The 57,671-nt window shown below is 54.1% G+C and carries 47 protein-coding genes (2 of these 47 cut by a window edge); 35 read left to right on the forward strand and 12 right to left on the reverse strand.

Annotation, left to right across the window (positions count from 1 at the left end; all coding sequences use genetic code 11):
• The 4 genes from A3850_RS12935 to lpdA all read right to left on the reverse strand — a co-directional run.
• On the reverse strand, window positions 1-251 hold the beginning of the coding sequence (locus A3850_RS12935; protein ID WP_068217119.1) for a bifunctional nuclease family protein. 340 nt of this gene lie to the left of the window's left edge; only the first 251 of its 591 coding nucleotides appear in the window; its start codon is at window positions 249-251; the stop codon falls past the left edge of the window.
• A gap of 95 nt (window positions 252-346) precedes the next feature.
• Window positions 347-1,108, reverse strand: a complete 762-nt coding sequence (gene mazG, locus A3850_RS12940; RefSeq protein ID WP_068217121.1) for a nucleoside triphosphate pyrophosphohydrolase — start codon at window positions 1,106-1,108, stop codon at window positions 347-349.
• Window positions 1,109-1,211: 103 nt separating this feature from the next.
• On the reverse strand, window positions 1,212-3,374 hold the full coding sequence (locus A3850_RS12945) for a radical SAM protein (RefSeq protein WP_068217123.1): 2,163 nt from the start codon (window positions 3,372-3,374) through the stop codon (window positions 1,212-1,214).
• A gap of 123 nt (window positions 3,375-3,497) precedes the next feature.
• The gene (gene lpdA, locus A3850_RS12950; RefSeq protein WP_068217125.1) at window positions 3,498-4,895 is read right to left on the reverse strand and encodes a dihydrolipoyl dehydrogenase; all 1,398 of its coding nucleotides are present in this window, start codon (window positions 4,893-4,895) and stop codon (window positions 3,498-3,500) included.
• Between the two features lie 176 nt (window positions 4,896-5,071).
• On the opposite strand from lpdA, the gene A3850_RS12955 reads away from it, so the two are divergent.
• The 5 genes from A3850_RS12955 (at window position 5,072) to A3850_RS12975 (ending at window position 13,715) form a co-directional block, all read left to right on the forward strand.
• On the forward strand, window positions 5,072-5,698 hold the full coding sequence (locus A3850_RS12955; RefSeq protein WP_068217127.1) for an inorganic diphosphatase: 627 nt from the start codon (window positions 5,072-5,074) through the stop codon (window positions 5,696-5,698).
• 193 nt (window positions 5,699-5,891) lie between these two features.
• Window positions 5,892-7,142 (forward strand): septal ring lytic transglycosylase RlpA family protein, encoded by a 1,251-nt coding sequence (locus A3850_RS12960; RefSeq protein WP_068217129.1) that lies wholly within the window; start codon window positions 5,892-5,894, stop codon window positions 7,140-7,142.
• Between the two features lie 201 nt (window positions 7,143-7,343).
• Window positions 7,344-10,748 (forward strand): ThuA domain-containing protein, encoded by a 3,405-nt coding sequence (locus A3850_RS12965; protein WP_082921795.1) that lies wholly within the window; start codon window positions 7,344-7,346, stop codon window positions 10,746-10,748.
• A 48-nt stretch (window positions 10,749-10,796) separates the two neighbouring features.
• A complete protein-coding gene (locus tag A3850_RS12970) occupies window positions 10,797-11,186 on the forward strand; it encodes a cytochrome c (protein WP_076639950.1) in 390 nt (129 codons plus the stop codon).
• 105 nt (window positions 11,187-11,291) lie between these two features.
• On the forward strand, window positions 11,292-13,715 hold the full coding sequence (locus A3850_RS12975; RefSeq protein ID WP_197494052.1) for a gliding motility-associated C-terminal domain-containing protein: 2,424 nt from the start codon (window positions 11,292-11,294) through the stop codon (window positions 13,713-13,715).
• A gap of 78 nt (window positions 13,716-13,793) precedes the next feature.
• On the opposite strand, the gene A3850_RS12980 is transcribed toward A3850_RS12975, so the two are convergent.
• Window positions 13,794-14,279 carry a hypothetical protein gene (locus A3850_RS12980; RefSeq protein WP_068217136.1) on the reverse strand — a complete coding sequence of 162 codons (486 nt, stop codon included), beginning with the start codon at window positions 14,277-14,279 and terminating at the stop codon, window positions 13,794-13,796.
• Window positions 14,280-14,626: 347 nt separating this feature from the next.
• Between A3850_RS12980 and A3850_RS12985 the strand changes: the two genes are divergently transcribed.
• The 20 genes from A3850_RS12985 (at window position 14,627) to A3850_RS13080 (ending at window position 39,795) form a co-directional block, all read left to right on the forward strand.
• Window positions 14,627-16,138 (forward strand): c-type cytochrome, encoded by a 1,512-nt coding sequence (locus A3850_RS12985; protein ID WP_157501135.1) that lies wholly within the window; start codon window positions 14,627-14,629, stop codon window positions 16,136-16,138.
• 91 nt (window positions 16,139-16,229) lie between these two features.
• Window positions 16,230-19,574: a TAT-variant-translocated molybdopterin oxidoreductase gene (locus tag A3850_RS12990; protein ID WP_068217138.1), complete on the forward strand. Its 3,345-nt coding sequence runs from the start codon at window positions 16,230-16,232 to the stop codon at window positions 19,572-19,574.
• A gap of 171 nt (window positions 19,575-19,745) precedes the next feature.
• Window positions 19,746-21,272 (forward strand): NrfD/PsrC family molybdoenzyme membrane anchor subunit, encoded by a 1,527-nt coding sequence (gene nrfD, locus A3850_RS12995; RefSeq protein ID WP_231915322.1) that lies wholly within the window; start codon window positions 19,746-19,748, stop codon window positions 21,270-21,272.
• Between the two features lie 5 nt (window positions 21,273-21,277).
• Window positions 21,278-21,868: a DUF3341 domain-containing protein gene (locus A3850_RS13000; protein WP_082921797.1), complete on the forward strand. Its 591-nt coding sequence runs from the start codon at window positions 21,278-21,280 to the stop codon at window positions 21,866-21,868.
• Window positions 21,869-22,013: 145 nt separating this feature from the next.
• Window positions 22,014-22,898, forward strand: coding sequence for a cytochrome c (locus A3850_RS13005; RefSeq protein ID WP_231915323.1), 885 nt, complete (start codon window positions 22,014-22,016; stop codon window positions 22,896-22,898).
• A 52-nt stretch (window positions 22,899-22,950) separates the two neighbouring features.
• Window positions 22,951-24,504: a hypothetical protein gene (locus A3850_RS13010; protein WP_068217140.1), complete on the forward strand. Its 1,554-nt coding sequence runs from the start codon at window positions 22,951-22,953 to the stop codon at window positions 24,502-24,504.
• Between the two features lie 136 nt (window positions 24,505-24,640).
• Window positions 24,641-26,158, forward strand: coding sequence for an OmpA family protein (locus tag A3850_RS13015; protein WP_068217143.1), 1,518 nt, complete (start codon window positions 24,641-24,643; stop codon window positions 26,156-26,158).
• 55 nt (window positions 26,159-26,213) lie between these two features.
• Complete coding sequence (locus A3850_RS13020) at window positions 26,214-28,067, forward strand: cbb3-type cytochrome c oxidase subunit I (RefSeq protein ID WP_068217148.1); 1,854 nt, start codon at window positions 26,214-26,216, stop codon at window positions 28,065-28,067.
• Between the two features lie 144 nt (window positions 28,068-28,211).
• Window positions 28,212-29,126 carry a heme o synthase gene (gene cyoE / locus A3850_RS13025; protein ID WP_068219774.1) on the forward strand — a complete coding sequence of 305 codons (915 nt, stop codon included), beginning with the start codon at window positions 28,212-28,214 and terminating at the stop codon, window positions 29,124-29,126.
• 5 nt (window positions 29,127-29,131) lie between these two features.
• The gene (locus tag A3850_RS13030; protein ID WP_082921799.1) at window positions 29,132-29,752 is read left to right on the forward strand and encodes a heme-copper oxidase subunit III; all 621 of its coding nucleotides are present in this window, start codon (window positions 29,132-29,134) and stop codon (window positions 29,750-29,752) included.
• 70 nt (window positions 29,753-29,822) lie between these two features.
• Complete coding sequence (locus A3850_RS13035) at window positions 29,823-30,779, forward strand: cytochrome c oxidase subunit 3 (protein ID WP_068217153.1); 957 nt, start codon at window positions 29,823-29,825, stop codon at window positions 30,777-30,779.
• Window positions 30,780-30,818: 39 nt separating this feature from the next.
• Window positions 30,819-31,232, forward strand: a complete 414-nt coding sequence (locus A3850_RS13040; protein WP_082921800.1) for a cytochrome C oxidase subunit IV family protein — start codon at window positions 30,819-30,821, stop codon at window positions 31,230-31,232.
• A gap of 197 nt (window positions 31,233-31,429) precedes the next feature.
• Window positions 31,430-32,071, forward strand: a complete 642-nt coding sequence (locus A3850_RS13045; protein ID WP_157501137.1) for a hypothetical protein — start codon at window positions 31,430-31,432, stop codon at window positions 32,069-32,071.
• Between the two features lies 1 nt (window position 32,072).
• Window positions 32,073-32,675 (forward strand): DUF420 domain-containing protein, encoded by a 603-nt coding sequence (locus A3850_RS13050; protein ID WP_068217157.1) that lies wholly within the window; start codon window positions 32,073-32,075, stop codon window positions 32,673-32,675.
• 64 nt (window positions 32,676-32,739) lie between these two features.
• Window positions 32,740-33,000: a hypothetical protein gene (locus tag A3850_RS13055; RefSeq protein ID WP_068217158.1), complete on the forward strand. Its 261-nt coding sequence runs from the start codon at window positions 32,740-32,742 to the stop codon at window positions 32,998-33,000.
• On the forward strand, window positions 33,000-33,683 hold the full coding sequence (locus A3850_RS13060; RefSeq protein WP_068217160.1) for a YjjG family noncanonical pyrimidine nucleotidase: 684 nt from the start codon (window positions 33,000-33,002) through the stop codon (window positions 33,681-33,683). Before A3850_RS13055 ends, A3850_RS13060 begins: the two co-directional genes overlap by 1 nt.
• A gap of 7 nt (window positions 33,684-33,690) precedes the next feature.
• Entirely contained in the window at window positions 33,691-34,338 is a 648-nt protein-coding gene (gene nth / locus A3850_RS13065) for an endonuclease III (RefSeq protein WP_068217162.1), read from the forward strand.
• Window positions 34,339-34,516: 178 nt separating this feature from the next.
• Window positions 34,517-36,550 (forward strand): HD family phosphohydrolase, encoded by a 2,034-nt coding sequence (locus A3850_RS13070; RefSeq protein ID WP_082921802.1) that lies wholly within the window; start codon window positions 34,517-34,519, stop codon window positions 36,548-36,550.
• Window positions 36,551-36,604: 54 nt separating this feature from the next.
• Window positions 36,605-37,231, forward strand: coding sequence for a MarC family protein (locus A3850_RS13075; protein WP_068217169.1), 627 nt, complete (start codon window positions 36,605-36,607; stop codon window positions 37,229-37,231).
• 170 nt (window positions 37,232-37,401) lie between these two features.
• Window positions 37,402-39,795 carry a glycoside hydrolase family 3 N-terminal domain-containing protein gene (locus A3850_RS13080; protein WP_082921803.1) on the forward strand — a complete coding sequence of 798 codons (2,394 nt, stop codon included), beginning with the start codon at window positions 37,402-37,404 and terminating at the stop codon, window positions 39,793-39,795.
• 90 nt (window positions 39,796-39,885) lie between these two features.
• Here A3850_RS13080 and A3850_RS13085 read toward each other — a convergent pair whose 3' ends face one another.
• Window positions 39,886-41,442: an amidohydrolase family protein gene (locus tag A3850_RS13085; protein ID WP_068217170.1), complete on the reverse strand. Its 1,557-nt coding sequence runs from the start codon at window positions 41,440-41,442 to the stop codon at window positions 39,886-39,888.
• 114 nt (window positions 41,443-41,556) lie between these two features.
• Here A3850_RS13085 and A3850_RS13090 point away from each other — a divergent pair, with 114 nt between their 5' ends.
• The gene (locus tag A3850_RS13090; RefSeq protein ID WP_068217171.1) at window positions 41,557-42,957 is read left to right on the forward strand and encodes an L-serine ammonia-lyase; all 1,401 of its coding nucleotides are present in this window, start codon (window positions 41,557-41,559) and stop codon (window positions 42,955-42,957) included.
• 48 nt (window positions 42,958-43,005) lie between these two features.
• Window positions 43,006-43,737 (forward strand): bacillithiol biosynthesis deacetylase BshB1, encoded by a 732-nt coding sequence (gene bshB1 / locus A3850_RS13095; protein ID WP_068217172.1) that lies wholly within the window; start codon window positions 43,006-43,008, stop codon window positions 43,735-43,737.
• Window positions 43,738-43,743: 6 nt separating this feature from the next.
• Here bshB1 and A3850_RS13100 read toward each other — a convergent pair whose 3' ends face one another.
• Window positions 43,744-45,102 carry a polysaccharide deacetylase family protein gene (locus tag A3850_RS13100; RefSeq protein ID WP_068217174.1) on the reverse strand — a complete coding sequence of 453 codons (1,359 nt, stop codon included), beginning with the start codon at window positions 45,100-45,102 and terminating at the stop codon, window positions 43,744-43,746.
• Window positions 45,103-45,238: 136 nt separating this feature from the next.
• Between A3850_RS13100 and A3850_RS13105 the strand changes: the two genes are divergently transcribed.
• Complete coding sequence (locus A3850_RS13105; protein WP_068217176.1) at window positions 45,239-46,048, forward strand: hypothetical protein; 810 nt, start codon at window positions 45,239-45,241, stop codon at window positions 46,046-46,048.
• 88 nt (window positions 46,049-46,136) lie between these two features.
• On the opposite strand, the gene A3850_RS13110 is transcribed toward A3850_RS13105, so the two are convergent.
• The gene (locus tag A3850_RS13110) at window positions 46,137-46,715 is read right to left on the reverse strand and encodes a Sua5/YciO/YrdC/YwlC family protein (RefSeq protein ID WP_197494053.1); all 579 of its coding nucleotides are present in this window, start codon (window positions 46,713-46,715) and stop codon (window positions 46,137-46,139) included.
• 281 nt (window positions 46,716-46,996) lie between these two features.
• On the opposite strand from A3850_RS13110, the gene A3850_RS13115 reads away from it, so the two are divergent.
• On the forward strand, window positions 46,997-49,297 hold the full coding sequence (locus A3850_RS13115; RefSeq protein ID WP_068217180.1) for a PKD domain-containing protein: 2,301 nt from the start codon (window positions 46,997-46,999) through the stop codon (window positions 49,295-49,297).
• An 81-nt stretch (window positions 49,298-49,378) separates the two neighbouring features.
• Here the strand turns inward: A3850_RS13115 and A3850_RS13120 are convergent, their stop codons facing one another.
• Window positions 49,379-49,759, reverse strand: coding sequence for a hypothetical protein (locus A3850_RS13120; RefSeq protein ID WP_068217186.1), 381 nt, complete (start codon window positions 49,757-49,759; stop codon window positions 49,379-49,381).
• A gap of 142 nt (window positions 49,760-49,901) precedes the next feature.
• Here A3850_RS13120 and A3850_RS13125 point away from each other — a divergent pair, with 142 nt between their 5' ends.
• The 6 genes from A3850_RS13125 (at window position 49,902) to A3850_RS13150 (ending at window position 55,324) form a co-directional block, all read left to right on the forward strand.
• The gene (locus A3850_RS13125) at window positions 49,902-50,264 is read left to right on the forward strand and encodes a DUF1573 domain-containing protein (RefSeq protein WP_082921805.1); all 363 of its coding nucleotides are present in this window, start codon (window positions 49,902-49,904) and stop codon (window positions 50,262-50,264) included.
• A 78-nt stretch (window positions 50,265-50,342) separates the two neighbouring features.
• On the forward strand, window positions 50,343-51,953 hold the full coding sequence (locus tag A3850_RS13130; protein WP_068217187.1) for a S26 family signal peptidase: 1,611 nt from the start codon (window positions 50,343-50,345) through the stop codon (window positions 51,951-51,953).
• Window positions 51,954-51,992: 39 nt separating this feature from the next.
• Window positions 51,993-52,757: a 4-hydroxy-tetrahydrodipicolinate reductase gene (gene dapB / locus A3850_RS13135; RefSeq protein WP_068217190.1), complete on the forward strand. Its 765-nt coding sequence runs from the start codon at window positions 51,993-51,995 to the stop codon at window positions 52,755-52,757.
• Between the two features lie 52 nt (window positions 52,758-52,809).
• Window positions 52,810-53,700, forward strand: coding sequence for a hypothetical protein (locus A3850_RS13140; protein ID WP_068217192.1), 891 nt, complete (start codon window positions 52,810-52,812; stop codon window positions 53,698-53,700).
• 62 nt (window positions 53,701-53,762) lie between these two features.
• Window positions 53,763-54,854 carry an alanine dehydrogenase gene (gene ald / locus A3850_RS13145; RefSeq protein WP_068217194.1) on the forward strand — a complete coding sequence of 364 codons (1,092 nt, stop codon included), beginning with the start codon at window positions 53,763-53,765 and terminating at the stop codon, window positions 54,852-54,854.
• A 5-nt stretch (window positions 54,855-54,859) separates the two neighbouring features.
• Window positions 54,860-55,324 carry a hypothetical protein gene (locus tag A3850_RS13150; protein WP_068217196.1) on the forward strand — a complete coding sequence of 155 codons (465 nt, stop codon included), beginning with the start codon at window positions 54,860-54,862 and terminating at the stop codon, window positions 55,322-55,324.
• Between the two features lie 138 nt (window positions 55,325-55,462).
• Here A3850_RS13150 and A3850_RS13155 read toward each other — a convergent pair whose 3' ends face one another.
• From A3850_RS13155 to A3850_RS20030, 3 genes are all read right to left on the reverse strand, one after another.
• Window positions 55,463-56,116 (reverse strand): CoA transferase subunit B, encoded by a 654-nt coding sequence (locus tag A3850_RS13155; RefSeq protein WP_068217199.1) that lies wholly within the window; start codon window positions 56,114-56,116, stop codon window positions 55,463-55,465.
• 62 nt (window positions 56,117-56,178) lie between these two features.
• The gene (locus tag A3850_RS13160; RefSeq protein WP_068217201.1) at window positions 56,179-56,880 is read right to left on the reverse strand and encodes a CoA transferase subunit A; all 702 of its coding nucleotides are present in this window, start codon (window positions 56,878-56,880) and stop codon (window positions 56,179-56,181) included.
• Window positions 56,881-56,922: 42 nt separating this feature from the next.
• A protein-coding gene (locus A3850_RS20030) for a DUF547 domain-containing protein (protein ID WP_082921806.1) crosses the window boundary here: on the reverse strand, window positions 56,923-57,671 show its 3' portion. The gene runs 376 nt beyond the window's last position; only the last 749 of its 1,125 coding nucleotides appear in the window; its start codon lies off the right edge, out of view — the gene reads right to left on this strand; the stop codon is at window positions 56,923-56,925.

The raw sequence follows: 57,671 nt of genomic DNA on the forward strand, positions 1-57,671 counted from the left end.
CGGATTTCGTTGATGACTACTTCGCGTAGGTCACTATTCAGGATCTCCAGGGTATTCTTGAACAGATCGTGCGTCATCGGCCGCGAACTATCGAGCCGTTCGATCGCGATGGCGATGGACTGGGCTTCGTTCCCCCCCACAATCACGGGAAGGCGGCGTTCGCCATGGTCTTCACGAAGTACCACGGCGTAATTACTGGACTGGGTCACGCTGCGGCTGATAGCAATAATGCTAAGTTCGATCTTATTCATCTGTCGGTATATACTGTGTCCAACGGTTGCTGCTCGATTTCAGTTCGCGGAAAGGCCGTCGGAATTGGGGCGCAAATGTACGGAATCAGGAATGGCTAGGCATCGGTTTTTTTAGCTTGCTGCCACAGCAATTCCATATCAGCCAACGCCATTTCGCTCAGGCCTCCGGGGCCGGCGGCTTGCTCGACGTACTCAAACCGGTTACGGAACTTCAGGTTGGTCCGTTCCAATGCCGTTTCGGGGTCGATCCCCTTCCAACGAGCATAGTTGATAAGGCTGAAGAGTAGGTCGCCAAACTCCGCTTCCTGGTCCCGTTCATTATCCGCTTCCCGGAACTCCTGGATTTCTTCGTTGACCTTTTCCCATACCTGGTCCACGTTGTCCCAGTCAAAACCGAATTGGGCGGTTTTTTCCTGCATCCGCATGGCCTTCACCATGGCGGGCAGGGCGGTTGGCACGCCACTCAGGACGGTTTTCTTGCCCTTCCCTGCGGCTAGTTTGATCTTTTCCCAGTTCTGCTTGACGGCTTCTTCGTCCTCGGCGACGACGTCACCGTAGATGTGGGGGTGGCGCTCAACCAATTTGTCGCAGACCGAATTCAGGGCGTCGGCAATATCCCAGGCACCCTGTTCGCTGGCGATCTTGGCGTAGAAAACCATGTGGAGGAGCAGGTCACCAACCTCTTCTTTGATGCCTTCCAGGTCTTCCTTCAGCAATTCATCCGCCAGTTCGTAGGTCTCTTCAATCGTCAGTTTGCGGAGGGAGAGGAAGGTCTGTTTGCGGTCCCACGGGCACTGCTCCCGGAGCTCATCCATGATGGTGAGGAGGCGTTCAAAGGCCGTGAGTTGCTTTTCCATTTGGGGTTTATTTAGCAGGGCGCTGCCGCAGGTGCGGGGCGGGGGACGGAAGGAATAAGAAAATGTGGCCAGCGTCCAAATTTAGACCCGAGCTAAGGCGAATTTACACCACTAATAATCCGTACGCACGGATCAACTCCATTTCTTCGGATTGCCAGAAATCTACGAACCCCTCCTCGTAAGCTTCCATCGTCGCCTTGAGGGTGGGGTAGGGTTGGGCGTGATTCCCACAGCGGATCAGGAGGTCCCGTACCCACCTCCCCTGCACCTGCGGCAGCGCCAAAGAATCGGTGTCGCGGCGATCGAATAAGGTGAGCTGTACTTGTTTGTCGTTGAGGACTTCGAGATCGGGCGTACCGCCCACCCAGACGAGTTTGCGGCTGGTGTGGCGAAGGGCGTCCTTCTGGTACTCCAAGGACCGCTGAATGTACTCCGGGTCAATAGATGTTTCAGGAATCTCAAAGTCGAACCACTCCTGCAAGGGATAGTCGAAACAGGTGCCGTGCATGTAGTTGAAGAGCGACTTTTTGAGGCCAAAACTGAACTGCCCGTGGTCGATGCCCGTAGCGTCCTTGAATTGTACGTCGTTGTTGGCAAACGTGATTTCCTTGAGGTCCGGAACCACCCCATAAGCCTCCGGGTCCAAGCCGACCGGGCTGTGGGCCGTTAGTGCAAATTGGTGCCAGAAACCCGACTGGATAACCCCCGCCTGAAACAGCTGCCGAACCATCTCCAGGCTATCGACCGTCTCCTGAATAGTCTGCGTAGGGTAGCCGTACATGAGGTAAGCGTGAACCATGATCCCCGCATCGGTGAAGGCGCCAGTGACGCGGGCAACCTGCTCCACGGTCACCCCCTTCTGGATGAGGGCTAACAGGCGATCGCTCGCCACTTCCAAACCACCCGAAACGGCGATGCAACCGCTGGCTTGCAGGAGCCGACACAAATCCGGCGTAAAATTCTTCTCGAAGCGGATGTTAGTCCACCAGGTCAATCGCAATTTGCGCCGGATGATCTCCAGCGCTAAATCGCGCATGAGCGCGGGTGGGGCGGCCTCATCCACGAAGTGAAAACCATTTTCACCGGTTTGGGCAATGATCTCTTCCATCCGGTCCACGAGCACGGTCGCGCGGACGGGCTGATAATTGCCGATGTAGTCGAGACTAACGTCGCAAAAAGTACACTTGCCCCAGTAGCAGCCGTGGGCCATCGTGAGCTTGTTCCACCGCCCGTCGCTCCACAAACTGTGCATCGGGTTGGTGACTTCGATAACGGACACATATTGGTCAAGTGGAAGCCCGGTGTAGTCGGGCGTGCCAACGGCGTTCATCTTGTAGTCCTGACGGAGGGAGTAGTCGTTGTGAATCACCTCGCCATCCTGCCGCAGGAAGGTCCGTTTGTAGAGTTGGTGGTTGGGGTTTTGGGGGCTGGGATCAATGAGGTTGCTCCACAGTAACTCAATGGGTAACTCTCCGTCGTCCAACGTGATGAAGTCGAAGTAATCAAATACCCGCGGGTCGGATACGGAGCGTAATTCCGTATTCGCAAACCCTCCACCCATCGCGGTTTTGGTGACGGGGTAGTGCGCCTTGATGTATTGGGCGCAGCGAAAGGCACTGTACAGATTGCCGGGGAACGGGACGCTGAAGCATACCAATTTTGGCTGTTCTTCCTGCATTACGGCGTCCAGCAGCGCCAGAGTGATACCGTCAATAAAAGTTGGTGGACCGCTTAGTTTATCGTGTAATTCTTCGAAGGAGTTGGCACTACGCCCGAGCCTTTCCGCGTAGCGGGAGAAGCCAAAGTCGGGATCGAGCGCTTCAACGATGAAGTCCGACAGATCCTCCAGATAAAGCGTGGCCAGGTGCTTAGCCTTGTCTTGGTGGCCCATGGCCCCGAAGGCGTAGTCGAGATCACTGAGTTGGTCAAACCGACTAGCATGCGGCAAAAAATTCTCACTTGCAATTTGTCGGGCCAGCGTCGGTTGCTTCCCCTGCAGAAAGGCAATGACGGATTCAACGGACGCGAAATACTCTTCCCGCAGCGCATAGATCCGCCGTGCGTTAGCCGATACGATCGTCTCCCGCTCCGCCGCCAACGCAAAGGCTTCCCGTAACCTTGGCTGGCTAAACAGCTCGAGGATCACTTCAATTCCTAGGTCCATCTGCCGCGCCGGTATCCCCTTGGTGTTTAGGAACCCCTTGAGGTACGCCGTAGCCGGATAGGGCGTATTGAGCTGCGTAAAGGGTGGGGTGATGAGGAGCATGGTGGATTCCTGAGACTAGTGCAAAATAGAGAGGCCGGTGCCGACAATCAATCGGTACCGGCCTCCGTGATGGCGAAGCCATGGGCTCCGTAGGTCTAAGATCTAAAGTCTAAGATCTAATTTCTACAGATGAATCACCTCATCATAAGCCGCCGCAGCCGCTTCCATCACCGCTTCGGACATCGTCGGGTGAGGGTGGATCGTCTTGATGAGTTCGTGGCCGGTGGTTTCCAATTTACGGATAGCCACGGCTTCGGCGATCATTTCCGTCACGTTGGCACCGATCATGTGGGCACCGAGGAGTTCACCGTATTTGGCGTCGAAAATGAGCTTTACGAAACCTTCCTTGACGCCGGCGGCACTTGCTTTTCCACTTGCGCTGAAGGGAAATTTACCCACCTTCAGTTCGTAGCCCGCTTCCTTGGCGGCCTTTTCCGTGTAACCTACGGAGGCGATTTCGGGGATGCAGTAGGTACAACCGGGGATGTTGTTGTAGTCAATCGCTTCGGGCTTCAGGCCGGCGATGTTTTCTACGCAAGTGATGCCTTCCGCGCTGGCTACGTGGGCGAGGGCGGGGCCGCTCACAACGTCACCGATGGCGTAAACGCCGGGGGCGCTGGTGCGGTACATGGCATCTACTTCGATGAGGCCACGCTCTACCTTGATGCCCAGATCTTCCAGGCCGATGTTCTCGGTATTGGGGGCTACGCCGGCGGCAGATAGGACCACGTCACATTCGATGGTGACATCCTTACCCGTCTTGCGGTTCTTGGCCGTCACCTTGATGACCTTACCGGAGGTATCGATGGTCTCCACCGCGGTGTTGGCCAGGACGTTGATGCCCTTCTTCTTGTACAGCTTAGTAAGTTCCTTGCTGATGTCGGCGTCTTCGCGGGGGACGAGGCCTTCGGGGGCAAATTCTACCACGGTCACTTCCGTGCCAATACTGGAGTAGACGTAGGCAAACTCGGTACCAATGGCACCAGCGCCGACTACGACCATCCGCTTGGGCTGCTTAGCCAGCGTCATGGCCTGTCGGTAGCCGATCACCTTTTCGCCGTCGATGGGCAGATTGGGAAGGGCGCGGGCGCGGGCACCGGTGGCTACGATGATGTGTTCGGCGCTGTAAGTGGTGGCCTTACCGTCAGCATCGGTTACTTCCACCTTTTTGCCACGGAGCAGCTTACCCGTTCCGTTAATGACTTCGATCTTGTTCTTGCGCATCAGGAAATTTACGCCCTTGCTCATGCCATCGGCGACGCCGCGGCTGCGTTTGATCATCGCGGGAAAGTCCATCTCTGGCTTGGAAACTTTGATGCCGTAGTCGCCAGCGTGCTCGATGTACTCAAACACCTGCGCGCTTTTGATGAGGGCCTTGGTGGGGATACAGCCCCAGTTCAGGCAGATTCCGCCGAGGTTTTCGCGTTCGACCACGGCTACCTTCATGCCGAGTTGGGAGGCGCGGATCGCCGCTACGTAGCCACCGGGGCCGCTTCCAACAATAATTAGATCGTAAGCCATAATTTTGTAGTTATTTTGGCGCAAAGGTAATTCTTCGCGTCTTACGTTAGTTATGGTTGCTCCATAACCGTTTTGTAAAATGAAGTCCGGCAGCCGCTGGCCACCGCTAACGTTACAAATCGAGGTTTAGATCATTCCATCTTCGTTCTTCTACTGATTCCAAAAGCAGACACCAAATGAGATTCATTACGCTGACCAGCGCCGCTATTGGTGTCCTGCTCCTCCTTTGCTCGTGCCAGCCGAAGGAAAAGTCCACTTTCGATACGCCCCCCGACCCCTACAGTCTTCCCGCGATGGATGGCGACTTCCTGAACGTAATCGTGGAAATCCCCGCGGGTACCAACCACAAGATTGAATTTCGCAACGACAGCGGTTTTACAAATGACACCGTTGCAGGTGGCGACCCCAGAGTGATCAACTTCTTACCGTACCCGGGTAACTACGGTTTTGTACCCTCCACCTTGATGGATAAGGAGCGCGGAGGCGATGGCGATCCGCTGGATGTATTGGTTCTCAGTGAGAGCGTTCCTACCGGTGCCTTGATTGCAGTTCAACCCATCGGCGCCTTACTCCTGCGGGATCGTGGTGAAATTGATACAAAGATCATTGCGGTACCTCGAGATTCATCCTTGCGCGTATTTACGGTGGACAACTACCTCGACTTCGCCCTCAAACAGGACGCCGCTCGCCAAATCATTGAAACTTGGTTTCTCAATTACAAGGGGCCAAACAAAACAGAACTTCTCCGTTGGGAAGACGAAACCTACGCCTGGCGAGAGGTACGCAAATGGCAGAAACGATGAACAGAGTATACTTCGCGGCTGTTATAAAGTCCAAGAAGTAATAAAACATTTGTTTGATTATTTCGTTTTATGTTTGCTTTTGTGACTTTTTGTTTATTTCTTGCGTCTACCTTACTGATGTCTAAACTTCTCTTTTCGGCAGCGTTTTCTTTCCAATCTGCGTTCCCGAAAGGCGGTCTTCAAATCACTCAACATGAAATATATTATCGCTTTAGCCGCGCTAATCTTTACGGTAAGCGCCTCCGCCCAAACCTTTAAGTGGGATAAAAAGGGCGCTGACGCAGGTGCAGTGAAAAAGGTCGAACCTTCCACCAACAGTAAGGCATACTCCGAACGTCAGATCGGTCTCGCCGGTGAGTACAGCGCTGATGCGGCTGGGACTCAAACCATCTTTGGTGAGCGCTACGTACCGACGCTGCTGACGGCTAGCCACCCAACTCTGCCACTAGGTTCCCTCGTAAAGGTTACCAATCTGTCTAACAACAAAACGGTTACCGTCCGCGTGAACGATAAAGTTCAGACCTGCAAGGACTGCTTAATCACTTTAAGTGCCGCAGCCGCTGAAGAACTGGACATGAATCTTCGTGGCCGCGTCGCCGTGGAGAGAACGGGCTTCAGCAACTGGAACCCTACCGTAAGCGGGAAAGCGCAGGCACCTCAACCCGCTACCTACGGAACTGTCCAGCCAGCCCGGACCCCTACTCCTGGCAACGACGGACCAATTTCCATAAAGGGCGAAACGTATGGCTGGGACGCAAGTCCTAGCGATGCTCCGGCCACTCGCGCTAGTGAAACGGGAATCGTAAAACCGACGGTTTACCGAGAGCCAGCAGCCTCACCCCCCTCCGCACCGGCAACGTACGGCAGCGCCCAACCTACGATCTTTGATAAGGAAGTAGCCCCCATCGTGGCCAGCAACGAAGCGGACTTTATCGAAGCTGGTGCTCAACCCGTTGTAGCGGCACGCCCAGCTACCGCTATTCCAGCCCAAGGGCAGCCCAACCAGGTAGCTCCTCCCGCACCGACCGTTCCTTATTTTCAGGATGGCCGGACGGTAGCTGCACCCAGCGACTTCCCAGTTCCGCAAACGGCAGTAATTCGCGCTGCACCAAATAAAGCCAGTATGCCTGCTCCAGTTGTTGCCAGTAGTAATACCTCCGCGAATGTGACAAATGCGAATGCTAGCCCATCCAGCAGTCAATCTACCGGTCACGTCATCCAACTTGCTGCCTATAGCAACTTAGACTACGCGAAGGCCCGAGTGGCCGAACTTAGCAAGACCGGTGTTGCGGGCGTGTTCTACCGTACGTTCACTAAGGACGACGGATCAACCATCCACCGCGTTTATTCTGGCTTTTACCCGACACGGTTGGAAGCACAGAAAGCCGAGGCTTTCAATCGTTCCAATTTTCAGTTGACCGGCGTTGTGACTGAGTTGAAATAGGTTGCCGTAAAAAGTTTGTTAGGCCCATTTGGATTTATCTTCCAAATGGGCCTTTCTCTTTTTTGCTTTGCTAACATTGTACAGTACTTTTAGCAACCAAACTTCAAAAGGTGAGGTTTGTACTGTCTTACAAGCACCTTGAGACCCTGTTTTCGCGTTTTTCTGTTTTCTTTCCAATCAAGCTACACAACGTTTTCGATCATGAGTCAACAAACACATCACCCGCCGATGGCGGTGATCTTTTTTATTGGGTGCATACTGCTGTTTTTACTGATGGGCTGTGGCAACAACGAGATAGATCGTAGTGTACTGGTATTCTCTAAAACTGCCGGTTTTCGCCACGCCTCCATTGAAGAAGGCAAACAGATGTTCCTCAGCATGGGGGAGGAAGAGGGCTTCAGAGTGGATACTACCGAGGATGCATCCGTCTTCACCCAGGAAAATCTTGAGCAGTATAACCTGGTTGTTTTCCTAAGTACTACTGGCGACGTCCTTAACGGAGATCAACAGATTGAGCTGGAGCGCTTCATGAAAGCCGGCGGCAATTGGATGGGCGTTCACGCTGCTGCGGATACGGAGTACAACTGGCCCTGGTACAATGAACTTTGCGGTGCCTATTTCCTCAGCCACCCCAAACATCAGGACGCCGAAATGAACGTGCTGGAAAATACCCACCCAGCCGTAGCCCACCTGGGAGAAAAATGGTCCCGCTTCGACGAATGGTATAATTACAAAAGCATTCAGGATGGTATCACACCTATCCTTAGCGTAGATGAGACCACTTACGAGGGAGGGGAAAACGGAGATTTCCACCCCATCGCCTGGTACCGTGACTTTGAAAACGGTCGCTCGTTTTACACTGGGGTGGGTCACACCAAGGAAAGCTACTCCGACCCTCAGTTCATCCAACACATTAAGGGCGGTATGGAATACCTCTGGGGTAAGAACCAAGCCGTTAATTACGACGGTGTAAAGAAGAGCCCGGAAGCCAATCGCTTCCAGGTGGAAGCCCTCGTTACTGGCATGTCGGAACCCATGGAAATGGACCTCCTCCCCGACGGCCGTCCCATCTGGATCGAACGGAAAGGAAAGATCAAGATCTACGATTTCGACTACGAGATGTCCCTGGAAGCAGCGGAGCTCGACGTGTGGAACAAGTTCGAGGATGGTGGCCTCGGTATCGCCGTGGACCCCAACTTCTCGGAGAACAACTGGCTCTATGTATACTACAGCCCCAACGGTGAAGCATCCATCAACCGACTAAGCCGCTTCCAATTTGTGGATGATAAAGTAGACCAGTCAACCGAGCAGATTATCATTGAGGTACCCACGGACCGCAACGAATGTTGCCATTCTGGCGGCAGCATTGAGTTTGGCGGAACTGGCTTACTTCACCTCTCCATCGGCGATAATACCAACCCCTTCGAATCCGACGGCTTCGCACCGATCGACGATAGCCGCGACATCCCCAATTTTGACGCCCGCCGCTCCGCCGCAAATACGATGGATTTACGGGGTGGGATCATCCGCATTAAGGTGGAGGAAGATGGTTCCTACACCATTCCTGAGGGCAACCTATTTACCGACCCAGCAATAGGTCGCCCTGAGATCTACGCAATGGGCATGCGGAATCCCTTCCGTATCCACGTGGATCAGCACAACGGCAACGTTTACTGGGGTGACATTGGCCCGGATGCCCGTCAGGATAGTACCGGCATGGGCCCCAAAGGGCACGACGAGGTCAACGTTGCCCGCGAGGCCGGTTTCTTTGGCTGGCCGCTGTTCATTGGCGACAATAAACCCTATCACGCCCGTGATTTTGCTGATGGGACGACCGGTGCGGCACACGATCCTACTAAGCCTGTGAATACTTCCAAGCTTAATACGGGTGCGCAAACACTCCCCCCGGCACAACCCGCCATGATCTACTACCCATATTCGAAGAGCGAAGAGTTCCCAGAAATGGGTACGGGTAGCCGCAACGCGATGGCCGGACCGGTCTTCTACCGCGATGACTACCAGAACAGCGAGCACCGTTTCCCCGAGCATTACGATGGTAAGTTCTTCTTCTACGAATGGGCCCGCGATCAAATAATGGTGGCCGATCTGGACGAAACTGGTTACGTTACGGACATGGAACGTTTCCTTCCCGATACCAAACTCCTCCACCCAATGGATATGCTATTTGGGCCGGAGGGTGATCTTTACATCATTGAATACGGCCACAAGTGGTTCAGCCATAATAGCGATGCACGGCTGCTCCGGATTCGCTACAACGCCGGCAACCGGGCCCCAGTACCCGCCATCGAGATCGAACACCGCATTGGCGCGGCACCGCTGGCCATCGTCGCAAGTGCAGCGAATACAATTGATTACGATGGGGATGAAATGACCTACGAGTGGTACTTAGGTGAAGATAAAATAGGTGACGGGCCCGAACTGAAGTACAGTGCCTCGGAGAAGGGTAGTCAACAACTAATTCTAAAAGTCGACGATGGAATGGGCAATACGGCCAGTTCCGAAGTCAACTTGTTAGTGGGTAATAGTCTCCCCGAAGTGGCCGTAGAATTGCAGGGTAACCGCTCTTTCTTCTTCCCCGGCCAATCCGTGGCCTACGCTGTTTCAGCCTCCGATGTGGAAGATGGTAACATCGAGCCTGAAAACATTACCATCACCTTCGATTACCTGGAGGGAGAGGATATTGTTCAAATTGAAGCGGGCCACCAAGTAGCGGGAGAGAGCACGGCATTTGCTGCGGGCAAAGCGCTCATCGCCAATAGTGATTGTAGCGGCTGCCACCAGTTGAACGAGGCCAGTAGTGGCCCTGCCTTCTTGGCCATTGGTGAACGCTACCGTCAGGATAAGAAAGCCGCTGACTACCTGGCCGGTAAGATCATCGCCGGCGGCGGAGGCGTCTGGGGAGAGCGTGTAATGGCTGCTCATCCGGACATCGAGGAGGCGGACGCCAAACAGATGGCCGAGTACATCCTCAGTCTGGCCGGCCCGGCCCCGTCTCAGGTTAGCTTGCCTGCACGTGGCAACTTGGCGTTGAACAAGCACCAGGATAACATTCCTGGCAAGTATATCCTGCAAGCTAGTTACACCGACAAGGGTGGTGGAGCGGCCCTTCCGCGCCTCACTACGAAGGAGGTCATTGTACTCCGTAACCCAATGATCAGGGCCGACAAATTCACTAGTGGTAATAAAGTGATGGCTTACCACATCGAAGCGGAGGATAACCCAATGGGCGACGAAGCCGCCGATGTACTCGTTGCTTCCGGTGGCGGCTGGTCCAGCTACGGTGATCTTGACCTCACGGGCATTGACCGCATTGAAACGCAGTTGGCCCTCGCTCCCGGTATCACTTCCGGTGGAACGATTACCGTCCTGGCTGGTCACCCAACTACCGGAAAGGTAATTGGGCAGGGTACGCTCAAGCAGGGCGTCACCACCTACGGGCTGAATGAGATGATCATTGAACTTAAGGATCAGCCCACTTCGCCAACGCCGATTTACTTTAAGTACAAGGCCGATGATGGCGGGGCCGAAGCGGTTATGGCCGCCGTGCTGTCCTACAAATTTCTTCCCGCTAGCGCTAGTAAATAATTGTGAACCTATCTCCGGGCTGGTCAGTTAGCTGGTGAATAATCCCGTATGCGTCACCTCCTGATTGTCTTGCTGCTCGGCACCGTGTTGTTTCTCTTCAGCTATTGTGGCAAAACGACCCATCAGCAGGGCCACGTGCTGTACGATCAGCACTGTGGGAATTGCCATATGGAGGACGGTGCCGGCCTCAGGCAATTGATCCCGCCCCTCGCCGGCTCGGATTATTTGCGTGATAACCCCGCGGCTGTGGTTCACGGTATCGTGCACGGAATGCAGGGCCCGCTGGTGGTAAATGACATTACCTACAATCAACCCATGCCGGGCAATAAAGAACTCACGGAGTTTCAGATCGTCAACATCGTTAACTACATCAACCAGGCCTGGGGAAATGATTACGGCCTCATCACCGTGACCGACGCCCGACAATGGATGGAGTGACCATTATGCGTTCCTACTAATTTCGTACTTTGCCATCCCGCACGCCGCCCGATGGCACACCATATTGGCGCGTACCGCGGGCCCACCAAAACCGGGTACTCACCTATGAAGCCATATTTGTCCTTCCTTCTGCTGCCTTTGTTTTTCTCGTTATTCCAGGCGCCCCTTAGCGCCGGCGACGGCATTACAACACCTGGCGTCTTAAAGTCTCTGGTAATGGAGCCCGAGGTGTCCATCGATGGCCCGGATACCATTCTAATCTGCCGCGGAGATACTGTTCAGCTTACGCAAACCAATAATGTCGCTGATGCCGGATTGCGTTGGTCGCCCGAGGAGGGTTTACTCAGTGCGCTGGGCGACCCCACCGCAACGGTGGTGCCAGTAGTTTCACGCTACTATAAGGTCACGGTCAGCAACGCGGACGGCACGGCATCCGATAGTGTCTATATCAACGTCAACCAACTCATCGTACCCGAGCTAATTGCGGATACTACCGTTTGCGAGGGTACGGCGCTGCCGCTGGTGCGAAGTTTGGTGGACAATACCCGTGGTACAACGTACCAGTACTCACCCTCAAGGCGCTTCGTCGAACCGACGGACGTAAACTCATTAGTTACACCGACGGCAGGCGGCCGCCCGGAGTACACCCTCATCTCTACGAGTGCTGATGGTATTTGTGCGGACACCCAACTAGTAAGCATACAGGTAACTCCAAGCCGACTGACCATTTCTCAACCGGACACCGTTTTCCGCTGCAACGATGAAGACCCGCTCAGCCTACTTGTTACCGCGGCCCCAGATGTTACGACTGGCGAGATCACCTGGTCCCCCCGCCAGGGAATCATCGACGATCTCGCGCAGGGTGGCGTAAACGTCCGCCCAACGAAGGACATCACCTATTTTGTATCCGCCGAAGTCAATGGCTGCCCCCAAACAGACTCCGTCCATATCCGGGTTGATTCACTACCGACGGACCTTTCCCTCACCAGTGAGCCGGTAATGGATCCCTTCTGTATCGGTGATACCTTCAACCTCCGCGGCGAGGTCTTCGACGTGGGGGATTTCCCCTTGATCCAACACCAGTGGTTGACCTCCCCCGGCATCCAAAGCCCGGAACGTCTGTACCAGGGCATCTTCATCGCTCAGGACTCCGCCCTTTACCAGCGGCAGACCGTCAATGGTGCCTGCGTGGATACCGCGGAGATTCAGATTAATGTCATCAAGCCACCCATTTTGATCAAAGACCCAGAGAATCCGGTCGCCTGCCCCGGTGAGCCCCTCCAGCTAAACGTATCCTTTGATCCCACCCGCCCGGCTGGAGAATTGACGTGGATGGACCCCACCGGTGCGTTGAGTTGTACCGAATGCCTGGACCCCGTCGTCACCACCAACCAATCCGTCACCTTCATGATCGAGGTGATTGCGGAAGGTTCGGACTGCCCGTCGATGGATAGTTACACAGTAAATATTGCACCCGACGTATCTCCCGACCTAACCACAAATACTGTGGTATGCCCCGGTACGAGCCTGAGCTTAATCACTGGAAATGTCCGCGACGGGATCGAATATGAAATCTCGGGTGGTGGACAGGTGTTGCTCGATCCAAACGCGGAGGTGACGCCAACCCAAACTACGACGTATACCGTTACGGCCCGCAATCCAGCATTCGAGGCGTCTTCGGCGTGTGGAACGGTAACGCAGGAGATCACCATCCAGGTAGCGGATACCTACGAGTTATTCCTGGACGCGCCGACTAGCGTTTGCGTCGGCGAGCAGGCCAACTTTACCGCAAGGGTGGAACCGAATACCCCGGGCGTATTTTCTTACACGTTCGGCAACGGTGGTACCTCTCAGGGCGCCAACGCTTCCTTAAATATCACGCGAGACACCACGGTCAGCGTAACCTTTATCGACAATGCTGGGTGTAATTCCCTCACCCAAACCGCCACCGTTCTGGTGGATCTCGCCGGCATCCAACCGGGAATCGACGCCACCACTCTGAACGGTACCGAAATTTTGGGTACCGCCATCATTCAGGGAGCGGAGATTGTACTAACGGCTACGGGCGTTCCGGACGACTTTTCGGGTACCATCACCTGGGCATCCAATAACGGCAGCCCGTCCACTGGTACAGGACGCAGTATTACCGTCCGTGCGCCTGAGGAAGGGCGCTCCTTGTCCTACACACTTACGGTTAACCCGGACAACGGCTGTGAGTCCTCTGCATTCATCACTTTTGAGCTGGTGGAGGAACCCTTCGCTATCCCAGAGATCATTAGCGCCAACCAGGATGGACTCAATGACGACTTCCAGGTGTTTTTTACTGGTGGTACTGCGGTAGACGACTTCAGTTTGCTGGTATTCAACCGCTTTGGGCAGGAGGTCTTTAACTCCAGTGACCCGGAGGAAGGCTGGGATGGTACCAAGAATGGATCTCCTCAGAACCTGGGCACTTACCTATTTCTCACCAAGTTTACCATTGCCGGGCAGGAATTCCAGCGGGAAGGGCAGTTTTCTTTGGTCCGTTGATCCACTACCAGAAATGTAAAAAGGGGTAGATACGCTGAAGTATCTACCCCTTTTTCATTTCTATAATGTCAGTCTTTATTATACCATCCGGCTGTGCCAGCTATCCTCCAGTGGCCGCTCGAAGATCTGCCGAAGTTCTCCGACCTCTTTAATGAGGGTGTCAAATACGATGGTATCGTTGGGTAATTTACCGCTGTGGTACAGCTCCTTGAATTCGTCCTTACTAACGGTTTGGATTTCTCCTGACTCATCCCGGTAGCTGAAACGCATGCGGTTGAAGAAGTCGACACCAATCTCCGCGCCAATTTCTTTGATCTTGTTGACCGAACCGTCGATGGAGCAGCCACTGGCTTCGGCCTGTGTTTCATCGACTGCGATCACTAAAAAGCGGCCGTGAAGAACATCCGCAGCTGCTTTTAGCTCCTTGCGGTGACTTACCCACTCCTTAACGTAGGCTTGCATCGCTGATTTGACGACTTTTTCCTCCTCTGCATTCAGTGCGCGTTCGGCGCCATAGATCCAAATTCGGCTTTCCGGCGAGATGGTAGATAGTGTAGTAGACAATAGTACTGAGTTTGGTCGCCGCAAAGGTAGCTGCTGCCGGTTATAGTTATGGATGGATCCACTGATGGAGTCGTTTCCGAAGTAGTTTACCGGTCCCCCGTGACCCCATTTCATAGCACCTGCGGCAGCGCCCAAACTCCTGACGTCTAATTGTAGGATCCATGCATTTGCTGGGTCAATTATACAGCGAAGGGGAACGATGATGCTTGCTACCTAGACGCCGTCTAAATAAGATGGCCATTCATGAACAAGTTTGTTAAAGAAATGTCATGAAAGTATCTTTGCGGCACTCTAGGACGGGCAATTTTCGCCCGCTCCGGCGTAACTTCTTAAATGTCAATTACATAATGGCATACCAGCTTAAACTGACCAAGACCCTGCTTCTGCTTTGCTGTCTCTTCCTGAGCAGCTTCACGGCTTTTGCACAAGATGAACCCGCCGCAGAGGCACCCGCACCCACGGAAGTGGCCGGTGAAGCTTCGGCCGGTGGCGTGGCCGTCGGGGCGGGAGATTACTCCAAGGGTAAATCCGTCTGGAACGCAAACGCGTGTGGTACCTGCCACATTAAAAACATGAAGGACAACGGTACCGGCCCCGCTCTCGGTGGGGTTGAGGAGCGCTGGGCTGCGGAGCCGCGCGAGCACCTTTACCGTTGGGTGCGTAACTCCCAAAAACTGATCGCTTCCGGTGAATCCGCCCGCGCTATCCAGGTGTGGAACGAGAATAAGCCGAAGATCATGTCGACCTACACCAAGTTGACGAATGACGACATCGAACACCTGCTGGCTTACATTGACGGACAGTACACTGGAAACATTCCTGGTGGCCCTGGCCCTGATGTTGCTGGTCCTAATGGTATTCAAGCTGAAGAGGCAGACAACACCTGGATCTTTGTTATCCTCGGCATTTCCTTACTCCTGCTTTCCCTCATCCTCGCCCGTGTAACCAGTAACATGCGTTACCGCGTTGCTGCCAGCGAAGGTGCAGCGCCAACCCGCCGCACACTCGTAGAAGTGCTAACTAGTAAGGGAGTTATTGCTTTCGTAGTCTTTGCCCTCGTGGTACTGGGTGGTTACACGACCGTCAACCACGCCATCGACCTCGGCCGCCAGCAGGATTACCAGCCGGAGCAACCCATCAAGTTCAGCCACGTTACGCACGCAGGCCTCAACAAGATCGAGTGTCAGTACTGCCACGACGGCGCCCGCCGCTCTAAGCACTCCGTGATTCCTGCCGTTAATACCTGTATGAACTGTCACCGCGCCATTAAGGTGGGTAGCCAGTACGGTACGGCCGAAATCACCAAGATATTTGCTGCGATCGGTTACGATCCCAAGACCGATACCTACATCGAGAACTACGAGGACCTGACCAACGAGGAGATCAAGGCGCTGTACTCCAGCTGGATCCTAGAGAATCAGCAGAAAGAATACGAGAACCCTGCGGAGATCGACTTCGACGAAGTAGAAGAAGAAACGGAGCGTCAACTCGCTGCCCTAGAGGATGCACTGACCAATGAGTACACAGGTGACGATAAGATCGCAGGACCAGTTGAATGGGTACGTATTCACAATCTCCCCGACCACGCTTACTTCAACCACGCCCAGCACGTAACTGTGGGTAAGTTGAAGTGCCAGAACTGTCATGGCCCGGTGGAAGAAATGGAACTCGTCTACCAGTACTCACCACTCAGTATGGGTTGGTGTATCAACTGTCACCGCCAGAGTGAGGTGCAGTTCGAAGAGAACGACTACTACAAGGCTTACGAACGCTACCACAACGAGATTGAAGACGGCGTGCGTGCCGGCGTAACCGTTGAGGATATCGGCGGCCTGAATTGCCAGCGCTGCCACTACTAAGTCGGTTCTCCACTTGCCTTAGCAGGCTCACCTATTCGTATTGCCTCAACCACGGAGGCTTTTCCAACCAGAAAGAAATCATCCCCAGGGAATGAGTAAGAATAACAAACAAGTTTGGCTCGGTACTGATCAGTTAGAGTCCAGCGCCGAATACGTAAAGGCAACCGATAACGAAGTTGCTCAGGTAACTACCCAGGACCTCGAGTCCCCCCGTCTAGAGAGCAGCCGCCGTGACTTCCTGAAGTACCTCGGTTTTGGTATGACGGCTGCTACCATTGCGTCCTGTGACATTCCCGTCCGTAAGGCAATCCCATACGTCAGCAAGCCAGATACCATCGTTCCCGGTGTAGCTACTTACTTCGCCTCTACGTTCGCTCAGAGTGGAGACTACGTGCCGTTGCTCGTCAAGACTCGTGAAGGCCGCCCAATTAAGGTGGAGGGTAACGGTATGAGCCCCATCACTCAGGGTGGTACTACGGCTCGCGCTCAGGCTGCCATCCTTGGTCTGTACGATACCAGCCGCTTCGACGGTCCTTACCGCATCATCGAAGGTAAGGCCACCAGCGATCGTGACCCTAGCAATAATGATGGTTGGGATATCATCGATGGCGAAATCATGGGCAAGCTGACCGCCGGATCTCAGATTCGGGTAGTTACGCACACGCTGATGAGCCCCTCCACATTGGAGGCGATCGCTGAGTTCAAAAAAGCATACCCCAACACGGAGATCGTTCAGTACGACCCCGTATCTAGCGCCGCCCTGCTGGATGCCAACCAGGCTACTTTCGGCAAGCGTGCTATCCCGACTTACCGTTTCGACAAGGCGGAGACAATCGTCAGTTTTGGCGCTGATTTCCTCGGTACCTGGATCAGCCCCGTTCAGTACGCCCGCGACTACGTTCAGGGTCGCAAGACAAACCAGGCGCGCATGAGCCGCCACATCCAGGTAGAAAGCGGTATGTCACTTACCGGGTCTAACGCTGATAACCGGATCATGGTCAAGCCAAGTGAGCAAGGCCAAGCCATTTTGGCACTCTACGGAGCAGTTGTCGGTGGAGGGAGCGCTTCACTTTCTGGTGCAGTCGCCGAAAAGATTGCCGCGGTCGGTGCGGAACTCAAGCGTAACCGCGGTCGCAGCCTCGTCGTTTCCAGTAGCAATAACCTTGGAGAACAACTTCTCGTTAACGCCATCAACGAAGCGCTGGGTAACTACGGTTCCACCATCATGACCGATAAGTGGAGCATGCAGCGCAAGGGTGACGACAAAGCGATCGCCCGATTCGCCAGCGAGTTGGAGGCCGATACCATCGATGCTGTCTTTGTTTTGGAGGGTGCCAACCCCGTCTATGACAACCCGTGGGGCGCGACCATCGCTGCTAACCTCAGCAAAGCAACCATTGCGGTGAGCCTAAGTGGTGTCCCAAATGATACTAGCGTCCTTTGTAACTACGTAGCTCCCGATCACCACTTCCTGGAGAGTTGGGGCGACGTTGAAGCCGTTGAAGGTGAATTGAGCCTCATTCAGCCAACCATTACGCCAATTTTTGCCAGTGTGGGTCGTGCCGGTACGCGGCAGGCCGGTGAGTCTTTCCTCATTTGGGGTAAGTCCGCCACCTACCAGCCAGATGCTGATCAGCCTTACCTGGAGTTCGTAAAGAGCGTCTGGGAACGTACGGCATACAATCGCCAATCCGGTTTCACTGCCTTCCGTTCTTTCTGGGATTCAGCGCTGCACGACGGTGTTGTTACCCTGGGTGGCGGTACACCATTCACGGCTAGTACTGACGCTGAAGCCGTACCGTTAGCTGCCCCTGCCGCCTTCAATCAGGGCGCTGTCGCGGGTGCGATGCAAAGGGTTAATGTACAAGGGACCGGCCAGGAAGTCAGTTTCTCGGAAACGATCAACGTGGGTAACGGCGTCTTTGCCAATAACCCCTGGTTACAGGAGTGTCCCGACCCGGTTACGCGTACCGTATGGGGTAACTACCTCACCATCCCGGTAAAGTGGGAAGGTGGCAATAGCTATACCGCTTACAATGACCTCAACGCCGAAGAATACAAAGGCAAGGCCGATATTGTTAGCCTCCGCCCCGGTGGCGACAAGACACCCGCTGATGTAACGGTGGTTCGTCAGTTCGGCCAATTAGAAGATACCTTCTCTATCGCCGTAGGTTACGGCCGCAAAGTCACCGGAATGTCCGGCCGCGCAATTGGCCACGACATCGGCGTAAATGTTTACCCCTGGCTTCCAGTCGTAGATGGTTACGTACAGTACTACATCACGGGCGCGGAAGTGTCCGGGGTTGTGGACAACGAAGAAGAATTTGCCTCCGTCCAGTACCACCACACGATGGGTCTTACGACCAAGAATGAGGCTGGCGCGATGGTCTACTACGATCGCCACACCGGCGAAACCGTAGAATATGATCGTCCGCTAACGGATGAGGAAAAAGAACACCTGGAACCCTTCCACGTCGACGAAAAGACGGTCATGGAACTGGGTGAAGGTATGCAGGGTGGTCTCACCAAGCGTTCCATAATTTACCAGGGCACTTTCGCTGAGTTGGGTGAACTAAAGGGCGAGATCAAGGAGCGCCGCGAGGAAGCACAACACCTTAACGAGCAAACACTTTACCCTTACGAAGAGTACGCGGAGAACATCTACGGACAGGGTCACTGGTGGGCGATGCACGTCGACCTCACCGCCTGTATCGGTTGTGCCGCCTGTGAGGTAGCCTGTGTGGCGGAGAACAACGTTCCGATCGTAGGTAAGTACGAAGTATGGCGCCACCACGAAATGAAGTGGATGCGCATCGACCGTTACTTCTACGGCGACGTCGAAAACCCCCGTGCCGTCTACCAACCCATGATGTGCCAGCACTGCGACAACGCTCCGTGTGAGAACGTTTGCCCGGTAAACGCCAGCCAGCACAGCAATGAGGGGCTTAACCAGATGATCTACAACCGCTGTATCGGAACCCGTTACTGCGCCAATAACTGTCCCTACAAAGTCCGCCGCTTCAATTGGTTGGATTTTACTACTGGTGACCTCTTCAGCTCCAACGAACCCAGCGTTCAGGACGAGGAATTGGCCTTCGGTGCGGACAACCTGACGCGGATGGTTCTGAACCCAGACGTGACCGTACGTAGCCGTGGTGTAATTGAGAAATGTAGCTTCTGTACCCAGCGCCTTCAGGCCGGCAAGCTGACCGCGAAAGTGGAAGGCCGCCGCCTCCGCGACTCTGACGTACGGACCGCTTGCCAAACCGCCTGCCCCACGGGTGCCATCACCTTTGGTGACCGTAACAACAAGCAGGGTGAAGTAGCCGCAAAACTGAACAACCCGCTAAACTACCTTGCTCTTGAGGAAGTGAACACCCAAAGCGCCGTATTCTACGCTGCACGGGTGCACAATCCCATGGACGAGCTGGTCTAATAGCCATTGATTCTCTACGGTTCATGTTATTGACTTGGACCGCGGAGGTAAACTGAGATAACCGGCACCCAGCCGCAAACTATAAAAACTGATGGGTGAGTAAGGGTACTTGAATTCTGTGAGTCATCTCACATCAAGCACCATTAATTACCAATCGCATATTAATACCTAATGAGTGGACATGTAGCACCCGTTCGCAGGCCGTTAATCACGGGGAACAAAACGTACCACCAGATCACGGAGGATATCTGTCGCCCAACGGAAACGGCGCCTTCCCTTTCCTGGGTTATTACGTTTATCCTTTCCGTGATGTGTTTGGGCTTGTTCGTCTTTTCCGTCGCCTGGACGATCTGGGTTGGAATTGGCTCCTGGAACCTTAACCGTACCATTAACTGGGGTTGGGATATCACCAACTTCGTTTGGTGGGTAGGTATTGGCCACGCCGGTACGTTGATCTCGGCCATCCTTCTCCTTTTCCGCCAGAAGTGGCGTACGGGGGTAAACCGCGCCGCGGAGGCCATGACGATCTTCGCCGTGATGTGTGCCGGTCAATTCCCTTTGATTCACATGGGTCGCCTCTGGTTGGCCATCTTCATCTTCCCTTACCCGAACACGCGTGGCCCACTGTGGGTGAACTTCAATAGCCCACTACTGTGGGACGTATTCGCCATTTCTACCTATTTCACGGTATCGTTGCTGTTCTGGTACGCTGGTTTGGTTCCCGACTTGGCTACGGTTCGTGACCGGGCCAAAGGCCTTCGCAAAAAGATCTACAGCGTAGTGTCCTTCGGCTGGAATGGTTCCGCTAAGCACTGGCAGCGTTGGGAGAGCCTTTCTCTCATCCTCGCCGGTCTCGCTACGCCACTCGTTCTTTCCGTACACACGATTGTATCCTTCGACTTCGCGACTTCCGTAATTCCCGGTTGGCACACGACGATCTTCCCTCCCTACTTCGTAGCGGGTGCGATCTTCTCTGGCTTTGCGATGGTACTGACGCTGATGCTGATTGCCCGTAAGGTCCTCCACCTGGAAGATTACATTACGATCGAGCACATCGAGTCGATGAATAAGGTAATTCTGCTTACTGGATCGATCGTGGGTGTGGCTTACCTCACGGAGCTCTTCATCGCCTGGTACTCCGGCTACATCTACGAGCAGTTCGCCTTCCTCAACCGGGTGCTCGGGCCTTACTACTGGTCCTACATCGGGATGATGCTGTGTAACGTATTATCGCCGCAGATCTTCTGGAGCAAGAAATTGCGGACAAGTCTGTTCTGGACCTTCTTCATGTCGATTTTCATCAACATTGGTATGTGGTTCGAACGCTTCGTCATTATTGCTACAACGCTGGCCCGTGATTACCTGCCCTCCAGCTGGTCCTACTACGTACCTACCTGGGTGGAGATTTGCATCTTCATTGGAACCATCGGGCTGTTCTTCACCCTCTTCCTGATCTTCACCCGGGTTGCACCGGTAGTAGCGATTGCGGAAGTGAAATCTATCCTGAAGACCTCCGGCGACCAGTACATCGGTCCTAACGCCCACCACGGGCATAGCTACGGACACGGTCACCACGTGCCCGCAACGGCGAATGACCACGCGGCTGGTTCTACGGTAGATATTGACCCAGCGGACCCTAACCGTCGCTTTGACGGCAAACCTGACTCACAAAAAGACAGCTACGGCGGCGACAACTAATAACCATGGCAACAACTACAATCCCCCACAGCGGAGTACCCGCAGGTAGCCTCCAAGCTACTGAGGACGATGGTCTGTCCGATATCCTATTTGGACTTTACGACGATGAGGAGAAGCTGTTGGAAGCCGTGAAGGCTGCTAACGCTGCTCACCTCGAGATTGACGACGTTTACACGCCGTTCCCCGTTCACGGGTTAGATCCTCTTCTGGGCCTCGCCGAAAGCCGTCTGCACCAGGCTGGATTCGTCTTTGGTTCTATCGGCTGTCTGTTTGGCTTTGGCTTTATGACGTGGGTATTTACCCGCGATTGGCCGATCATCTTTGGTGGTAAGCCTTACTGGTCCGTACCGGCGTTTATTCCAATCACTTTCGAACTGACGGTTCTTTTTGCTGCGGTAGGAATGGTTCTGGTATTCTACATCATTTGTGGACTGGGCCCCGGTGCAGAGCCTCGCCGTCTGCACGACCGCATAACGGATGACAAGTTCTGTATTGCCTTCGACGCTACGAATGTTGGCAGTGAGCAGACGGACAAGTTCCGCGAGTTCTTCGCTCAAACTGGAGCGGAGTCAGTTCATATGAAACGAACGCACTAAACTGGATCATCCACGGGATTAAGCTTGGCGCAAGCTACTTGGTCCTTCCCTTGCACCTGCGGCAGCGCAGGAAAAATTTAACCGGGCGTCTTCAGGATTCCCACTGATGATATCAAGCATGAAAGATTTGCGCAATTTGGTAATAATGCTCGCTTTTGCGGTAGCTCTCGTATCCTGCGATGCGGAAGACAACTACACGGGAAGTGAGTACATGCCCGACATGGCCCACTCGTTGGCGTTGGAGGCAAATACCTACAACTACTACTATTACAATACGTGGGATGACCGTTCTACGGTAGAACTTGCCAAGTTGGTCTACCCGCGGGTTACGGTTGAAGGTACCGTGCCCCGTGGTTACGCCGGCCGTTACCTGGATGGTGCCCCCGCACCACCGGAAGGAGAGGAAGAACTGCGTAGCTACACGCTCGCTGAGCAGTCCGACAACGGTATTAGCGCGCCGACCAATGGCCACGTTCCTTATTATTACGATGATACTCCCGAAGGCCGTGAACGTGCCATTGCAGAGTTGACGGAAAATCCATTTCCAATCACCGAGGAAGGCATGATCCGCGGCGCGGTGCTCTACAACACCTTCTGTGGAATCTGCCACGGTGCTCAGGGCAATGGCCTTGGCTACATCTACGACGAGGAGCAAAATCCTAATGCTGCCTACCCATTGGCACCAGCGAACTTCCTCACGGATGAGTTCAAAGCAGCCAGTAACGGCCGCTACTATAACGCCATTATGCACGGCTACAACGCAATGGGAGCCTACAAAGACAAGATCTCCTACGAGGAGCGTTGGCAGGTGATTCACTACATCCGCGCCCTGCAGGCTAAGGACGGTAAGTTCCAATACGATCAGGACGGTAATACGTTCAACGCGGCTTTCGGTACTCCGGTAGCCCAGTATGACCCCCGCGCCCGCTCGGTACAAGATGCCGGTGAGCAGATTGGCGGCGTCATCGAAGACGTCGACGTAGAGGATGCGGAAGCAGCGATGGAAAGCGGCCAAATGCGCAAGAAGTAATTACCACCCACTTATTTTAAGGAGTCTGACTCCCAACTATAGATATCTATTGATGGAAACATTTGTATTCTCATCACGCGCTAAAGCGACGACTGGCGGACTGGCCATCTTTGGGCTCATCCTGCTCGTGCTGAGCTATTTCGTTGACGGTGGTGAAGGGCACCACATGCGCTTCTGGACGAACCTGCTACACAACTCCGTCTTCTTTCTGGGGATTGGTGCCTTAGCTGGTTTTGCTTACTGTGCCTTTACGACGGCTTACGCTGGTTGGTTCGTACAGTTCAAGCGGGTCTGGGAAAGCTTCTGGATGTTCCTACTTCCCGGTCTTTTCCTAATGGGAATCATTATCGTTGGTCTGTGGATGCATTCCCACCACATGTACCACTGGAACGATGCTGCGGCCGTTGCGGATGATGCTATCCTGACGCACAAGAGCTCCTTTCTGAATGCATACTGGTATACGGGAGCATCCATCCTATTCGTAGGTGTTTGGTACTTCATGCTCGGAAGAATCCGGAGCATCAGCATTGACGAAGACGCTAACGGTACTACTGCTTTTGAGCACCACGCGCGGATCAAGAAGTACGCGGCTCCATTCCTGGTGATCTTTGGTTTCACCTCAGCAGCTTTGATCTGGCAGTGGATCATGTCTTTGGATAGCCACTGGTACTCAACAATGTTTGCCTGGTACGCAACGGCTTCGTTGTTCGTAGCGATGATGGCACTGACCATCATGCTATTGATCTACCTCAAGAGCCGTGGCTACTACACCGGCATCACGGCGGAGCACTTCCACGATATGGGTAAGTACTTGTTTGCTATCTCCATTTTCTGGACTTACCTGTGGTTTAGCCAGTACATGTTGATCTGGTACGGAAACGTAGGGGAGGAGACGATCTACTTCCGTGAGCGGATGGACAATTACCCAGTTCTGTTCTGGACCAACCTCGGTATCAACTTCCTGCTGCCATTTTTCGTGCTGATGCGGAACGATACCAAGCGGAAAGCGGGTACGCTGTTTTTTGCGGCTGCGTTTGTGTTCTTCGGCCACTGGTTGGACTACTTCCAGATGATTAAGCCAGGTGCCCGCCTAACGCTCATCGAGATGGAACACCACGATGCACACGGTGGACACGGCGAGGAACACGCGACCATGGACGGCCACGGTGCTGACCATAGTGAAGATCACGCCAGCGTTGATGGCCACGGCGACGATCATGACATCGTACCGGGTGAATCCACGGATCACGCAACGAATCGTACCGAAGCGGACCCTGCAGGCGAAGATCACGCGTACGATAACCACAACATCGAGCAGCATCCCGACGCAGTGGAGAGCAACATCCCCGTAGCCGCGAACAACAACCACGGCCCGGGTGGTGATCATAATTTCACCGACCTGGTTACTGCTAGCGATGGAGAAGAGCATTTAAGCCCGTCTGCGGAGTTCAAGTCCGGATACACGCTGCCAGGACTACTGGAGATTGGCATCTTTTTAGGTTTCCTCGGCGGGTTCTTATTCTTCGTGTTGAGCAAACTACAAGAAGCCCCGCTCGAGCCAAAACGTGACCCCTACTTCGAAGAGAGTCTGCACCACCACACCTAGTATTTAGACGACATCTAAACAAAGCCACGGCGGGTAACCAAAATGGTGTAATCGAGTTAAATTTGTGAACAGTCCGGAAACGAGAATTTCTCGCCAGGTTACTGTCTCAATCGTAAGAAAAGCTAACTAACAGCTGATGAAAACATTGATCGTACTTTTCTGTATCGCGTTGATCCTTTTGATCGTGCTACAGATCGCCAAAGTCCGGGATCTTGCCAAGGTTCTCCGGGGCCCGGAGGAGATCGAGGCAAGGAACACTAACATGACTGGCATCTACCTGCTTGGTTTTGTTGGCGTATTTTTGGTTGGTGCCACGCTATCCGCATTCTACTACAAGAATTGGATCCTTGGTTACGGACCACATGAGTCTGCTTCCGAACACGGTGCGCGTATTGACTCGATGATGGGATGGACACTACTCGTTACCTACAGTGTATTCGTACTAACGCATATCCTGCTCTTCTACTACGCCTTCCGGTACCGCACGCGCAAGGGACGTAAGGCCCAGTTTATCAGCCACGACAACACGCTTGAGATCGTTTGGACGGCTGTTCCTGCAATCGTCATGACCTTCCTCGTAATCGGCGGCCTTGATGCCTGGAACGATATCATGGGTGATGTTGGTACGGATGAAGATGTACTGGAAATTGAAGCCACTGGTATCCAATTTTACTGGCAGATGCGCTACCCAGGAGACGATGGGTTATTGGGAACTAAGGACTTCCGTTTGATCACTGGAACCAATTCACTCGGTCAGGACTGGACCGATATGAAGAACGCCGACGACTTTCTCGTGAATGACGTCGTTCTCCCAGTTGACCAGAAGGTTCGGGTACGGATCACGGCCCGCGACGTTCTCCACGATTTTTACCTTCCCCAGTTTCGGGTGAAGATGGATGCAGTACCTGGTCTCCCAACGTTCTTCGTCTTTACTCCTACGAAGACTACCAAAGAGTGGCGTAAGGAATTGAGCGAGTACGAAGAATACCAGATCCCAGATCCTGAGAATCCTGAAAAGATGTTGTGGGAGACCGCCAACTTCGAACTGGCTTGTGCAGAGCTTTGCGGCATTGGCCACTGGTCCATGGCCAGAACCGTTACCATCCTTGAGCGGGATGAGTACGATGCCTGGGCTGCGGAGCAAAAGTCCTATTACATGGAGAACATCCGTGGTACGGATGCAGATCCTAACACCGGTATGCTGATGCCTCAGGAGATCACGCAACGCCGTGCCGAGTTCATGTCCAGCGCCATGGCTGCTCTCGAAACTGAAGATGATACTGACAACACGTTGGTACTCGACTACGTAACCTTTGAAACCGGAAGCGCAAAGCTGACCGAGCTCAGCCAGTACCAATTGGATGACGCCGTCACCTTCTTGATGAAAAATGCAGACGTTTCTGCCATTGCACGCGGCCATACCGACAATACCGGTAACGCAGAGATGAACATGGCACTTAGCGTTAGCCGCGCTGAGGCTGTGAAGAATTATCTGACGGCAAACGGCGTTGACGCCAACCGCTTATCATTTGAAGGATTCGGCCAAGAGCGGCCTCGCGAGACAAATGACACCGAGGAAGGCCGGCAGGCTAACCGACGTACGGAGCTTTACATCACCCGTTCCCTCACCGAGGATGAACAGTTGAGCAAGTAAGCCTATTTTATCCATTAGTATACTATCACAGAAGAACCTCTTTTAAAGCTGAACCATGGCAAGCGCAATCATTACAGCACCGGTGACTCGTGAAGAAGGTCTAATCCAAGAACTGGGTTACGACGATCACTTCCACGACCACCACCACGGGGACAAGTACCAGTCTAACTTCGTCTCTCACTACATCTTCTCGATGGATCACAAGATGATCGCCAAGCAGTTCCTGATCACGGGAATGATGTGGGCAATCATCGGTGGCTTGATGTCACTCGTTTTCCGTCTTCAGTTGGGTTTTCCCGAGGAAAGCATCGCTTTTCTCAAGCCGGTACTCGGTAAGTGGATTGCCGTAAACAGTGACGGCATTGGTACGCTCACCCAGGATTTTTACTATGCTTTGGTGACGATGCACGGTACAATTCTGGTTTTCTTCGTACTAACGGCGGGCCTTTCGGGTACTTTCTCGAATCTGCTTATTCCGTTGATGATTGGTGCTCGTGACATGGCATCTCCATTGCTGAACATGTTGAGCTACTGGTTCTTCTTCATTTCTGGTATGGTAATGTTCTCGTCACTCTTCCTCTCTACCGGCCCATTTGCGGGAGGTTGGGTTGCGTACCCACCGCTGTCGGCATTGCCGCAAGCTATGGACGGTTCCGGTGCAGGTATGACGCTCTGGACCATTTCCTTGGTTCTCTTCGTAGTATCCGTCCTTCTTGGTGGTGTGAACTACATTACTACCGTCCTGAACCTTCGTACGAAAGGAATGAGTATGTGGCGTTTGCCACTTCCTATTTGGGCGTTCTTCGTAACGGCAATCATTGGTCTCCTTTCCTTCCCAGTATTGACCTCTGCCTTCTTCCTGATGATGTTGGACCGTGGTATCGGTACCAGCTTCTACCTGAGTGATATCTACATTGGTGGAGCAGCACTAGACCACGTCGGTGGTTCGCCGATCCTTTACCAGCACCTTTTCTGGTTCCTGGGTCACCCGGAGGTATACATCATTATCCTTCCGGCGATGGGTATCGTATCCGAGGTACTATCCGTACACGCTCGCAAGCCAATTTTTGGCTACAAGGCGATGGTATTCTCCATTCTGGCGATTGCCTTCCTGTCCTTTATTGTTTGGGCTCACCATATGTTTATGTCCGGTGTAAACCCGTTCATCTCTAACTTCTTCGTGATCTTCACGCTGATCATTGCTGTGCCTTCCGCGGTAAAGGTCTTCAACTGGATTGCAACGCTCTACGGAGGTAACATTCGCTTCAATCCCGCCAGCCTTTTTGGTATCGGGTTCGTTTCGATGTTCATCTCCGGTGGTCTCACTGGTATCTGGTTGGGTAACTCCACGCTAGATATTCAGCTCCACGATACTTACTTCGTTGTTGCTCACTTTCACATTGTGATGGGTGTTGCTGCCTTCTTTGGTATGTACGCTGGTGTTTACCACTGGTTCCCCAAAATGTACGGTCGCTTTATGAATGAGACCCTCGGCAAGTTCCACTTCTGGGGTACGATCATTGGCGCTTACTGCGTGTTCTGGCCCATGCACTACCTCGGTATGGCTGGTGTGCCCCGTCGTTACTACAGCTTCGATGCCTTCAAGACTTTCGGTCACTTCGACGGCATGAACAAGTTCATCACAATTGCTGCGATCATCACTTTCGGTTTCCAGCTCCTCTTCGTGATCAACTTCTTCTACTCCATCTGGAAAGGGCGCAAGCTTAAGCAGCAGAACCCATACAACGCGAACACGCTCGAATGGACAACTCCAATCGAAGTTGGCCACGGCAACTGGCCGGGCAAGCTTCCAGCCGTTCAGCGCTGGGCTTACGACTACGGAAAAGATGGTCGCGAATTTATCCCACAAGTGGAACCAATCGGAGAAAACGAGTCTCCGGCTCACTAGACAAGTTTACCCTAGCCGAATTCTTTTCGGCTTCGGTTGATGTCTTCGTGACTACCGATATAATAGCAACCCGTAGTCCTTCAGCTTTGCTGTATGCTACGGGTTGCTTTAATTAATCCCCCCACTCTTAACAGCAGCCGTTTCGTGAAGAACCAAGCTACAAGCCAGCAGGAAATCAATGCTACCAGTTCCTGGTTAGCCGATCTCGCCGCGTTGGTAAAGTTTCGGCTGTCGGCGACAGTGGTGCTATCGTCAGTGCTGGCTTACCTGATTGCCCTGGGCTCCGGCGCTTTTAGCTGGTGGGCGATTACGGTGCTGACCCTGGGTGGATTTCTAACTACGTCAGCGGCTAACATTCTGAATGAGCTGCTGGAGAAAGATTACGATGTGCTCATGGAGCGCACAAAATCCCGCCCGCTCGCGACCGGTCGGTTGAATAGCTCCAATGCACTATTGATGGCAGGTTTTGCCAGTATTGGTGGAATTACCTTCCTGGCTCTGTTCAATCCTTGGACGGCCTTTCTGGGAATGGTGTCACTCATCAGTTACGCTTTTGTGTACACACCACTCAAGAGAGTAGGACCAATAGCGGTTCTGGTTGGCGCTATACCAGGGGCACTTCCAGCATTGATTGGGTGTGCTGCCGCGGAGGGCAGCATTACTACGTTGGGCCTGACCTTGTTCGCCATTCAGTTCTTCTGGCAGTTACCCCACTTTTACGCAATTGGGTACCTAGGGTTTGATGACTATCGTAAAGCAGGGTTCAAACTGGTTCCAGCCATTGGAGAAGAAGCCGATACTGCGACACTCGGAAGGGATGCTGTAGCTTCAACCCTAATATTGCTTCCACTGGGCGTGCTGCCTTTCTTTTTGGGTATTACTTCCCTTTGGGCAGTCCTACTCGTTACGCTGCTCGGACTGGCGTTCACTTATTTTGCCATGCGGTTCAGTCGGTTGCCTAACCGGAAGACTGCACTATCCATGATGTTCTTCTCTTTTGCCTACCTACCGCTGGCCTTTACCATTTACTGGTTGGGCCACCAAACCGCGTTAATCTGAGTGCTATGGAAAAGATAACTATCGACAACAGACTTTTGGGAGACGGGCATGAACGCAGCCTGGCATCTCCGGCACGCCACAATAAGATCCACCCTAAGAAACTAGCGCTGTGGGTTGGGCTGGTAAGCTTGGTAATGATGTTTACCGCACTGACCTCCGCCTTCATTGTGCGCCGGGCGGCGGGTAACTGGCTGGAATTCTCGATTCCCTCTATTTTCTACATCAATACTTTGGTCATCCTGGGTAGTAGTATAACTTTGCACGCTGCTTACGTAGCCTTCAAACGAGAAGCTGCGGCGGCCTACAAGTTCCTGCTTGGAATCACCTTTATCCTTGGGATTGCCTTCGTCGTACTCCAGTACGTAGGTTGGGAGGATCTCGCTGCGAGCGGTGTGCCCCTGAAGATCAACCCAAGTGGAGATTTCATCTATGCTATCAGTGGCTTACACGCGCTGCACGTCATAGGTGGAATTGCGATCTTGTTGGTAGCCTTGATAATGGCTTTCATTTTACCACTGAAGGCTACCCCCGCCAGGAAGCTGCGGCTAGAATTGACGCTGACTTACTGGCATTTCGTTGATGCACTCTGGATCTACCTCATCGTTTTCCTGAGTTTGCAACGATAATATTGATAACCAAAACTACGCACTGCCTCCGTGGTAGTGCCGCACCCATCTACAGTTAAATAAATTACACATGGCCGAAGAAACGGACATTCTAGTCGCCGCGGAGCACGATCATTCAGATCACAATGCGTCCTGGGAAGGTGGTGATGCCAAGCCGTTTGAGGCTTCCTACGGGAAGCTGATGATGTGGTATTTCCTACTCTCCGATGCATTCACTTTCGCTGGTTTCCTGATTGCGTACGGTACGTTGCGTTTTTCAAGCCCCAGCTGGCCGGTACCCGATAGCGTATTTAACACGGCGCCGTTTGGTATCCACGGCATGCCGCTGATCTTCGTTACGTTCATGTCCTTTCTCCTGATCATTAGCTCGGGAACTATGGTGCGTGCCGTACAGGAAGGTGCCCGTGAAAACAAGCGTGGGGTAGTATTTTGGATGTTACTCACCGTTATTGGTGGCGCTGGTTTCCTTGGCTGCCAGGCATGGGAGTGGAATAACCTAATCAACGTCGAGCACATGACCGTTACTACGAATCCATTCGGGACGTACACGGAGAACGGCTTCTACCTGGACCCAGAAACTGGAGAACCGACCTCCGAGGAAGTCGTAGCGGGAGAGACTTATCTGCTTCACCTAGCTGGAGCTAGCCACGGGGAAGGACACGAAGGGGAAGAAGAGTCCTTCGACTACGGTGCTACACCCGGCAATTACGCTGGCTACGAGATCAACGAGGAGAACATGTTCATCCGCCGCAAATTTGTTGTCTCTGGCGGCGATCGTGACGGTGAAATTATGACCCAGCAGCTGGGGCCAACAGCTTTCGGTGCGCTCTTCTTTGGTATCACTGGCTTCCACGGCTTCCACGTACTGACGGGTGTTGTGTTCCTACTGATTATCCTGATCAACGCCGGTAGCGGTGTCTATGCTGCACGCCAGAACGGCTACGAAATGGTCGAGAAGATCGGTTTGTACTGGCACTTTGTCGACCTGGTTTGGGTCTTCGTCTTTCTGGTATTCTACCTCCTGTAATCACTGCCGTCCATCTAACCGAACTAAAAATATAATACTATGGCCAGCCACGCTAGCTACGAAGAACAAACAGCCGCGGTATGGAAGGGACTTGGTCTCCTCGCATTCGTGACCCTCGTTGAGGTAGGATTATCCCTGCTCAAAGCTACGGATTGGGCGAAGGATATCCAGTGGGTATTCGTTGCCGCCGCCGTCCTTATCATCGCGCTTTCCATTTACAAGGCTTACTTCATCATTTACGAGTTCATGCACATGGCTTACGAGGTGAAGGGTCTTGCCATGACGGTCCTACTCCCCGTCTTCCTTTTAGTTTGGGCGGTCATCGCCTTCTTCTACGAAGGTGGCGCCTGGAAGGAGAACCGCGAGAAGGTACAGGAACTGAACAACCGCACTGAATTGGTTACACCCTCCGATCCGGTTGGAATGAATGAGGATTACGCTCCGTTTGAATAGAACGGAGATCTACCTCCAACAAACGCTGTCACTTAGTAGGTGGCGGCGTTTTTTGTTTCTGCTCCTATCCCTTGGCATTGCACCTGCGGCAGCGCCAAATGAACGTAAGCACCGCCCATTTCAAGGCTACCGTCATATTTGAAAAAAGGGTAAACCCTTCGGGCGAAGATTCCTTCTTCTTTTACAGCAGTGCACCTATGGCAAAATCTAAGAATTTTCTCACACCGATCATTGTGATCTTCCTCTTGGTAGGCTTTCCCGCTATTTCCTACTACTACCTGAGTACTGGATTTGATTACCGCAAGGAGGCGATCTTAACGCAGGGTGATTTTGGTAAAATGCCGGATCTTTTGGCGCTGACGCAGGTGCGGGGTAAGTTACCGAGCAAGCTCCGCGGAAGCATGGTAGTTGTTGGGTGGCTGAACCCTAATAATGTCTCAGCAGCGGGGAAATATGGCAATATGTTGGACAGCCTCTACAACCAATTTGAGGATAGCCCCAATCTACACTTCACGACGGTTGTACCGGCTAGTAACGGTAAGGCGGCAGCTGATCAGTTTGCCACCACGCACAATCTGCCCGATACAGAAATGCTAAGCTTTTTGGAGGCCGACGCTACTACCTATGCCTCTACGGCGGAAGCATTTCAACTGCCACTGGGGGAAGACTCCCCCGGCCAACGGCCCATCGTTGCCTTGGTCGACAGTTCGCAGACGATCGTAAAACACTACGACTTGGGTAATCGCCAAGAAGCCATTGGGCTGGTTGAGTTGATCTCGGTTATCATCCCATTGCCAGAGCGCCAGGACATTCTGTTGAACCGCAAGAAAGAATTGTAGCATGGAAGCTAAAACGTACCCTCAGCTGCCAACGATTCCTGAAAAGGAAGGCGCCCTTAAAATTGCTATTATCATTGCTTCAGTCGCAGTGACCGCACTGGTGGTGCTTATGCGCTACGTAAAGCTACCCGTACCGGAAAGCTGGGACGTAGGCTTTCTACCCGCCGCAAATGCAATGCTAAATGCGTTGACGGCCGTGGCTTTGGTGTTCAGCCTATACTTCGTGAAGAAAGGGCAGGTGGTCAAGCACCGTAACGCCAATGGAATTGCACTAGGCTTATCGGTAGTGTTTCTGTTGTGTTACGTCACCTACCACTTTACAACTCCCGAAGTGAAGTTTGGCGACGCCGATTTGGACGGAGTAATTAGTGCAAGCGAAGCCGCCGCCGTGGCTGGAACCCGTACAGTTTACCTGCTGATCCTTATCTCCCACATCACACTTGCTGGAATCTTGCTGCCATTCATCTTATGGACGACGATGTACAGTCTGGTAGGAAAGTACGCGCAGCATCGCCGGCTCTCCAAAATTGTGTGGCCGCTATGGATGTACGTGGCCATCACCGGCCCGGTAGTTTACTTGATGCTGCGAGAATACTACCCTTGATCACCAGCAACTATCCACTTACCGTTTCGTTTACTTTTTGCGTCTTCACCCAAATTAGTACTGTATGAAAAATTCAATGATTGCGTGGGTTTTACTGCTTTGCATCCTGGTGCTGCCGCTGGGTGATCTCTTGTCGCAGTGCCCGATGTGCCGCGCCACGGCTGAGTCTAATTTGGCGAATGGTGGGACGGAAGGCCAGGGCCTCAACAACGGTATTTTGTACATGCTCGGAATGCCATATGTTCTTATCGGTACGATTGCTTTCTTGTGGTGGAAAAACCGACGTGGCGACGAAGAGGCGGAACCCCTACAAAATTTGAATTAGTGAAGTATAAATGGTTGCTCTTCGATGCGGACAACACCCTTTGGGATTTCAGTGCCGCTGAAGCCGCCGCACTGGAGAAAGTGCTACTGTCTACGGACATTGTCTGGTCTCAAGATGTCTTGGCGGATTACCGAACAATCAATCATAAAGCATGGTCGGATTACGAAGCTGGTGTCCTGCCTAAGTCACAGTTGAGGACGATCCGTTTTAAACGGTTGCTCGAAGCTTACCAAGTAGATCACCCCGCGGAGGAGCTCTCCCTTAACTATCGGAATTATTTGGCGCAGAGTACACACATGCTTCCCGGAGCGCTGGATCTGCTGAATAAATGCAACGGCGAATATCAATTGGGTTTAATCACGAACGGGCTGAAGGAGGTACAGCGACCACGGCTAGCCGCCACGCAATTATCCCCCTATTTTGAATTCATCGTCATCTCCGACGAGATAGGAGTAGCCAAACCTTCCGCTGCATTCTTCGACGTAGCCTACGAGCAAATGGGTGGGGTAGAAAAGCACGAAGTCCTCGTCATCGGGGATAATCCGAACGCAGACGTAGCGGGTGCCCTAGCTTACGGCTTTGACGCTTGCTGGTTGCGCCATCCCGGAGTCGCCGACAGAAAGCACTTAGGCGAGACTTACCGCATTCGTGACATCCGTGAATTAGAGCAGGTACTAGCGTAAAGGAAATATGACGAAGCAGGAGAAAGCCAATGACATCCATCGGATTCTGGAGGAATTGTATCCCGTCGTTCCCGTACCCTTGGATCACAAGGACCCCTTCACCTTGTTGGTAGCCGTATTACTCAGCGCCCAGTGCACGGACGTGCGAGTCAATCAGGTCACACCAGCCCTATGGGATTTGGCCGACAACCCCCTGGAGATGCAGGAGCAAGACGCGGACGATATCCGCGCCATCATCCGACCCTGTGGCCTTTCGCCCCGTAAGAGTAAAGCCATCAAGGAGCTGAGCCGAATCATCGTAGAGGAGCACGGCGGGGAAGTCCCCCAGGACTGGGAGGCGCTGGAAGCCCTGCCCGGAGTGGGGCACAAGACGGCTTCCGTGGTGATGAGTCAGGCGTTTGGTATTCCTGCCTTCCCCGTGGACACCCACATTCATCGCCTGGCTTACCGTTGGGGACTGACGACGGGAAAGAACGTCGAAAAGACCGAGAAAGACCTGAAGCGACTCTTTCCAAGAGAGCACTGGAACCGCCTTCACTTACAGATCATTTTCTTTGGCCGGGAGTACTGCCCGGCGCGTGGCCACCGCATGCGGGATTGCCCCATCTGTTCTCTCTACGGCAGAAAGTCACTGCTCAATAAGGAAAAGGTATAGCGGGAACGGCCTTTTAAACGCGGAAGGAAGGAGTTGGCGCACACCGAGTGAGTCGAGCTCTTTCGAGCCTAAATGGTACCGTATATTGCGGTGACCTCAAAAGCTAATTGTCATCCTTAAAGCCAAAGAAAAAGCGAAGAAGAAGAGCCGTGCGACCTCAACCAGAGTCCTGCGGTGGGTGCTGGGCCTGAGCGCCGTAGCCATCATTTCGTTGCTGTACCCAGACCGGTTAAAGTTTCCCTTTGAGTTTGAGCGCGGACAGATCTGGCGGTACGAAGACCTACGCGCCCCCTACGATATACCCATCCTGAAGCCGGGTGACCAATTTCGAATCGACGTAGAAAATGCGGTAGCGTCAAGTAACCCCGTCTACGTGTTTGACCCAACGGTAGCGCGAACGGCGAGGGAGGCATTTTTATCCCAGTTTGCCGTAGAGCTGGATAGTGCTCGGTCGAGAGCAGACAACCCCGATTTGCTGCGGCAACCCGAGCGGCACCGCCGCTACGGGCTGAGGGTCCTGGATAAACTTTACGGGCAGGGCATCATCATGGCCCGCGATAAGGATGAGATGAACGGCATGGAAACCGTTATCACTACCATCAACGGCAGTGAACAGAAGGACCGGACCATTGCTCAGTTCTACACCCCGGGGGATGCCGTGCAGTGGCTGGAGGATAGTTTGTTTTATACGGACTTGAAAAGCCCAGAGTTCCTACTTGGGTTGCTGGAAGATAAACTTGAACACAACGTCTTCTACAACGATAGTCTGACCAATCGCTTTCAGGCCATGGCGCGTGACCGAGTGGGTAAATATGACGGCTTGGTGCGGGAGCGTGACCTCATCATCCGGCAGGGGGATCGGGTAACGGAGGACATTCACCAAAAGCTCCTCAGCTACCAGGATGTCTACCAGTCCAATCTGCAGACGGACCGCTCCTTTTGGTCCATCTTCGGAGGCTTTGCCATTCAGGTGGCTCTGGTATTAGGTCTTCTGTTTTTGTACCTAAGGCGGTTCTTTCCGAGGGTTTACAGCCGGGCATCAAGTTTGATCCTGCTGCTCATGTGGCCGGTACTCTACGCGTTGTTGGTCCGGACGGTCGATGCTACGATAGGCATTAGCCCGTGGCTTATTCCGTTCTGTATTGTGCCAATGGTCATCCGTATTTTCTTTACGGAACGGCTGGCCTTCTTCGTGCACGTGGTGGTTGTCCTGATTGCTAGCTTCCTCACGAGCTTGGGTTTCACTTTTACCTTCTTGAGTATCATGGCGGGTGCGGTGGTCATCGTAATGGACGTCGAGACCCGGGATATGGGAAGGTACTTCAGAAGTTTGCTGGTCCTATTTGCCTTTTACTGTATCGGTTACATCGGCCTGGAGTTACTGCGTGGTGGAACGTGGCGGACAGTCGATTACCTCACCCTGGGCTGGATTGGTGCTAACGTATTTCTGGTACTCCTGGCCCATCCCCTTATACCGTTGATTGAGCGAATTTTTGGTTTTACTTCACCCATTACGCTTTCGGAGTTGAGTGATATGAACCGGCCATTGCTGGAGAAATTAGCCCGGCAGGCGGCAGGGACGTGGCAGCATTCCCTTAACGTAGCTAACCTCTCTGAGCAGGCTGCTCGCGCCATTGGGGCGGATGCCTTGCTGGTTAAGACTGCGGCGCTTTACCACGACATTGGTAAAATCAAGAACCCGGGGTACTTCATCGAAAATCAGAATGGCCCGAACCCACACGATAAGCTTGGCCCCAAGGAAAGCGCGAAGATCATTATCAGCCACGTTACGGATGGGGTGGCCATGGCCAGCAAGGCCGGGCTGCCACCGGTGATCATTGACTTCATTCGTACCCATCACGGCAAGACGCGGACGGAATACTTCTACCGGACGTACGTTAAGGATAACCCTGCGGGAGAGGCCGAAGAAGCCACCTTTCGGTATCCGGGCCCCCTTCCCATTACGAAGGAGCAGACCATTTTGATGATTGCCGATAGTGTGGAGGCGGCGAGCAAAAGCCTCAAGAGCCCAACCGAGGAAGAGCTGTACAGCTTCATCGATAAGATCATCGACGGTAAACTGCTTTCGGGACAGTTGGAGGAGAGCAACCTCTCTTTCAGTGAATTGGAGGTCTGCCGTAAGACGTTCAAAACGATCCTCAAGAGCGCCAATCACGTACGGATCGCTTACCCAAAAAAGGAAGAGGAATAAGACGATCCGGGCGGGCAAACAGCTACCTTTGCGGCCCGAAATCAAGCCTGCGCTATGGTCACCTTTTTCTTTGCTACCCTGGGTTCCCTCTTCTCGGTTGTCAATCCCTTCGGAGCGATCCCTATTTACCTGACGTTGACGAGTGAGATGACGCCCGCTGACCGAAGTAACACGGCACTCAAGACCTCCATTTGGTTTGCCCTGATTCTGGTCACGTTTTTTCTGGGCGGCAGCGCTATCCTTAACTTTTTTGGCATTACCCTCAACGCACTTCAGATCGCCGGCGGCGTCATCATCGTAAATAGTGGTTTCGGATTGCTGAACTCCAAATTCCAGGAACGCAGGATGGACGACGATATGCAAACGGAGGCGGAAGAAATGGATGACGTCAGCTTTACCCCGATGGCCATGCCCATGCTTTCCGGCCCGGGTAGTATCTCGCTACTCATTGGTCTTTTCGCAGCTCAGAGCGAATGGGTGAGTCGGGGCCTCATCATCGGCGTCATCCTGACCATGGCCGGATTGATCTACGGAACACTCCGGTTGGCTCCCGTACTGGACCGACTGCTGGGGCGTACCGGTCTTGCTGCACTGAGCCGGATCATGGGATTCCTGGTAATGAGTATTGGGATACAGATGCTGATGGCCGGCGTCGTTGACCTGGTGAAGAGTCTGCTCTAATTGAGACGAGCGACTGAATTAGTACTCCTTTGGATTGATATTAATAAGTGGCCTGGCCGTTAGGCATTCCACTTAAAGGCGGTTTAACGGACCCGTCCTGCGTTCTATCCTTTGGGGGTTGTGTAGCTGCGTGGTATGTTTATGGCTTTAGTCACCATGCAATTTCACTGATGAATCGTCTTCCCTTATTTTTTGCGGCCTCCCTTCTATTGGTGGTTGCTTGTAATTCTACCAAGGTAACACAAGAGGCTTCGGTGCCCGTTCCTACTTCCCCGGCACCTGCGGCAGCGCCCGCTGCTGTGATGAGTGCTTCGGTGGGTAACGGTATGCGGGCCTCAGCGCTTGATTCAGAACGGTACCGGGAATTGCAACACGGAGTGCCGACATTCAGCTTTTTGAGTGCGGAGCAAAATGCATTCGTCGCCAGTGAAGTAGCCCGTCTTACACTTAAGCAGAAGGCTGGCCAAATGACCCAGGTGGCGATGGACCTGCTATTCAAAGGAGATACCTACGTACTGACGACACCCGCAGAGTACGACATGGATAAGGTGCAGAGAATCCTTGGTGATCTGGAAGTAGGTTCGATCCTGAACCACCCCAGTAACAATTGGGTGGGCCCGGAGCAGTGGTACCAGTACATGCAGCTCATTCAGAATAAGGCGATGGCGACAACCGGCGTGCCGGTCCTATTTGGGCAGGATGCCATTCACGGCGCCAACTACATCGATGGCGCTACCCTGTACGCACAGCCACTCGGAGTGGCCGCCAGCTTTAATAAATCGCTGACGGAGGAACTTGCCGCCATGACGGCATACCAACTGAAGGCCGCCAGCATCCCCTGGAACTTCAGCCCAGCGATGGACGTTGGCCGCAACCCCGCCTGGCCCCGGACCTGGGAAAGCTTCGGCGAAGACGTATACCTGAACCTGACGATGGGGGAAGCCATGCTCCGTGGCTACCAGGGTAATGACGTTACCGCTGACGACAAGGTAGTCGCCTGCCTGAAACACTTCACCGGCTACGGAAGCCCACTTTCGGGCCGCGACCGTAGCCCCGCCTACATTCCGGAACGGCAGTTGCGCGAGTACTACCTGCCGCAGTACGCCAATGCCATCGACAAGGGAGCCCTCTCCGTAATGATCAACTCGGGTGAGATCAACGGCGTACCCACCCACGCTAATCGCTGGTTACTGACCGACGTGCTGCGCGGAGAATTAGGTTTCGAGGGCCTAGCCGTTTCGGACTGGGAGGACGTACGCTTCCTGAACTACCGTTACCGGATCGCCGAAAACCTGAAAGCCGCCGTTAAACTATCCGTCGACGCTGGAATGGACATGAGCATGACCGCCGCCTTCACGGACTTCCCCGTACTCCTGAAGGAACTGGTTGAAGAAGGAAGCATCCCCATGGCACGCATCGACCGCTCCGTAGCGCGCATCATCGCCCTCAAGGTGAAGGCGGGGCTGTACGAGCAGCACGTTTGGAACCCGGCTGACTTCGAAAAATTTGGAAGCGAAGACCACGCGGCTTTATCCCTGCAGTCCGCCGAAGAAGCGATTGTTCTGCTCAAGAATGATGGACTGCAACTACCCTTAAAAAATGGCCAAACCATCTTCTTAACCGGACCGACGGCAGATAATATGCGCAGCCTCAACGGTGGGTGGACCTACAGCTGGCAGGGAGAAAATGGCGACAAGTTCCTCGGTGATTACCACACCATCAAAGAAGCGCTTCAAACCAAATTCGATGGCCGGGTACAATACGCTGAGGGCGTTAGTTTTAGCCGGGAGCAGAACATCGCCCAAGCCCTGGAACTCGCGAAAAAAACCGACGTAATCGTCGTCTGTTTGGGAGAAAGTTCCTACACGGAGATTGAGGGCAATATCGATAACCTTGATCTACCCAGTGACCAGCGGGACTACTACGATCAACTCGTAGCGCTCGGCAAACCGATCGTGCTGGTGATGGCCGCTGGTCGCCCCAGAATTATGACGGATCTAGCAGCCAAAGCCCAATCCGTACTCTACCTGCCGTATCCCGGCCCGAGGGCGGGTGATGCGCTGGCCAATATCCTGTCGGGAGACACCAACCCTAGCGGCCGCCTCCCGCTGACTTATCCACGAGCCGCAAACGCCATCGTGGCCTACGATCACAAAACGGTGGAGATCGTGAAGAATGGCCATAACCCACTGTTCGGATTTGGCCATGGGTTGAGCTACTCCACCTTCACGTACGGTGACCTCCAACTCTCTAGCCCCGAACTGACCGGAAGCAATTCCGTCACTGTTTCCGTGACGGTGACTAACGAGGGAGACCGCGCCGGTAAACACTCCGTGCTGCTATTTTCTAAGGATGAATACGCGAGCATCACGCCCAATATGCGGCGCTTGCGCGCTTTCGAAAAGCTTGAGTTAGCTCCGGGAGCCAGCCAACGTGTGACGTTCACCATCGACGCTGATGACCTAAGCTTCATCGATATTGACCACAACCGCATCACCGAGCCTGGTGAGTTTACCCTGATGGTAGGAGACAAAAAAGCTACGCTGAATTACGTGGCTAAGTAAATCTTAATCGACAATAATTAACTCAGTCACTGGAGCTATCTGGTAGGAAAAGTGGCCCGTCGGAATTCTTTCGACGGGCCACTTCTTTGCCTAGCGTTGCTTGGCTTCCCGTACCATTCGTTTTACGTCCTCCCGTAGTTTCACTGCATCGTAAACGATCCCATCTTTGACGGTATACAGAATGCCCGAAGTGGTGGTCACGCTACCGTCGTCCGCGAGGCGGGTGGCGCCGGTGCCGTAGAGGACCTTTAAATCCGCAAGGGGGTTCTCACCAACAATGACGATATCCGCCAGTTTGCCGGCTTCGATCGTTCCAATCTCGTCTTCCATCCCGATCGCTTCCGCGCCGTACAGCGTGGCGGAACGGATCACCTCCAGCGGATGGAATCCGGCTTCCCGTAGCAATTCCAGCTCCCGGATGTACCCAAAGCCGTAGGTCTGGTAGATGTAACCCGAGTCCGATCCGGCGGTGACGCGGCCGCCGCGGTTTTTGTACTCGTTGATGAAGGTCATCCACAGCCGGTAATTTTCCTTCCAGTCCACCTCCTGTTCGGTGCCCCAACGGTGCCAGTAGCTACCGTGGGCGGTACGGCTGGGTTGGAAGAACTTCCAAAGACTGGGCATGGTGTACTCATCGTGCCAGTCGGCGTTGCGGGCTCGCATCACGTCGCGGTTAGCATCGTAAATATTGAAGGTGGGGTTGATGGTGAAGTCCAATTCCAGTAGTTCATCCATTACGGCGTTCCAGTGGTCGGAGTAGGGTGGGGCGGCCTGCTTCCACAGGCGGCCGGCTTCGCCAAATCGGTCCTGCTCATCCTGGTAGTTATAGTCTACGGGGTAATCTTGGATAGTCCGGTCGGTGAAAAGGGCTTCGGGTAGCCCGTACCAGTGTTCCATGGAGGTGAGGCCGGCGCGGGCGGAGTTGAGGACGTTCCAGCGGCCGACGTCCATTTGGGCGTGATGGCAGGCGGAGCCCAGTCCAAGTTCCTTGTTTGTTTCAAGCGCGGCTTGCATAAAATCCGGGCGCGTCCCGAATAGTTTGATACCATCCGAGCCCTTCCGTTGGTTTTCGCGGATCCATTCTTTCACCTGCTCTACGTCGGTGAAGGGATCTTCGCGGCCCATCCCGAAACCGGTGTAGGCGATGATTCGCGGCGCTACTATTTCGTTGGCAGCCGAGCGCCGTTTGTGTTTAAGTACCCAGTCAATCCCGTTAAAACTACCGGGTTCGCGGATCGTGGTGATGCCGTGGCCGAGCCACAATTTGTAGACGTAATCCGCTTCCGCCCCCTGGGCGCGGCCGCCGGTATGGCCGTGCATATCTACGAAACCGGGGAGGGCGTACATACCGGTGCAATCAATTTCGCGGCCGCCGTCTTTCAATTTCGGGCGGCGATTGACATTGATGGGAACGCCGGGGTTACCGACGGTCCGGGCCGATACGATCTTGTTGCCCTCCACCACGATATCTACCGGACCGATGGGTGGTGCGCCGTTGCCGTTGATCAAGGTCAAGCCACGTAGAATGAGTTGTGGGAAGGGGCCTTCCCCAAAACTTCCGTCCCGATCCGGTGCTTCGGGCATCTGTTGGGCGCTGACGCAGGTGCAGAGGAAAAGAGCAAGAAACAGGACCGGAATAATACGCATGGGATCAATTTGAGCCACTAAAGTAAGCCGGAACGAGACATATTGATCCTCATTAAAGTAGGTGTGCCCCCTTGGTATGGGTACTGGACTTACCTTGCGGAAAATTCGTCTGCCGTGCCACCGATCAGCGTTTTCGACATTTTCAAAATTGGCGTGGGGCCGTCCAGCTCCCACACCATAGGCCCGTGGAAGGCGGGGCTGGATTTCGTACGTACCCTGCCGGACGTTGCCATCGACCGGTTGGACGTCCAGCTATTTGGCTCCCTCAGCAAAACCGGCCGGGGGCACGCTACGGACGTAGCCGTTATCATGGGACTCCTCGGTCACGACCCGGTGACGGTCGATACAACCCGGATCGCCGACTATGTGCGGGAGTTGGCGGATTGCATGACGCTGGAAGTCAACGGCAAACCCATCGTTTTTGAGCGGAAACAGAACATCCACTTTACGAACGCGACCCACGACGCTCACCCGAATACGCTGATTTTCAATGTCTACTGCCAAAGTGAGTTGGTACATTCCGTCCGCTACGCTTCCGTGGGTGGTGGATTTGTGGAGCGGGCAAATGCTGGTCCTCGCCAAAAGCTGCAGAAGTTCCCTTACCCAACCGCAAGGGGCATTGATTTGATGCGCCACCACCAGCGAACCGGATGGTCAATTGCCGAGATAGTCCGGGCCAACGAAGAAAGCATTGACACGCCTGCGAACGTCGATCGCAAGATCCAGGAGATATTCAGTACGATGAAAGAGGCCGTTTACCGGGGATGCACCACCAGTGGAATCCTTCCGGGAGGTTTGAACGTCGTCCGCCGCGCCAAAGCAATGAACGACGATCTGCTTGATGGTCGGAAGTTTGCGGATATAGCCCACTGGGAAAAGATGATCCGCAATAGCTACCAGGACTTTAATACGGTCAACAAATGGATCAGTTGCTTTGCCCTCGCCGTTAACGAAGAGAATGCGGCAATGGGCCGGATTGTCACCAGCCCTACGAACGGAGCAGCCGGGGTGGTGCCGGCGGTTTTGCTGTACTACTACTTCTTCTGCACGGATTACGACGAGCCCCGGATCGAAGATTTCCTGCTGACGGCTGGTGAAATTGGATCGCTTTTCAAAAAAGGGGCAACGATATCCGCCGCCGTGGGAGGTTGCCAGGCAGAAATTGGGGTTTCCTCCAGCATGGCTGCTGCGGGTCTGACGCAAGCGCTCGGTGGCTCCCCCGCCCAGGTGCTGATGGCAGCAGAAATAGCGATGGAGCATCATTTAGGGCTCACCTGTGACCCCGTCGGTGGCTTGGTCCAAATCCCCTGTATTGAACGCAATGCGATGGGCGCCATGAAGGCCATTACCGCGGCTAACCTGGCATTGGCTGGTGATCCGAATACCTCCGTCGTCAGTATTGATACGGTCATCAAAACCATGTGGCAAACGGCGAAGGCCATGAATTCTAAGTTTAAAGAAACAAGTGAGGGTGGCCTCGCATTTAACCTCCCGGTAGCCATGCCTGACTGTTGATCGTCAGACACCACGCGCGACCTACTTCACCACTGATTTTACTTTATTATGCACGTAGATATTCTGGCCATTGGCGTTCACCCCGACGACGTGGAACTCTCCGCCAGCGGCACGCTGCTGAAACACATTGAACTTGGCTATTCCGTTGGATTACTGGATCTTACCCGCGGTGAGCTGGGTAGCCGCGGAAGTGCTGCCATCCGTACACGCGAAGCCAACGAAGCAGCCGTCAAGATGGGGGCCAGCTTCCGCGAGAATTTGGATATGCCGGACGGCTTCATGCAGTATAGCCAGGAAAACTTACTTAAGATCATCCAGGTGATTCGTAGGTGTACACCAAGTATTGTACTCACCAATGCCTTGGCGGACCGCCACCCGGACCACGGGCGCGCGGCTAAACTGACCGCCGATGCTTGCTACTACAGTGGCCTCATCAAAATCGAGACCCTGGACGATGCGGGTAAACCACAGGATAAATTCCGCCCGGACAACGTCTATCACTACATCCAGGACCGAAATCGTAAACCAGATTTCGTAGTGGACATCACCGGGCACCTGGATAAGAAGATGGAGGTCATTCGCTGCTACGAGAGCCAATTCGACGACCACAAGGCCGGGCCCTACGCTGAAGAAGTGAAGACGCCCATTAGCGGTAAAGACTTTTTGGATTTTGTAGAATCCAAAGCCCTTCACTTCGGCAGAGAGGCAAATTTTCAGCACGCGGAAGGCTTCGAAGTCAGCCGTTACCCGGGGGTGACCAATTTGTTTGACCTGAAGTAGTAGGCGTTACTCATCCAAGTCATGCAGGCCCTGCACCAATTCTTCGTACATCTCTCCCCAACCCGCCCAGCCGTGTTCGGGGGCATAGCTACTGTTGTGCCACAGCAATGTGAACGGTCCTCCGTATTTGGCTACGGCAGCACGTAGTTCCAATATTTGGTCGCGCGCTTCCGCGGGGCCGATATTTTCGTAGTTCTTCAGCGTCACGTCCATTGCGGCGAAAGGATGAATGGTGAGCCCAGTTGCTGCTTCCCGTTCCAGGTCGTACCATTTGTAGGGGAGGTTCGTCCCGGCGCGCCAGCCCGGTTGGTCGGCGTAACCCATGCTGTGGTCGTTAGCGATGCCGGCCAGTAACAGGTTCCGGTAAGTATCCGGGAGGCGAAACCGCAAAAAGTGCTGCCGCCCGTGGCGGGGGGCGCAACCCGTGATTTGTCCCAACCGTTGAGTCTCTTCGCGCAAAAGCTCGAGGTTGTCAAGCGTGCCGTAACCGGGGTGTATGCCGTGTTGCGCCACGTCACTCGTCGTCCGTATCGCTTCCACTTGTTCATCGGGAATGGGGTACGGGTTGACGTCCTGCCGTAAATCATTATTTGCCAGTAGCCAGAATACGTACGGCAAGGTGCGCTTATTCGGGCGCTGCCGCGGGTGCAAAGCAAGAAGGCGAGTAAGCAGGTTATAGGAATCCTCGGACTCAGATACGCTGAAGCGAAGTCGGGCCCGGTCCCACTTCCCGGTGACGGAATCACGCACTCCGGATGCAAGGCCTTTCCAACCCCGGTGGTGGTAGGCCCAGAGCAGGTCGATATCGTAGGTAGGTTGGAAGTAATTGGGGTGGCTTTTCGGTGGCGGCAGGGTGGGGTAGGCACCTTGCAGTAGTTCAGCTATCCGCCGGCACCAGTACCGAACTACCGGGAGGTGCAGGTAATCGTTCGCGGCGGCGTGGCTCTGGGTTGCGGGAAAACGACCGTGGTCATCCGGCTGGAAGGGAGAGTATTCTTCGTAGCGCCCCAGGCAAAAGAAGATGCAGGCGAGCGCATCGAAAGGTAATTGCGATGTCCCTTCAGGCTGGGCGGGGGAGTTAAAGAATGTTGGATAGCCATCTCGCCGAAATTCGACGGCTAATTCCACTTCAGAGACACCCTTCCCCTTCAGGATTGGACTTGTGGGAATCGCTGGGCATGCGACGTCTCGTCGCTCTTCCAATCCATACCGCAGTTTGAAGGGGGACTCATGGGCTAGCCATTTATCCTGATCCGTAATGAGTTGGAATTGGTATCCGAGGTCACGGCTTACCTCCTTCAGTACGTACCGAAGCCGCGGGTGGCGGGCGGCAGCGAGCGTGGGGATGATTGTAGGCTGAGGCATGCAGAAATGTAAGCGGCGTGATATATCGGGTTTGAGGGCAGCTAATCCAAATGCTTGTCCGCCAGGCTTCACGCCGTTGCGCAACAAATAAACGTAAAATGCTGTCTACACCTTTAATTACGTTTAACTTCCCATCATGATACGTTCTTTTCTGATTCTGTTGTTCAGTTGCCTGGTGATCGGTACGGCTACGGCGCAGCAACGCCTTCCGGGAAACCAAAACATCTACTCCGCCAATACGCGGGGGATCATATACGACAAGGAGTTGGGTTTCAGCCTAGCGATCCTTAGCCCCCGGAATATTGAGTTCAGCGTACGGAGCGGGAAGATCGTAAGCTTCGATAAGATGAAGTATTGGAGCCTTGGTCTAGGCAATATCCGCCACAGCCGGGAGCGGAAAATTAACCCGGAGGACTTCAACCCGCAGACGAACCGGATCAGCCGGTCCTATACCTACGGTAAAGAGAACCAGTTGTACGCCCTGCGCTTTGCGTTCGGTACGCGTAAATACATCAGCGAAAAAGCCAAGGACAAGGGAGTAGCGATGGGTTACTCCTATGAATTCGGCCCCAGTTTAGGTTTGTTGAAGCCCTACTACATCGAATATGAGTTGCAGGACGCCGCGTTCACCGTTATCGACATCCGCCACGACGGGGAGAATACAGCTCAATTCCTAAATGACCAGGGCCGCATCTTCGGCGCCAGCGAATGGACGAAAGGGCTAGGGGAGATTGGGTTACGCCCCGGCCTCCACGCCCGCGCCGCCGCCCACTTTGGCTTTGGTGCCTACGATGAAGTCCCCAAATACCTGGAGGCCGGCCTGATGGCGGACTTCTTCCTGGGGGAAACGGATCTGTTGATCGAAAGTGACCTGACGCCCGGCGTGAAGAACAGCCCCCTGTACCTCAGCCTGTACGTTAAAGTTACGATGGGTAAGCGGTGGTAAGGCAATCCTTGTGCTCGTGGAAGCATCCCTTCCAACCCCTTGCCTGGCACCTGCGGCAGCGCCAAACTAACGTCAGGTTGCTTAATATTTAAGACCGCAGAAATTCTAATTCTGACCGCTCGTTCATCCTGACTGTTACCGCAGGTTGCTGGCCAATCTCTTCGTTGAGGCGACGACGGACGACGTGTTGTGCGGCTTGCAGTACGTCTGACTGAATTTTTCCGAAACGGGTCGGTAATCCCGCCTGTGAGGAACTCGCCGCCAGACAGGCCACAAGCGGGAATTCAAGATCTTCGCAAATCCGGTAGCAAGCGCTGTCGAAAGCCAGACGGACGGCGACTTCCCCACGCTCATCGAGCAAGCTTACCGGCACCCGTTTGCCCGCAGGCACCGAGACGGTAAGTGGTCGCTTGTGGTAATGCAGCAAAGTTTCCAACGCCGGGTCGATGCCGGGGCACCAGGCCCGTAGCAATGCAGTATCGGCAAAGATCAATTCCGGGCGATTGGTGGGGGAGGGTGGGCAGACCTGCAACAACCTCTCGATGGCTGACCGTTTGCCACCGTGGGCGATGAGTTGCCAAAGATTTGCGGTGGGTAGCAGGACCAAGCCCTGCTGTTCGAGCACGGACAGGGTGCCCGCACCGAATGCCGGAAAGGGGTGTTGCATTAAAGGGTTTGAATTTGTTCTCAGAGCCATGTGCAGTTGGGAAAGACGGGCCGATTCGGGCCTAAAGCAAAGCGAAGTGAGCGGAAGACTTACGCCGGGGCTCCAGCACTGGAAAAGCAAGTTTTCGTGCGGACGTTTCAGCGACAATTAGGGCCGCTTCGGCTGCTATAATGGTGCGTTCAAGAAATCAAACTGTATTTTGCGGGGCAGATTGTACCCTCATCAGAATTTTAATTGTGCCCGGTAGATTATATCCAATTCTAGCTTTTTTCCTGTTGCTGATGGCCAGTGGAAGCCACCAACTGAATGCCGGCCACATTGTGGGTGGCGAATTCAGCTATGCCTGCCGGGGCTACCTGAATAACGATACCCTCAGTGGAATCAAGGTGTACGATATTCGGCTTAATATGTACCGGGACAACATCGGGCCGGGGGCGGATTTTGACGGCGCGGATGGGCTGAATCGCGGGACGGGCCCAAATGATCGCGTCAGTCTCGGGGGCCACATGACGGTATTCAGGGGCCGATCGATCTTTATACGGGAACAGGTGCTTCAACTTGGCCCAATTCGGCCGGTAGACGTGAATTTGGGTAATCCTTGCGCCGACCCCAACGTGCCGGCAGATCAACAGATTGCCGTCTATGAATTCACGCTGGAGCTGCCGGAATCCGCAGAGAGCTACACCCTGGCTTACCAGCGCTGTTGCCGTAATGGAGCAATCTTAAACTTGAGCCAACCGGAGATCATTGGATCGACTTATTTTATTGAAATTACACCGGAAGCGCAAACGCGCTGTAACGCCAGCCCGCGCTTCAACATCGACCCACCTATTGCAATCTGCGCAGGCTTTGAGTTTCAATTGGACCTTGGCGCAACGGACGAACAGGGAGACAGCCTGGCGTACAAATTGTGTGATCCGGTAGTCGGTGGTGGTAACGTGAACGGACCGACCGGCATGGACGGTGGTGCTATTGACGGAGTGGCACCGCGGCCAGAATCGGCACCGCCCTACGGAATTGCCAACTGGGCCGGATTTAATTTTGACACGCAAAATCAACTCGGGCGCAACAGCGAACTTTCCCTGGATGAATTAACCGGGCTGCTCGCCGGGGTGCCAGCGCGGCAGGGGACCTATTCTCTGGCGGTTTGCATTGAGGAATGGTCGCGTGACGAAACACCTATTTTGCTGAGCGAGACCAAGCGGGAGTTCCAACTGGTCGTAGCCCTATGCGGAACCGCAGTGACCGCGGATCTGGTAGAAACGGAGTTGGACGCGCAGGGCAGATTCTACATTCAACAGTGTGGCCTCGGTGAAAACACGATCTTCAACGAAAGCACGGATGAGCGTTTCATAGATCGTTACGATTGGATCGTCAACGGTCCGGAAGGAAGGATAACGGGGCGAGGGCGCGATTTTAGCTACAGTATAGAAGAAGTTGGAGAGTACACTGGGATGATGATACTCAACCGTACCAGTTTCGCGGCAAACTGCCGTGATACCGCCGAATTCCTGTTGGGTGTCTTCCCCGGAATCGAGCCTGACTTTGAGTTTGAGGACATCGCTTGTGAAGACCAGCCCATCAACTTTACGAATGAGTCTACTACGGAGTCGGATAACTTCATTACCGGCTATTCATGGGACTTTCGTGACTCCACTGCACTGGTGACGACTACGGACGCCACGCATCAATTTACCTTCCCGGGGACGTACCCCGTCCGGTTGGTGGCGACGGATAATAATCTGTGTAAGGACTCGATTGACATCGACGTACCCTTCTTCCCAATTCCAAAAACGGTGATCGTCCCGCCGGACGGATCGTTTGGTTGCTTGCCGTTGGTGAAGAAATTCCCCAACCTAAGTTCCCCCATCTCGGAAGAGTATGACTTCGAGTGGCGGTTCGGCGACGGTGGTACCAGTGATGAACTCAGCCCAACTTATGCGTACGATACGGAGGGTATTTATGATGTTTACCTAAAGATCACCAGCCCCCTGGGTTGTTCGGTAGATACTACACTGCTGGAATTCGTAGACGTACGCCAATCCCCGATGGCGGACTTTTTCTGGACGCCGGAACGACCAACGCGATTGGCACCCGACTTTCAAGTATTCGATGCCTCCCAGAACTCGCTGGGTAAGAAGTACTGGGTCAGTAATGCGAACGGAGACCGACTCTTCGCCACGCCAAACGCCAGTTTTCCCTACACGCTGCGGGATACCAGTTCCATTTTTATCACCCAGGTAGTGAGCCACCCCAGTGGATGTACCGATACGATTGTGAAGTCTCTGCGATTGGCGGGAGCGAGCACATTTTATGTCCCGAACGCTTTCACGCCGAATGGTGATGGCCTAAACGATATCTTCTTCCCAAAGGGAGAGCTCAACGAAATCACTGAGTACCGATTCCGCGTGTGGAACCGTTGGGGTGAGTTGGTCTTCAGCACTTCCGACCCGGAGCAAGGTTGGAACGGGCAATTCAGGGAAATTGATAGCCCCGGTGGCGCCTATTTGTGGGATGCAGAGTTTCTTGACCCCCTCGGTTTGGAACAGCGGTTTAAGGGCGGGGTAGTGCTCATTCGCTGACCATCCGCGACAAGACATAGGAAAGGCCGTAACGCATTCTTTTGCGTTACGGCCTTTTTCAATTGTGGAACCGAAGGGTTGTTACTTCCCGCGAGTAAATAGGTACTGCGTGCTACCCCCCGTGGAACTGGCGTTGCCTTCGGTCGGGAGGACCATGGATTCTTCGTAAACCCATCCATTAGCAATGAGGAAGTTGACGGCGTGCATCACGGAGTTGAAGCGCATCCGTTTCCCGTCGCGGGGGTTGATAACCTCCATGCGCTGGCGGCTACCACCGGCTACGGATTGGCCGTAATCGACGAAGATCGTCACCTTATTGGAAAGGAAGCGCTCCTGGGCGATCATGCGGACCATGAAGACTTCCTCCAGATTGTTGATGTTAACGCCGTCGACGACGACCTGGCTGAAGGCAGCGGTAGTACCGGCAAAAACGAGGGCGAGGGCAAAAAAGAACTTTTTCATATGGCTTTGTTTTGTCAAGTAAACCGGTATGTCGAGGTCTGGTACATACCACGACGCGAGAATAGTGTTTTCTTAACAAAATTGCGTCCGTCGTCTTACGTTATTCAGGGCAGTTGCCACTTCTGATCCATCTACTTTAACTATGAAGATGCTCTTTGCTCTTTTATTAACGGTTATATCCTGGTCCCAGCAAGCTGACCTACCGGTGCAATGGGTGGGCAATAAGGACGTAGTGCTGGGAACCATTCCCAGAGGAGAGGACCATACCATTACCTACCAATTCCGCAACCTGACGGACGGGCCTTTGCTAATTGAAAACGTACGAACCTCCTGCGGATGCACTTCCTCAGATTGGGAGGAGCGGCCGGTAGCACCGGACAGCTTTGGATCGATCAACGTCACCTACGACTCGACGAAACGCGGGTATTTCCGGAAGAACGTCAAGGTTTTCTTCGTCGGCCACCGGGGAGGGCACCGCCTTTCACTCTCGGGGTTCGTCGAATAAGCACTCCCCGTGGTAGATAGCGGTGGGGCGGACCTGGCTAATGTGTTACCTTCGCCGCCGTTATAAAACAAGACAACTATGACCTGGTTAACCCTCGTCTTACTCTTCGGATACATTGCCCTCAGCGCCGCATTGTACCTGCTATTTCCCAAGGCCGGCCGCGACGCCAAGCTGGCCCTGATCCCCGGCTACAATATGTGGATCGTGGCTGAAATCGTTGGCCGCAAGGGGTGGCACAGCTTGCTGTTGCTAATACCTTATTTTAATATCTTCATCTTCGCGGGGCTGATGGTAGATCTCGCTCGGTCGTTTGGCCGCTACTCCTTCGGGGAGCACGTGCTGGCGGTCATTGCCTCCTGGGGGTACTTCGGCTGGGTAGCCAAACAGGACGGCCCAACCTTCGTTTATAATGGCCCTATCCTGGAAGTGGAGCGCCAGTACCAGGCGGAACTAAAGACCGCCACCAAGACCGGGGAGAAGCGGGAGATCAACAAGGTCCACGCGCGTTACCCGCAGTTTGAAAAGCCATTCTATCAGGACTGGGCCGAGGCGGCGGTCTTCGCCATCTTCGCGGCCGCGCTGATCCGTCTGCTGCTGATTGAATCCTACATTATTCCTACGCCTTCGATGGAGGGTAACCTGAACGTGGGTGACTTTCTGTTTGTCTCTAAGGTCCACTACGGTTTGCGGTTGCCCCAAACCTTGTTGATGATCCCTCTGGCGCACAACCGCGCGCCACTGGTGGGTGGGGAGAGTTACATTGACGGAGCGGACTTGCCCTACCGTCGTTTGCCTAAGATTGAAAGCATTGACCGGTATGACCCGGTCGTGTTTAACGTACCCGCCGGTGATAGTGTGTACCTCATTCCCGGGCGCGCTATCTATCCCCACGACATTCGCCACGGTGGCAACCCCCAATTGGCGCAGGCCGTGGAGAGTGGCCGCCTGGACCTCATCACCCGCCCCGTCGACAAAAGAGACCATTACGTGAAGCGCTGCGTAGGTTTGCCGGGAGAAACGTTGGAAATCAGGGAACGGGACGTTTTTGTTAACGGTACTAAGATCGAGGACCCGGAGAACGTCCAGTATTCCTACTTGGTAGACGGCGTGCCGTCGACACTCCCGGAGAAGTGGCGGGATATGAAGATCAGCCCGGATGATTTCCAGGCTCGCGGTGACGGACGCGCGGTGATGATCCTATCCAACGAGCAGAAGGAGACCCTTCAGTCTCAGAACCCGGGCATGACCTTTGAGTACACCGAAGTACCTGGAGGCGTCCAGTACTACCCCCACGACGCCCGCTACTGGGGCCAGCAGGGGAGGGATAATTTCGGCCCGGTTCTGATCCCGGAACGGGGTATGACCACCAAGTTGGATGAGAAAACCTACGCACTCTACTGGAGGTGTATCCGCGTCTACGAGGACAACCCCAGCTTCGAAAAGCGGGGCAAGAAGTTTTACCTGGACGGCCAGGAGATTACCGAGTACACCTTCAAGATGGATTACTTCTGGATGATGGGAGATAATCGCCACAACTCCGAAGACAGTCGGGTGTGGGGATTCGTGCCGGAAGATCACATCCTCGGTAAACCGCTCTTCGTATGGTTCTCTATCAAAGAGGGTAGCCTGGCGAATGGCGTGAACTGGAACCGGATCGGACGCAGCGCTTCCAAAATTGGTGGCCTCTAGGACGAGCTCCCCTGTTTATCATCAATCGAAGTATTGACCATGAAGATCGCACTACTTGGCTACGGCAAGATGGGCCGCGTCATTGAGGGACTGGCCCAAGCTGCCGGCGACGAGATCGTACTGCGGGTCGACGAGAGCAACCGAGGAGACATCACTGCGGCCGACCTGGCTAAAGCTGACGTCGCCATTGAATTTAGCCGTCCGGAAGCCGCTCCCGGTAACATCGATTTGGCACTTGCTGCTGGCGTCCCCATCGTAGTCGGGACGACTGGCTGGTTAGCGCAGTTACCCGCCATTAGCGAGAAGGTAGTGGCTGCGGAGGGTGCCCTTTTCTGGGCGTCCAATTTCAGCGTTGGAGTGAACGTGTTCTTTGCGGCGGCAAAACAGTTGGGGCAGTTGCTCGGTCAGTACCCAGGCTACGCGGCCAGCGTGGAGGAGATCCACCACTTACAGAAGTTGGATTCGCCGAGTGGGACGGCCATTACCTTGGCGGAGTCCTTTGCAGCCGGAAATCCTGCTTACGGCAGTTGGTCCTTGGACCGAGTTACGTCTATAGTCCCCCAACAAAACATTGCACCTGCGGCAGCGCCCGCAAATGGTGAAAAGGCGGTACCGATCCACAGTATTCGTGAGGAGGGCGTGCCAGGGACGCACTTGCTAACGCTAAGCTCTGGCGTGGATACGATTGAGTTGAAACACACGGCACACTCCCGGGAAGGCTTTGCGAAAGGTGCTCTGGTGGCGGCTAACTTTTTGCGGGATAAGAAAGGTGTCTTCACGATGGAAGACCTTCTGAAGCATTAGGGAACAATTGGACCGGCTTGCGTTGTATGTTTGCCACCGCAAAACACCCGCTATGTACCGCCTCCAATACTGCCTCTTTTGCCTGCTGATGACCGGTTCGCTCTTCGCGCAACTGCCCAATACGCAAGTGTACGTTTTCGACATGGCCGTACGGGATACGAGTATCACTTTTTCGAAGCCGTTGTACGTATCGGGTTTTAACCCAAAGGGCTACAACAATCAGCCTGGCTGGATTGACCGGAACAATTTGCTGATGACGGTCGCCATGCCGGGAGATGATCAGCCCGAGATCTACAAGATGGATCTGGCCCGCCGCAAAAAGACGCGGCTCACGGCGACGGCTTCCGGCGAGTTTAGCCCGAAAGTGATGAGCACCGGAACCAAGTTCTCTGCCGTCCGCCAGGAAGTGATCGGCCAGGATACCGTACTGCGACTTTGGGAATTTCCGCTGGACCTGACTACGAACGGTAAACCAGTTTTCAGCCAAATCACCGGCACGGGCTACTACGAGTGGCTAAACAGCGTGCAGTTGGCGCTCTTTCAAGTGGAAGACCCCAGTAAACTAATGCTCGCCGCTACGGATAATGGCGCACCTACTCAGTTAGCTAAGCGTATTGGCCGCTCTTTCGCTCGACAGCCTAACGGCAACCTCGCTTACGTCGATAAATCTCGCCAGCCCTGGCGTATCGTGGAGAAAAGCCTCTACCGCCTCAACGATCCGGCAACGCTGGTAACGGAGGTGCGGCCCGGCTCGGAGGACTTCAGCATCCTGCCCGACGGCTCCTACATCATGGGGCAGGGGAGTAAGCTCTACCGCTTTGACCCGTTACGCAACCCCCGCTGGGTGGAGTTAACGGACCTCCGCCTTTACGGTATCCGCGGCATTACCCGAATTTCAACTAACAACTTCGGCCGCATCGCCATCGTCGCGACGGGCCGGTAGATTAAAGGCTACCGGACTAACCACCCGGCATTCATCCGATCACCCACCACAACTACCAAATTATGATCATCGGTTGTCCAAAGGAAATTAAGAACAATGAAAACCGGGTCGCCCTTACGCCCGGTGGAACCCTCGAACTCGTGCGCCGCGGCCATACGGTTTACGTCCAAACCCAGGCCGGCACCGGGAGTGGATATGCGGACGAAGATTACGTCGAGAGTGGCGCGGTGATTCTGCCCACCATTGAAGAAGTGTACGGGAAAGCGGAGACCATCGTCAAGGTCAAAGAGCCCATTGCACCGGAGTACGATTTGATTCGGGAAGGGCAGTTCCTCTTTACCTACTTCCACTTTGCCAGTTCGCGCCCACTGACGGAAGCGATGATCAAATCCAAAGCCATCTGTTTGACTTACGAGACGGTTGAAGCGCCGAATGGCTCCCTGCCACTGTTGATTCCCATGAGCGAAGTAGCCGGCCGCATGGCCGTGCAGGAAGGGGCGAAGTACCTCGAGGCGCCCTCCGGCGGGCGGGGAATTTTGCTCGGTGGCGTCCCTGGCGTTCGCCCCGCCAACGTTCTTATTCTGGGCGGTGGCGTAGTTGGTACCGAAGCCGCTAAAATGGCTTCCGGACTCAACGCCAACGTGACTCTGATGGACATCAGCCTCAGCCGGATGCGCTACCTCTGCGAAATCCTGCCGAAGAACGTGACTACCCTGTACAGCAGTGAGTACAACATTCGTAAGCAACTTTCTACCGTAGATCTGATTATCGGTGCTGTCCTTATTCCCGGAGCTAAAGCACCGCACCTCATCACCCGGCAGATGCTGAGTGAAATGCGGCCGGGCTCCGTCGTCATCGACGTGGCCGTAGACCAGGGGGGCTGCATCGAGACTTGCCACCCAACGACGCATGAGGACCCCACGTACGTGGTGGATGACGTCATCCACTACTGCGTTGCCAACATGCCAGGAGCGGTACCTTTCACCAGCACCCAGGCGCTTACGAACGCAACCTTCCCCTACCTACTGCAGATTGCTCAGAAGGGTTGGAAGCAAGCTTGCGACGATAACGCCGGCCTGGCCAAAGGCCTCAACGTGATGGACGGCAAGATCGTCTACCAACCCGTCGCCGACGCCTTTGCTGACTTAGCCTAAACCAAATGATTGAAGAAGGACTGGAACTGAAGGAGGCCTGCCTCGAGCACTGCTCACACTTGTTAGCGGACCAACTGGCAACCCTCAGTTCCAGCCTCGAATCCATCCGGGGTTCTCGCTCGAGTGAGACGAAGTCCAGTGCCGGAGACAAATTTGAGACCGGCCGGGCTATGTTGCAATTAGAGGAGAATAACCTCAAACAGCAACTTGCCGCTGCGCTGGAGACGCGGCGCCTACTTGACCAGGCGCACCGTAGTACCACCGGCGATCGTATCGCTCACGGTAACCTGGTAGCCACGAATCGTGGAATTTATTTACTGGCGGCTGGGTTTGGTAAGATCAAGGTGAAGACGCGCGACGTGTTTTGCATTAGCCCTGGAAGTCCAATTGGTAGGCGTCTGCTAGGTAAAATTGCCGGCGAGGCATTTCTATTTAACGAAGTGAGGTTTCAGGTGCTGGGGTTTGTGTAGTTCCCCCCGGTAGTAGTCCCCCCGGTAGGTTGACCTTTAGGTCAACCCATGAGGAGAAGACTACCAATTTACAGGTTGTGTTTGTGAAGGTTGCGCCCGACCTAAAGGTCGAGCCTACGATAGAGCCTACGGTCGTGCTTACAACCGTATCTCCGGCACTTCCGCCGGCACCACCAGCCGTCCTTCCGTAGCCGCTTTGATCTCTTCCACCGTAACCCCCGGCGCACGTTCCCGCAGCAGAAAACCATCCGCCGTTACGTCAAGTACGGCGAGGTTAGTGACGATCTTCTTCACGCAGCCTAGCCCCGTGAGTGGCAAACTGCATTGCTTCAGCAGCTTGGATTGCCCCGCCCGATTGGTATGGCTCATGGCCACGATGATATTTTCGGCGGAGGCGACGAGGTCCATGGCGCCACCCATCCCCTTGACCATTTTGCCCGGGATCTTCCAATTAGCGATGTCCCCGGTATCGGACACTTCCATCGCGCCGAGTACCGTCAACTGGACGTGCTGGCCGCGAATCATTGCGAAACTGGTGGCGGAATCGAATATGCTGGCGCCCGGCAACGAGGTGATGGTTTGCTTGCCGGCGTTGATCAAGTCGGCATCCTCTTCACCCGCGTAGGGGAAGGGGCCCATCCCGAGAATGCCATTTTCGGATTGGAAGGTGACGTCGATTCCTTCGGGGATATAATTGGCGATCAGGGTAGGGATGCCGATACCTAGGTTGACATACCAACCGTCCTGCAGTTCTTGGGCGATGCGTTGAGCGATGCCGTTTCTATCGAGCATAATTGAAGGTTAGGGGAGGGGAAGATGGAAAGGGTTTGAGGGCGAGTGCCCTGGAGCTTACGTTATGCTTTTCGCTCGCGCACGGTCCGTTGCTCGATTCGCTTTTCGTAGTCTACCCCCTGGAAGATGCGTTGTACAAAAATCCCAGGTAGGTGAATTTGATTGGGGTCCAGCTCTCCTGGTTCAACGAGTTCTTCCACCTCCGCTACCGTAATTTTTCCGGCCATGGCCATCATCGGGTTGAAGTTGCGGGCGGTGCCTTTGAAGATGAGGTTACCGTCGCGGTCGCCCTTCCAGGCTTTCACGAGGGCGAAATCGGCCGTCAGGGCCATCTCCAGGATGTGGGGTTTGCCGTTGAACTCGCGTACCTCTTTCCCTTCCGCTACTTCCGTACCGTACCCGGCCGGTGTGAAGAAGGCGGGAATGCCCGCACCGCCAGCCCGGCAGCGTTCGGCGAGGGAGCCCTGGGGGATGAGGTCGACCTCCAGCGTGCCGTCCAGCATTTGCCGTTCAAATTCCTTGTTTTCGCCAACGTAAGAAGAGATCATCTTTTTGACCTGGCGCTTCTGCAGCATCAGGCCAATGCCAAAGTCATCAACCCCGGCGTTGTTGGAAATGCAGGTCAGACCAGTCGTTCCGGCCCGGACTAATGCGGCGATACAATTCTCGGGGATGCCACAAAGGCCGAAGCCTCCTAGCATGAGGGTCATGCCATTTTTGAGGCCGGCGATGGCGGCGTCGGCGTTAGCAACAGTCTTATTCATGGTGTGGGCTTGATCAACTCTATAATGGTTCGGGCAAGATAGCTACTGCTTATTCAACGCCCAATCGTAGTCCCGGAAACCAATCTCGACGTCGGCGGGGATCGGGGTCGGTAGGTATTTATTTAAGTAGGTGCGCAGGTCGCCGAAGTCTTCACCGTACCAATCAAAGATCTTGGAAACGGCCACTTCATCACCGATGGTATTGTACGCTGGGTTGCGGACGAATGCCCGTGTCCGCTCCGTCAGTAAGGATTCTACATTAGCCGCCATGAAAGCCTTATTCGGGAGGGGTGGGCAGGATTTAGCGGCACAATTCACGGCGAAATGAATCCGTGCATCTTTAAAGCGCGGGCGAATGATGTCGTGCTCGATGTTGTTCAGGCTGTACGTTTCACCCTCAATTTCGATCCATTTTACTTTCCACGGGTCGCCTCCGTCGAGATCCGTAATGGACGCTACGGGGTAGTCCCGCAAAATGCGCTTTATGGTAAAGGCATTGTACGCGTTGATCCAGTAGGCTAGGGAAGCCCTCCGGCCCCACGTGCCCTTTGGCGCCGTCTCTTGTAGGGTGGCTAAGTAAGCGTCGAGTTCGCTTTCGCTACTTTTAAATCCTGCATAATCGACGTTACCAGCATCGTCAACGTAGCGTTGCAATAGAGTATTCCAGGGCTGGTGTGAAGGCGAGGCTGGCGGAATTTCCAACGCTTCCTCTACTTCCATTGTAGCTGGCTCATCAGAAGATGCTTCAGCAGAAGCGGGCGCTGCCGCAGGTGCCGGGGAAGTTGGGGAAG

This window comes from Lewinella sp. 4G2 (assembly GCF_001625015.1).
GTDB lineage: Bacteria > Bacteroidota > Bacteroidia > Chitinophagales > Saprospiraceae > Neolewinella.

Bases quoted from the DNA above. Each gene is read 5' to 3' on its own strand.
- mazG (WP_068217121.1), bottom strand. From the start codon at position 1,108: ATGGAAAAGCAACTCACGGCCTTTGAACGCCTCCTCACCATCATGGAT.
- A3850_RS12945 (WP_068217123.1), bottom strand. From the start codon at position 3,374: ATGCTCCTCATCACCCCACCCTTTACGCAGCTCAATACGCCCTATCCG.
- lpdA (WP_068217125.1), bottom strand. From the start codon at position 4,895: ATGGCTTACGATCTAATTATTGTTGGAAGCGGCCCCGGTGGCTACGTA.
- A3850_RS12955 (WP_068217127.1), top strand. From the start codon at position 5,072: ATGAGATTCATTACGCTGACCAGCGCCGCTATTGGTGTCCTGCTCCTC.
- A3850_RS12960 (WP_068217129.1), top strand. From the start codon at position 5,892: ATGAAATATATTATCGCTTTAGCCGCGCTAATCTTTACGGTAAGCGCC.
- A3850_RS12965 (WP_082921795.1), top strand. From the start codon at position 7,344: ATGAGTCAACAAACACATCACCCGCCGATGGCGGTGATCTTTTTTATT.
- A3850_RS12970 (WP_076639950.1), top strand. From the start codon at position 10,797: ATGCGTCACCTCCTGATTGTCTTGCTGCTCGGCACCGTGTTGTTTCTC.
- A3850_RS12975 (WP_197494052.1), top strand. From the start codon at position 11,292: ATGAAGCCATATTTGTCCTTCCTTCTGCTGCCTTTGTTTTTCTCGTTA.
- A3850_RS12985 (WP_157501135.1), top strand. From the start codon at position 14,627: ATGGCATACCAGCTTAAACTGACCAAGACCCTGCTTCTGCTTTGCTGT.
- A3850_RS12990 (WP_068217138.1), top strand. From the start codon at position 16,230: ATGAGTAAGAATAACAAACAAGTTTGGCTCGGTACTGATCAGTTAGAG.
- nrfD (WP_231915322.1), top strand. From the start codon at position 19,746: ATGAGTGGACATGTAGCACCCGTTCGCAGGCCGTTAATCACGGGGAAC.
- A3850_RS13000 (WP_082921797.1), top strand. From the start codon at position 21,278: ATGGCAACAACTACAATCCCCCACAGCGGAGTACCCGCAGGTAGCCTC.
- A3850_RS13005 (WP_231915323.1), top strand. From the start codon at position 22,014: ATGCTCGCTTTTGCGGTAGCTCTCGTATCCTGCGATGCGGAAGACAAC.
- A3850_RS13010 (WP_068217140.1), top strand. From the start codon at position 22,951: ATGGAAACATTTGTATTCTCATCACGCGCTAAAGCGACGACTGGCGGA.
- A3850_RS13015 (WP_068217143.1), top strand. From the start codon at position 24,641: ATGAAAACATTGATCGTACTTTTCTGTATCGCGTTGATCCTTTTGATC.
- A3850_RS13020 (WP_068217148.1), top strand. From the start codon at position 26,214: ATGGCAAGCGCAATCATTACAGCACCGGTGACTCGTGAAGAAGGTCTA.
- A3850_RS13030 (WP_082921799.1), top strand. From the start codon at position 29,132: ATGGAAAAGATAACTATCGACAACAGACTTTTGGGAGACGGGCATGAA.
- A3850_RS13035 (WP_068217153.1), top strand. From the start codon at position 29,823: ATGGCCGAAGAAACGGACATTCTAGTCGCCGCGGAGCACGATCATTCA.
- A3850_RS13040 (WP_082921800.1), top strand. From the start codon at position 30,819: ATGGCCAGCCACGCTAGCTACGAAGAACAAACAGCCGCGGTATGGAAG.
- A3850_RS13045 (WP_157501137.1), top strand. From the start codon at position 31,430: ATGGCAAAATCTAAGAATTTTCTCACACCGATCATTGTGATCTTCCTC.
- A3850_RS13050 (WP_068217157.1), top strand. From the start codon at position 32,073: ATGGAAGCTAAAACGTACCCTCAGCTGCCAACGATTCCTGAAAAGGAA.
- A3850_RS13055 (WP_068217158.1), top strand. From the start codon at position 32,740: ATGAAAAATTCAATGATTGCGTGGGTTTTACTGCTTTGCATCCTGGTG.
- nth (WP_068217162.1), top strand. From the start codon at position 33,691: ATGACGAAGCAGGAGAAAGCCAATGACATCCATCGGATTCTGGAGGAA.
- A3850_RS13075 (WP_068217169.1), top strand. From the start codon at position 36,605: ATGGTCACCTTTTTCTTTGCTACCCTGGGTTCCCTCTTCTCGGTTGTC.
- A3850_RS13080 (WP_082921803.1), top strand. From the start codon at position 37,402: ATGAATCGTCTTCCCTTATTTTTTGCGGCCTCCCTTCTATTGGTGGTT.
- A3850_RS13085 (WP_068217170.1), bottom strand. From the start codon at position 41,442: ATGCGTATTATTCCGGTCCTGTTTCTTGCTCTTTTCCTCTGCACCTGC.
- bshB1 (WP_068217172.1), top strand. From the start codon at position 43,006: ATGCACGTAGATATTCTGGCCATTGGCGTTCACCCCGACGACGTGGAA.
- A3850_RS13100 (WP_068217174.1), bottom strand. From the start codon at position 45,102: ATGCCTCAGCCTACAATCATCCCCACGCTCGCTGCCGCCCGCCACCCG.
- A3850_RS13105 (WP_068217176.1), top strand. From the start codon at position 45,239: ATGATACGTTCTTTTCTGATTCTGTTGTTCAGTTGCCTGGTGATCGGT.
- A3850_RS13110 (WP_197494053.1), bottom strand. From the start codon at position 46,715: ATGCAACACCCCTTTCCGGCATTCGGTGCGGGCACCCTGTCCGTGCTC.
- A3850_RS13115 (WP_068217180.1), top strand. From the start codon at position 46,997: ATGGCCAGTGGAAGCCACCAACTGAATGCCGGCCACATTGTGGGTGGC.
- A3850_RS13120 (WP_068217186.1), bottom strand. From the start codon at position 49,759: ATGAAAAAGTTCTTTTTTGCCCTCGCCCTCGTTTTTGCCGGTACTACC.
- A3850_RS13125 (WP_082921805.1), top strand. From the start codon at position 49,902: ATGAAGATGCTCTTTGCTCTTTTATTAACGGTTATATCCTGGTCCCAG.
- A3850_RS13130 (WP_068217187.1), top strand. From the start codon at position 50,343: ATGACCTGGTTAACCCTCGTCTTACTCTTCGGATACATTGCCCTCAGC.
- dapB (WP_068217190.1), top strand. From the start codon at position 51,993: ATGAAGATCGCACTACTTGGCTACGGCAAGATGGGCCGCGTCATTGAG.
- A3850_RS13140 (WP_068217192.1), top strand. From the start codon at position 52,810: ATGTACCGCCTCCAATACTGCCTCTTTTGCCTGCTGATGACCGGTTCG.
- ald (WP_068217194.1), top strand. From the start codon at position 53,763: ATGATCATCGGTTGTCCAAAGGAAATTAAGAACAATGAAAACCGGGTC.
- A3850_RS13150 (WP_068217196.1), top strand. From the start codon at position 54,860: ATGATTGAAGAAGGACTGGAACTGAAGGAGGCCTGCCTCGAGCACTGC.
- A3850_RS13155 (WP_068217199.1), bottom strand. From the start codon at position 56,116: ATGCTCGATAGAAACGGCATCGCTCAACGCATCGCCCAAGAACTGCAG.
- A3850_RS13160 (WP_068217201.1), bottom strand. From the start codon at position 56,880: ATGAATAAGACTGTTGCTAACGCCGACGCCGCCATCGCCGGCCTCAAA.